Origin of the sequence: Paraburkholderia caffeinitolerans, from assembly GCF_902859945.1 — a bacterium.
Taxonomy (GTDB): domain Bacteria; phylum Pseudomonadota; class Gammaproteobacteria; order Burkholderiales; family Burkholderiaceae; genus Paraburkholderia; species Paraburkholderia caffeinitolerans.
On sequence record NZ_CADIKL010000006.1, the window covers coordinates 1 to 57,671 of the forward strand.

Sequence of the window (57,671 nt, forward strand, 5' to 3'; positions counted from 1 at the left end):
GAGCTGAGCGATAACGACCTGATGGACTTGCTGCTTGCACGCAAGGAACCAGAAGGCGACCTTGCCGACCCGGACGTGAAGCGGGTGCTGGAGCTGCTTCGCAACGTTTGAGATGCTGCGGCGTTCGCAGTTGTGCCAGCGAACGCCGCGCCGGACGACACTATCGAATCCCGTGTTTATCTTCGATTGAGGATGTGCTATGACCCCGTCTGATGTAAAAGCCACGCTATCGTTCAGCGATAATTCGCCGAGCGTCGAACTGCCGATCTACAAGGGCTCGATGGGCCCGGACGTGATCGACATCCGCAAACTGTACGGTCAGACCGGCAAGTTTACGTATGACCCGGGCTTCATGTCGACGGCGGCGTGTAACTCGGCCATCACGTACATCGACGGCGACAAGGGCGAGCTGCTCTATCGCGGCTACCCGATCGACAACCTCGCGCAGAACGCCGACTTCCTCGAGACCTGCTACTTGCTCCTGAAGGGCGAGCTGCCGAATCTCACGCAGAAGACCGAGTTCGTGAAGACCGTCACGCAGCACACGATGGTGCACGAGCAGATGCACTTCTTCTTCCGTGGCTTCCGCCGCGACGCACACCCGATGGCGATTCTGGTCGCCGCGGTGGGCGCGCTTTCGGCGTTCTACCACGACTCGCTCGACATCAATAACCCGCGTCACCGCGACATCTCGGCTATCCGCATGATCGCCAAGCTGCCGACGCTGGTTGCCATGGCGTACAAGTACTCGATCGGCCAGCCGTTCGTGTACCCGCGCAACGAGCTTTCGTACAGCGCGAACTTCATGCACATGATGTTCTCGAACCCGTGCGAAGAGTACAAGATCAACGACGTGCTCGTGCGCGCGCTCGACCGCATCCTGATCCTGCACGCCGACCACGAGCAGAACGCTTCGACCTCGACGGTGCGTCTGTCGGGTTCGTCGGGCGCGAACCCGTTCGCGTGTATCGCGGCCGGTATCGCGTGTCTGTGGGGCCCGGCGCACGGCGGCGCGAACGAAGCCGCGCTGAATATGCTCGAAGAGATCGGCACGGTTGACAACATCCCCGAGTTCATCAAGCAGGTGAAGGACAAGAATTCGGGCGTGAAGCTGATGGGCTTCGGCCACCGCGTCTACAAGAACTACGATCCGCGCGCGAAGCTCATGCGCGAAACGTGCCACGAAGTGCTCAACGAGCTCGGCCTGCACGACGATCCGCTGTTCAAGCTCGCGATGGCGCTCGAAAAGATCGCGCTGGAAGACGAATACTTCGTGTCGCGCAAGCTGTACCCGAATGTCGACTTCTACTCGGGCATCGTGCAGCGCGCACTGGGTATCCCCACGTCGATGTTCACCTGCATCTTCGCGATGGCGCGCACGGTGGGCTGGATTGCGCAGTGGAACGAAATGATCGCCGACCCCGAGCAGAAGATCGGCCGTCCGCGTCAGCTCTTCATCGGCGATACGGCGCGCGACGCGAAGCCGATCGCGCAACGCTAAGTCATTCGGTTCTTCACGCGGTGCGCGGGTTCAGGCGCGCTGTGTGAGGCGAAGCTGAGCGATACGAAAACGCCCCGACCGGGTTTGCCTGGTCGGGGCGTTTCTCTTTGCGGTTCACGCTTCAAATCCACCCGTCGATTTTCAGCCCGCTCGCCTTTTCGGCCTCTTCACGCGAGACGTCGCGCACGGTCTGGCCGAAGCTCCACACATGACCCTCCGGGTCGCACGCTATGTAGACGCGGTCGCCATAGAACTGGTCTTCGGGCTCGCGCACGACTTTCGCGCCGGCCGTGCGCGCGCGTTCGCAGTGCGCGTCGAGCCCGCTCTTCAGCTGCACGTGCACCGACTGCGTGTTCTTGCCCTCGAGCGAGGCGGGGCTCGAGGCGGGCATGCCGGGCCACTCGCCGCAGATCATCACGTAGCCGTCTTCGAAGCGCATCTCCGAATGACAGAGCTTGCCGTCCGGCGAGGTCACGACGAACTGGCGCGTAAAGCCGAATGCCTTTTCGAGCCAGTCGAGCGCGGCGAACGGATCGCGGTAGTAGATGGCGGCGCCGAAGGCCGGGCGTTCAGAGGTGCTGCTCATGATCGTCTCCTTGATTGCGCGACGAGCGCGTTGCTACTCGTTGCAATTATGAAAAAGAATCTGGCACCGGCGCAATTCCTGTGCGCGGGGCCTGCCGGTGCTTCGCCTGCGCTTCATTACCTGCGGGGTAATCGTCTGCGCTCACGCGTTCGCCGACTATTGGATCATCCGCTGAGCAGCCATCCCATGAACGAAAGGAGCGACCACCATGAATCACGATGCGCGTCTTGCGACCCAGCCCGGCTTCATCCGCGTGAACGACCATACTGCGCTGCATTATCGCGACTGGGGCACCGGCACGCCGCTTGTGTTCCTGTCGGGCTGGACGCTCAACGCCGACATGTGGCCGTACCAGAGCGTGCCACTCGTGCAAGAAGGTTTTCGCTGCGTGGCGTACGACCGTCGCGGGCACGGGCGCTCGAACGATCCGGGGCGCGGTTACGACTACGACACGCTCGCCGACGATCTGGAGGCCGTGCTCGACGCGCTCGATCTCTCGGGCGTGACGCTCGTGGGGCACTCGTTCGCAAGCGGCGAAATCGTGCGCTATTTGAGCCGCCACGGCGCGCGGCGCGTGGCGGGCATTGTGCTGCTTTCGCCGGCCTCGACGCCTTATCTGCTCAAGACCGACGACAACCCCAACGGCCTCGACGCAAGCCTGTTCGCGGCCGCGCTCGACGAGATTCTGACGTCGTTTCCCGACTGGATCGAGCGGCGCGCGCTGGAGTATTTTGCGCCCGGCACCTCGCGCGCCGCGATTCAGTGGACCGCCGACATGATGCTGCGCGCCTCGCTCCATGCGGCGGTGCAGTTGAACCGGATTCAGACGTCGACGGACTTTCGCCGCGAGCTCGCTCGCATCGACGTGCCCGCGCTCGTGCTGCACGGCGACAGCGATGCATCTGCGCCGCTCGAACTGACCGGCAGGCCCACTGCCGCGCTGCTCGCGCGCGGCTCGCTCAAGGTCTACGAGGGCGGCACGCACGGCATGTACCTGAACCAGGCTGCGCGCGTGAACGCGGATATTGCCGCATTCGCGCGGCTTTGCACGGCCTGAACGGGTGATGGAGCACGCCGGAAACAGCTTGTAATCAGGGCGCGCAATGCCTGGGCGCCGCGCCAGGAATAGCCGTGCCATACGCTTCGTTTTGCAGATAACACGTGTGCGCGAGCGCCAATGCCACGCGCTTCGTGCGAGGCGTATCGATGGGGTCTACACGGCCCCGGCGCGCACCGCGCGCCGGGGCCGGTCCATCGCGAGGGGCGGCATCATGCGCAATCTTTCCTTCACGGGCCTGCTGTGCGGCGTGCTGGCGGGCTGCACGACGCCAGTGGCGTCACAGCCGGTAGCCGACATGCGGGTAGCCGACATGCCGGTCTGCCGCGCGGTTACCGGCACGGCCGATATCGACGGCACGCCGCAGCAGGTCAGCGGCCTTGCGTGCCGCCAGCCCGATGGTAGCTGGCGGATCGTGCAGGGCGACTACGACACGCTGGTCTATCCGGATACGGTCGACTATTACGGTGCGCCCTGGTACGGCGTGTGGCCGCCGTTTTTCGTGGGGGCATCGGTTGTGTTCGTCGACCGGTTCCATCATTTCCATCACATGGATCATGTCCACGTGCATGATCCCGGCATGCGGATGACGGGCGTGCGCGGCGGTTTTCATGGGGGCTTTCACGGCGGCGGCTTTCATGGGGGCGTGAGCGGCGGGTCCACGGGCACCGTATGGAGCGGCGCGGGCGGCATGGGGGGCGGCCACCGGCGCTAGACCGGCTCGCGCCGTCGTTCGAATCCTTTATGATGGAGCGCGCCCAAATTCCCGAGCCGCTCCATGTTTTTCGCCGCGAACTCCCTGCACCGCCGCCTGAGCATCGCCATCGGCACGCTGGCGATGCTCGTTGGCCTGCTGGGTTCGCTCGGCACGTTCCTCGTGGTGCGCAGCCTTGCGAGCGAATTCAGCACGAGCCTGCGTGACGCCGCCGCGCACGTGCAAACCGGCGTGCCGCACCGTGACGGCGAGCAGGGTGGCAAGCCGGGCAGCGCTCAACCCGACGGCGTGCGCCGCCCCTCCGACGACCTCGTCGTGCAGATATGGTCCGCCGGCGACACCGCAGCACCAAGCCGCACCAGCGACCCCGACATCGCGCTGCCGCGCGCGCCGAAGGGCTACTCTTCGCTTCAATACGACGGCGAGGCCTGGGACGTCTTTGCGCTCGCCACCGGCGACGAGCAGATCCAGGTCGCGGAGTCGCGCAGCATGCGCAACCGCAACGCGCTGCGCGTGGCGTTCTGGAGCCTGCTGCCGGTGCTCGCGCTGCTGCCGCTGCTCGCCTTGACGATCGCGGTGACGGTGCGGCTTTCGCTGCGGCCGCTGGAGCGCGTCGGGCGGCGCGCGGCGAAGGTCGATCTGCACGAGCTCAAGCCGCTCGACGCGCAGAAGGCGCCTATGGAGTTGCGGCCCTTTGTCGAGTCGATCAACCGCATGATCGAACGCCTTTCGGTGCTCGTGAACGCCGAGCGCAAGTTCATCGCCGATGCAGCGCACGAGCTGCGTTCCCCTATTTCGGCGATGCAGTTGCAGATCGACAACCTGCGCGACGCGCCGGCCGATCAGTACGACGAACGCTTCGAAGAGCTGCGGCGCGGCGTGGCGCGCACGGGCTCGCTCGTGTCGCAATTGCTTGGCCTCGCGCGCGCCGAGATCGGCGGCTCGCAGCGCGCGGTCGCCGACATCGCGCTGCCGCAGCTCGTGACCGACGTGCTGGCCGACCTGCTGCCGCTCGCCGATGCGCGCGGCGTGGATCTGGGCGTCGAGCGTCTGGACGACGCGAGCGTGCGCGCCACCGAGGCCGACATGCGCATGCTGGTGCGCAATCTGGTCGACAACGCGGTTCGTTACGGGCGCGAGGGCGGGCGCGTCGACGTGACGGTGCGCCGCGAAGCGCAAACGGTCACGATCGAAGTCACCGACGATGGCCCCGGCATCGCCGTGGAAGACCTGCCGCATGTGTTCGACCGCTTCTTTCGCGCGCGCGGCAACGATGCCGAAGGCAGCGGCCTTGGGCTCGCGATCGCGCAGGCGCTGGCGCAGCGCTACGGCGCTCGCGTGACGCTGGAAAATCGCAGCGACGGGCAGACCGGCATCGTCGCTCGCATCGAACTGCCGCTGGCGCGAAATGACGCACACCCGGTAGTGCAACTCGATAGTAAGGAAAGCTGAGCAATGCGGATTCTCCTGATCGAAGACGATCTGCAGATCGGGCCGGCGCTGCTGCGGGCGTTGAAGGACGCCTCATATAGCGTCGACTGGGTGCGCACCGGCGAGAGCGGCCGCGCGGCCATCCGCGACGGCTCGTACACGACCGTCCTGCTCGACCTGGGGCTTGGCGACATGAGCGGCCTTGACGTGCTGCGCGGCCTGCGCGAGGCCAACGACGCCACGCCGGTCATCATCATCACGGCGCGCGACGACGTGGATACGCGTGTCGAGGGCCTCGATCTGGGCGCCGACGACTACCTCGTCAAGCCGTTTGAGAGCAAGGAGCTGCTCGCGCGCATTCGCGCGGTGGTGCGGCGCAAGTCGGGCTTCGCCTCGTCGACGATGGGCAGCGCGCGCGTGACGCTCGACATGAATGCACGCCGTCTCGCCTTCGACGGTCAGACCGACGATCTTTCGGCGCGCGAGTACGCGCTCATGCTCGCGCTACTGGAGCGGCCCGGCGCGATTCTGTCGCGCCAGCAGCTGGAAGAGCGGCTTTATGGCTGGGGCGAGGAGGTGGAGAGCAATGCCGTCGACGCCGTGATCTACAGCGTGAGGCGCAAGTTCGGCCACGCGGTTATTCGCAATGTGCGGGGCCTGGGCTGGGCCGTGTGCGTTTGATGTGCGACGTTTGACGCGCTCGCTTGCGCGCGAGCCGTGACGGGAAGGCCCGCCGCAAAAAGAAAAAACGGCGAGCGCGATGCTCGCCGAACGGCATGCTGAGCGGGGGAGGCGCCGTGGCGCACGCCGAAAGCGGGAGGCTAAGAAGGTGAAGCGCGGGCGGCGCTATCGCGGCGCTATCGCGGCGATTAGGCGCTCATGAAGCCAGCAACCGCTGCCACGGCTGCGCGCGCCACGCGGTCGCGAGAGCGCCGACCCACTCGGCTTCGTTCTGCGCGAGATGGCGGTCCGCGTGGACCGCGACGAGGCACAGGCTCAGCACCTCGGCGCGCAGCGCCGGATCTTCGAGTTCGCACATGACTTGCTGCATCACGCCGGAGTCGAGCTTGCAGGCATCGCTCCAGTTCAGGTGCGCGTTCGTGAGCAAATCTTCGCAAAGGTCTTGCAGGATCGTGCCGAACTCGCCGGGCGCGAGGCCGAGGCGGTCCGCAATGCGTGCACGGTGCACGGCGGCGAGTTCGTCGGCGCTGAGATGGCCATCGGCGAGCAGGGCGATGGCGACGATCCGGCCCGCGGCCTGCGGGCTGTTACTGGTGTAGGTGCGCATTGTCGGGTGTCCTTGAAGAGAAGCTGCAATATCGGGGCGCGGCCGTTCAGTCGAACAGATCGCCGAACCAGGATTTGCGGCGGCGTCCATGGCCGCCTTGACGTTCGTGCGCGCGGCGCTGCCCGTGATCGTCGGAGCGTCGGCTGCGATGTTCGCTTTGATGCGAGCCTTGCGGCGCGCTGTAGCCGTCGTCGAGGTACTGCGGCGAGACGGCGCGGGATGCCGGCGCGCGGTCGATCAGCTTGTCGAGCTTGCCGCGATCGAGCCAGACGCCGCGGCATTGCGGACAGTAGTCGAGTTCGATGCCTTGACGTTCCGAGATCGCGAGCGTGGTGTCAGGGCAGTTCGGGCATTTCATGATGCGCTCCAAAAAGATTGACAGTCGAAGCCGGCGCAGCCCGCTGCTGCGGTCCGGCGCGGCTGCGATGGAATTCATCCTCGCAGAGAAAAATGAGCGAAGAATGAGGAGCGCGCGCTCAGCTCTTGCGAACCGCTTGGCGCGCTTCCAGGCTGCCGCTCTCGTGGCCGTGCGGCCGGGTCTTGATGAGCGACACGATCACGCCGCCCGCGAGCAGCGCGGCCGTCACGCCGAGGCTCAGCGGCGCCGGAATCTTGCCGATGATGCCCACCAGAAAGATCTTCGCGCCGATGAACACCAGCACGAGCGCGAGCGCATGCTTGAGGTAGTAGAAGCGGTGCGCCATGGCCGCGAGCGCGAAGAACAGCGCGCGCAGGCCGAGCACCGCGAAGATGTTGCTCGTGTAGACGATGAACGGATCGGTGGTGATCGAGAAGATCGCCGGGATCGAATCGACGGCGAAGATCAGATCGGCGAATTCGACCATTAGCAGCGCGACCAGCAGCGGCGTCGCGAAGCGCTTGAGCTTGCCGGTGACCGGATGCGCGCGCCGCACGATGAACGCGCCGCCCTCGAGTTGGGGCGTGACGGGCAGCACGCGGCGGATCAGACGCAGGATCTTGCTGTCTTCCACGTCCGCTTTGCCGTGAGTTTCCATGCCGGCCTTCCCGGTTGCCTCTTCCTTCGAGCCGAGCAGCATCTTCACGCCAGTCACGGCGAGAAAGAGGCCGAACACGAACAGCATCCACTCGAACTGCGCGACCAGCGCCGCGCCGAGCCCGACCATGATCGCGCGCAGCACCAGCACGCCTACGATGCCCCAGAACAGCACTCGATGCTGATAAACGCGCGGCACCGCGAGCGCGCCGAAGATCGAGGCGATCACGAACACGTTGTCGAGCGAGAGCGACTTTTCGATGAGGTAGCCGGTGAGGTATTCGGTGGCCGGCGCTGCGCCGAGCTGCCACCAGATGAAGCCGCCGAACAGCACGCCCACCGCGATGTAGCCGAGCGAGAGCCACAGGCTTTCACGGATGCCGATCTCGCGGTCGTCGCGATGCAGCACGCCCAGATCGAGTACCAGCAGCACGATCACCACCGCGAGGAACGCGGCCCAGAGCCAGGCAGGCTGTCCGAGGAAGCTGGCGGTGAAAAGCGGCGGGAGCATGAGGTGGTCCTTGTCGTGATTGAGTGATTTTGTGATGCCGTAGTGCATGGGGCGCGTTTGGGCCTCGGCCCAAACGTCAGCGTAACGACGAAGAATGAGGCGTGAATGAGGGCGCGAGCGTCACGCGATCTTTGACGCAGGTCCAGCGGAGGGGCTTATGGTGCGCGTCCGGCTTATCCTCGAATCAGGCGCTGCTAAATCAGAGCCGGCATTGCCTGTGGTCTCGCGGTGGCAATCGGATCAATAAGGAAGGGTGACGGGGCGGGCCGTGGTTCAAAACTGATAGTTGATCGAAATATCGCAGACCCCATCGGTTTTGGTCTGGATGATCGGGCTGCTGGCGGCGCTGCCGAGCAGGCGCCGCAGGGCGCCATCGGCGCTCACGAACCAGTGCTTGTTCACGAAATACACCATCGTGATGCCGAAACCCGCCGACTTCAGGCCCGCGCTCGCGCCGTACTGCCGGTAGCCGGACGCGGCAGCCTGTTGCGGGGTGACACCGAACCAACTCTGCATGTAGTTCGAGTCGGCGAACGTGACCGACGGGCCCGCGAACCAGTAGAACTGCTCGTTGCTGCCCGGCAGCGGCATATAGGCGCCCAGGTCGGCGGTCCAGCCATTCGAGCCGCCGAAGCTGCGCGTGAACGCCGCGCGAAATACCAGCGGAAATTCCTTCGACACCACATATTCCGCGGCCAGCTTCATCTCGGGGGCCGGGTTGATGTTGCCGAGGCCGTTCAGGTGCTCGGGGTCGTCGTGGCCGCGCCGCCCGAGATCGTAAACGGCGGCCACGCTCATGCGCCAGTTCTGGCCTTGCAGGACATTCACGCCGAAGCCTTCGCCAGTCGAGCCGAACAGGATGTCCTTGTAGCGGATGTCGATGCTCGGCCCGGCGAGCATGTGATAGCGCTCCGAGCCGTCATAGCGCGGCTGGAAGGTCGCGCCGATGCCGAGGCGCGCTTCCAGAGGCGGCCGGTCGGGCTCGAACAGTTTTTCCAGCGGGATGCCGGCGGAGTACTGCCATTCCCCGAGCGGTGAAGGCGTTTGCGCCATGACGTGCGGCGCGAAGGCCGCGAGCAGACAGGCTGCGGCGGCGAGCGACGCATGCTTCGGGACGCAAGAGGACTTCCTTCGGGGCGTGCGGGGTGTGACAGGCATTGGGCCTCCGTGGTTGATCCAGGCGCGCGGCGTCCGTTCATTCAGTGTGATGGAACCATATTCCCGTCGTCCGTGCGGCGACGCGCGTCATGCAATCCACGTGCCCGCAACGGGGCGGCGGGGCGCACGGCCCGCAGGAAAAATGACCGGAAAAACAAGGGTTTCCCGGCGCGCTTGCACAACGGCGCAGGCGCGAATGGCGGGCGCCACTCGCCGGGTAACATCGATACAGGTATCGCCACTACCACCCAACTCACTGTTTTTTATCGCTTTTTTTCATCAGGAGCGATGCGGGTGGCGCGTTTCGCGTGGCATAATCGGCTCACAGCGCTGATTCACATCGCAACATTCCCCGCGGTCACTCGCAGTCATTCAATCCCCGCATATCATGGCAAAGACGCTCTACGACAAGTTGTGGGACTCCCATGTGGTCCACACGGAAGACGACGGCACGACGCTCCTCTACATCGACCGTCAACTGCTGCACGAAGTCACCAGTCCGCAGGCATTCGAAGGCCTGAAGCTGCATGAGCGCCCGGTGTGGCGCATCAGCGCGAACCTGGCCGTTTCGGACCATAACGTGCCCACCACGGACCGCAGCCACGGCATCGCCGACCCGGTCTCGAAGCTCCAGGTCGACACGCTCGACGCGAACTGCGACGCCTTCGGCATCACGCAGTTCAAGATGAACGACCAGCGCCAGGGCATCGTTCACATCGTCGGTCCCGAGCAGGGCGCGACGCTGCCGGGCATGACCATCGTTTGCGGCGACTCGCACACCTCCACGCACGGCGCATTCGGCGCGCTCGCGCACGGCATCGGCACCTCGGAAGTCGAGCACGTGCTCGCTACGCAAACCTTGCTCCAGAAGAAGAGCAAGAACCTGCTCGTGAAGGTCGAGGGCCAACTGCCGCGCGGCTGCACCGCGAAGGACATCGTGCTCGCCATCATCGGCAAGATCGGCACGGCGGGCGGCACGGGCTACGCCATGGAGTTCGGCGGCTCGATGATCCGCGGCCTCTCCATGGAAGGCCGCATGACCGTGTGCAACATGGCGATCGAAGCCGGCGCGCGCGCGGGCATGGTCGCCGTGGACGACACCACGGTGGAATACCTGAAGGGCCGTCCGTTCTCGCCGCAGGGCGTGGAGTGGGACCAGGCCGTCGAGTACTGGAAGACCTTCCGCAGCGACGACGACGCGCAGTTCGACCGCGTGGTCGAACTTTCCGCCGCCGACATCGTGCCGCAGGTCACCTGGGGCACGTCGCCGGAAATGGTCACCTCGATCGACGGCCGCGTGCCCGACCCCGAGCGCGAAAAGGACCCGGTCAAGCGCGACGCGATGGAACGCGCGCTGCAGTACATGGCGCTCGAGCCGAACATGCCGATCGAATCGATCAAGCCGGACAAGATCTTCATCGGCTCGTGCACCAATGCGCGCATCGAAGACCTGCGCTCGGCCGCTTACGTGGTGAAGAAGCTCGGCCGCCGCGTGGCGTCGAACATTCGTCTCGCGATGGTCGTGCCGGGCTCGGGCCTCGTGAAGGCGCAGGCCGAGCGCGAAGGCCTCGACAAGGTGTTCACGGAAGCCGGCTTCGAATGGCGCGAGCCTGGCTGCTCGATGTGCCTCGCGATGAACGCCGACCGGCTGGAGCCGGGCGAGCGTTGCGCGTCCACCTCGAACCGCAACTTCGAAGGCCGCCAGGGCGCGGGCGGACGCACGCACCTCGTGAGCCCGGCCATGGCCGCCGCAGCGGCAATCGAAGGGCATTTCGTCGACATTCGCAAGCTGGCTTGAGCACTGAACCAGGAACAAGGAAAAGAGCAATGAAGACACCTGCACTCGCGCGTCGTGTGGCGCTATTCGCCATGGCGGGGTGGCTCCTCGCGCTGGCCGGCTGCAACACCGTGGCCGGCGTGGGCGAAGACATCAGCGGCGCGTCGCACGCAGTGCAGCGCAAGCTCTAATCCATCTGGCTTGCTGCCGGCGCTTTCGGTTTCGTCCTGAAAGCGCCTGGCGAGATCAGCATCCATCAGGATCACGGATCATGGAAAAATTCATCGTACACACCGGCGTTGTGGCGCCGCTCGATCGCGAGAACGTGGACACCGACGCGATCATCCCGAAGCAGTTCCTCAAGTCGATCAAGCGCACCGGCTTCGGCCCGAACGCTTTCGACGAATGGCGTTACCTCGACCACGGCGAGCCGGGCCAGGACAACTCGAAGCGCCCGCTCAACCCGGACTTCGTGCTGAACCAGCCGCGCTACCAGGGCGCATCCATTCTGCTCACGCGCAAGAACTTCGGCTGCGGCAGCTCGCGCGAGCACGCTCCGTGGGCGCTCGACCAGTACGGCTTCCGCGCGATCATCGCGCCGAGCTTCGCCGACATTTTCTATAACAACTGCTTCAAGAACGGCCTGCTGCCGATCGTGCTCTCCGAGTCGGACGTCGATCATCTGTTCAACGAAACGAATGCGTTCAACGGCTTTCAGCTCACCGTCGATCTGGACAAGCAGGTCGTGCGCACGGTGGACGGCGCGAAGGAATATCCGTTCGAAGTGGCCGCGTTCCGCCGCTACTGCCTGCTGAACGGCTTCGACGACATCGCTCTTACGCTGCGCCACGCCGACAAGATCCGCCAGTTCGAAGCCGAGCGCCTCGTGCGCCAGCCGTGGCTGAAGAACCGCGTCATCTGATCAACGCAGAACGACCTACAACGAGGAATCACAGGATGAAGATTGCAGTGTTGCCGGGCGACGGCATTGGTCCCGAGATCGTCAAGGAAGCCGTCAAGGTGCTCAACGCACTGGGCGAGAAGTTCGAGCTCGAAGAAGCGCCCGTTGGCGGCGCGGGCTACGAGGCGAGCGGCCATCCGCTGCCCGAAGCCACGCTCGCGCTGGCGAAGGCCGCCGACGCGATCCTGTTTGGCGCCGTGGGCGACTGGAAGTACGACAAGCTCGAGCGCGCGCTGCGTCCGGAGCAGGCCATTCTGGGCCTGCGCAAGCATCTGGAACTGTTCGCGAACTTCCGTCCGGCGATCTGCTATCCGCAGTTGACGGGCGCTTCGTCGCTCAAGCCGGAAATCGTTTCGGGCCTCGACATCCTGATCGTGCGCGAACTGAACGGCGACATCTACTTTGGCTCGCCGCGCGGTACGCGCGAGGCGCCCGACGGCAACTTCAAGGGCGCGCGCGAAGGCTTCGACACGATGCGTTATTCGGAGCCCGAAGTGCGCCGCATCGCGCACGTGGCCTTCCAGGCCGCGCAAAAGCGCCAGAAGCGGCTGACCTCGGTGGACAAGGCCAACGTGCTTGAAACGTCGCAGCTCTGGAAGGACGTCATGATCGAAGTCTCGAAGGAGTACCCGGACGTCGAGCTCTCGCACATGTACGTCGACAACGCGGCGATGCAGCTCGTGAAGGCGCCCAAGGCGTTCGACGTGGTGGTCACCGGCAACATGTTCGGCGACATCCTTTCGGACGAAGCGGCGATGCTCACGGGCTCGATCGGCATGCTGCCCTCGGCCTCGCTCGACAAGAACAACAAGGGCCTGTACGAGCCCTCGCACGGCTCGGCACCGGATATCGCGGGCAAGGGCATTGCCAATCCGCTTGCAACCATTCTGTCGGCCGCGATGATGCTGCGCTATTCGCTGGGCCGCGCCGAACAGGCGGACCGCATCGAGAGCGCGGTGAAGAAGGTGCTCGAGCAGGGCTATCGCACCGCCGACATCGTCACGCCGGACTGCAAGCAAGTCGGCACGGCGGCGATGGGCGACGCGGTGGTCGCGGCGCTGTAAAGCCATCGCGAAAAGGCATGCCTCGGTTGATTCAGGCGTGCCCTTTTTTCGTTGCGCGGATTGAAGGTGCGGGTATAAAACGGCGGCGCCGATAAGGCGCGTCGAATATAGTGGAAAACGCGGGTAGCCCCGCGCGAAATTGCGGTTTTCGTGTATATTGCTTCGATGGCGACGATCCCCCAGATCACTTTTGTTTCGAAAATCCACGGCACGCCCCGTGTGATTTCGCTCGCCATCGACACGCAAAACACCACGAAAACGATTATTACCAAAACGATCACCATTCGTTGATCGCTCGTCGTGCCCGCTCAATCTTCCCCGCGCGGCCACGCCGGGCGAGCGAAGCGGGGAAGTTGTCCATTTCAAGGGTTAATCATGAACGTAGGTCTCGTAGGTTGGCGCGGCATGGTCGGCAGCGTGCTGATGCAGCGCATGCAGGAAGAACGCGATTTCGACCTGATCGAACCGGTGTTTTTCAGCACCAGCAACGCAGGTGGCGCAGCGCCGTCGTTCGCCAAAAACGAGACGAAGCTCAAGGACGCGAACAGCGTCGATGAGCTCAAGAAGTGCGACATCATCATTACCTGCCAGGGCGGCGACTACACCAACGAGGTGTACCCGAAGCTGCGCGCGGCGGGCTGGAAGGGCTACTGGATCGACGCGGCCTCGTCGCTGCGCATGAAGGACGACGCGGTCATCGTGCTCGACCCGGTTAACCTCGACGTCATCAAGGACGCGCTCGTCAAGGGCCAGAAGGACTTCATCGGCGGCAACTGCACGGTCAGCCTGATGCTGATGGCGCTGGGCGGCCTGTTCCGCGAAAACCTCGTCGACTGGATGACGGCCATGACCTACCAGGCCGCTTCGGGCGCGGGTGCGCAGAACATGCGCGAGCTGCTCTCGCAGATGGGCGCGCTCAACGCCGCCGTTGCTAGCGATCTCGCGAACCCGTCGTCGGCGATTCTCGACATCGACCGCAAGGTGCTCGCCACCATGAACAGCGACGCCATGCCCACGGCCAACTTCGGCGTGCCGCTCGCGGGCTCGCTGATCCCTTGGATCGACAAGGACCTCGGCAACGGCATGTCGAAGGAAGAGTGGAAGGGCGGCGCCGAAACCAACAAGATCCTCGGCAAGCCGGCCATGGGCGAGCCGGGCTCGATCCCGGTCGACGGTCTGTGCGTGCGCATCGGCGCGATGCGCTGCCACTCGCAGGCGCTCACCATCAAGCTCAAGAAGGACGTGCCGCTCGACGAGATCGATGGCATCCTCGCTTCGGCCAACGATTGGGTCAAGGTCGTGCCGAACCAGCGCGAAGCTTCGATGCGCGATCTGTCGCCGGCAGTCGTCACGGGCACGCTCTCGGTGCCGGTCGGCCGTCTGCGCAAGCTCGCGATGGGCGGCGAGTATCTGTCCGCCTTCACGGTCGGCGACCAGCTCCTGTGGGGCGCCGCCGAGCCGCTGCGCCGGATGCTGCGCATTCTGCTCGACAAGTGAATGAATTAAACTACGCGCCTAATGACGCGTAGACAGGGTGATAAAAGCGCCGCGCCAGTCGCGGCGCTTTTTTATTTCCGGGCGGTTTCCGTGCGCCGGGCTTCCATGCGCCGGGCACAACTGGCCGGTTCACCCACTCCAAACCCCGTTTCATCGACTGCCGCGCGAGCGGTGTGCCAGGGCATCTGATGATCGTTCGACTTGAAGCCGTTCCCCATTCAGCCGATTCAGTTAATCCAGCCATGAAAATGCGGCGGACCGCCGTTGCGGTGTCCGCGGCGCTGCTGGTCGCCATGGCCGGTGCTTCCGGTATGGCTCATGCGCAAAGCGGCGCAGTGGCTGCCGTTGCCGCATCGGCTGCTTCGGGTGCGTCCGCCGCTGCTGCAGCGTTGCCCGTGGTCGGCCAGTACACCATCCGCCCAGGGCAGTCGCTGCACGATGTGGCTGTGGACGTCACGCAGTCACACGACAAAACGGTGATCGCGCGCGCGAGCCAGGCGCTGTTCGACGCGAACCCCGCGGCGTTCATGAAGCGCGACCCGAGCCGCCTCAAGGTGGGCGCCGTGCTGAATGTGCCGGGGACGCCCGATATGGCGAGCGCCGCAGCCGGGGCTTCGGCGCTTGCGGCTGCCGTTGCTGCGAGTGCGCCCGGCGCTTCGGCTGCGGTTGTTGCTGGTGCGAGTTCGGTGGCCGAGGCGGGGGCTTCGGCTAAGGCTGCTGCCGCTACAGGCGCAAGCGCGGGCGCGAATGCCGGTGCGCCGGCAACGAGTGGCGCGAGCAGCGCGGCTGGCGCATCGGCTCCGGAGGCCAGCGCGAGCGCTGCAAGTGCGCAACCGGTGTCCGCTGCTTCCGCCGAAGCTGGCACAGGCGCAGCGCCCGCGCCAGCCAGCGACCCCCATTCGTGGAGCGGGCCAGTCCAGGCGGCGCCGCCCTCCGCAGCGGCGTCGGAGGTGTCCGCTATGCCGGGTTCGGCGGCGTCGACACCTACGGTGTCGAGCCTGCAGCAACTGCTTGCTCTCAAGAATCGTGTGCTGATGGCCTTGCAGCAGCACGGCATCGGCAAGCCCGCGCAGGTGGCCGGCGTACCGGCCGGTGCGCAGGTTAATGCCGCTGCCGATGGCGCGGCGCCAGGCGCGAGCGGCGCGCAGCCCGGGATCTCGCCGGTCACGCTTGGCGGCGTGGCCGCGCTCATGCTGGCATTCGTCGCGCTGGTCGTGCGCGTGCTTATGCGCAAACGCGGCAAGTCTGCACCGGAGGCCAACGAAAGCGCGGTTGAGCCGCCCGCCGCTACGCGCCCGGCCGAGCGTAACGATGCGCCGGCACAGCCCGCAGAGCCTGTTGTCCCGCTGGCAACCGGCGCGGTTGCCGCTGCCGCCGCTGCCGTGGAGGCGAAAGCCGAGGCGCCGGCTGAACAGTCGCCCCGCGACGCAGCACCCGACCACGCCGTGGAAGCCGAACCCGGCAATGAGGCACCGCCGTTCGAAGAGCTGGCGGGGTTGCCCTCGCTGGGCGAAACGGTAGAGCCGGCGCGCCAGCCCGAAGCGCTGCATCACGCCGAAGCCGACATCGACGAGACGAGCGCCGCTGCGCACGAGGCAAGCCAAATCGAGCCGCTTCCGATCGAACCGACGGTGCCGGTCGCGCATTCCGAGCAGTATTCCGAGCCGCATCCCGAATCGCATCCCGAATCCCCGGCGCCCGCCGTTGAGGCCCAAGCCCCGGCAGCGCCAGCCGAACCTGTCGCGCCGCCCCTGCCCGAACCCGCGGTGCCGGGCGAGTACGCAATCCCCGCTGTCCCACCAGAACAAAAAGCAGAAGTAGCAATGCCACACGTGGAAGTCCCGCAAGAGTTTCCGAAGTCCGCTCTCGACGCCCTGGGCGGCCTCGATATGCCGCTGCCGCCGCGCGTCGAAACGCCCGAGCCCATGCCCGGCGTCCCGCTCTCGACGGAGCCGGTCGCCACCCCCGAGACGACCGCGCGCCAGGCGCTGCCGTTCGCCCAGCCGCCCGTGCCGCCGGCCGGCGAGGCTATCGAGGCGGGCATTACGGGCGCGGGCTCGATCGCGGGGCTGGGCGCGCCGCGCTTCGGTGCGCTCACACTCGATTTCGACCTGAATCTGCCGGCCGACTCTGCCGAGCCGCTGCCGGTCTTCACGCCAGAGCAACTCTCGCGCATCGCACGCAACAAGCTCGACCTCGCGCACGAATACATCGCGCTCGGCGATCTGTCAGGTGCACGCGCGCTGATCAACGAAGTGATCGAGTCGAACGACCACGCCACGCGCGCCGACGCGCAGGCGCTGCTGTCGACGCTCTCGCCGCTCTCCTGACGCTGTCCGCCATATGCGTATCGCGCTAGGAATCCAGTACGACGGGGCCGCCTACTGCGGCTGGCAATCGCAACCGCACGGCAAGACGGTGCAGGACGCGCTCGAGCGCGCGCTGCGCGAGTTCGCAACCGTGCCGCTGCCGACCGTGGTCGCGGGCCGCACCGATACGGGCGTGCACGGCCTCGGCCAGGTCGTGCACTTCGACACCGATCTCGACCGCACGCCGTTCTCGTGGGTGCGCGGCACCAACGCGTTCCTGCCGTCGACAGTGGCCGTGCAATGGGCGCAGCCGATGCCCGAGGCGTTCCACGCGCGCTTTTCGGCGTTCGAGCGCACGTATTACTACGCGCTCTACGTGAATCCGGTGCGCTCGCCCATGCTGGCGGGGCGGGCCGGCTGGATCCACACGCCGCTCGACGTGGATGCGATGCGCGAAGCGGCCGCCTGCCTGATCGGCGAACACGATTTCTCGGCGTTCCGCTCGTCGGAGTGCCAGTCGAAGACGCCCGTGAAGCACCTGCATCAGATCGATATCCGGCCGCTGGGCGATTTCATCCACTTTCGTTTTCGCGCGAACGCGTTCCTGCACCACATGGTGCGCAACCTGATGGGCTGCCTCGTGGCGGTGGGGCGCGGCCGTTATCCGGCCGCGTGGATGGCCGAGGTGCTGGCCGGGCTCGATCGCGCGAAGGCCGCGCCGACCTTCATGCCCGATGGCCTGTATCTCGCGCAAGTAGGCTATCCTGAGGCGTTCGCCGTACCCGCCGCGCATACGGCCAGCGTGCCGTGGAGCACGGTTTGGGCCGACTCCGCCAAGACGTGAAGCAGCAAGTGACGCACCAACGCGTGAAACACCCAAACCCGCCATCGAGCCTCGAGTCATGACGTCAGCAGAACAACCCGCCATCGCCGCCACGCATCGCACGCGCATCAAGCTGTGCGGGCTTTCGACGCCCGAGGCGGTCGCGCACGCCATCGACCTGGGCGCCGACGCCATCGGGCTCGTGTTCTATCCGCCGAGCGCGCGCTCGGTGAGCGTGGCCCAGGCGGTCGAGCTCACTCACGACATTCCGCCGTTCGTCTCGGTGGTGGGGCTGTTCGTGAACGCCACGCCGCAATGGGTCGGCGAGGTCGCGAGCAACGTCTCGCTCACGCTGCTGCAGTTCCACGGCGACGAAACGCCCGACCAATGCGAGTCGCTGGCCTCGGTTGCCGGTTTGCCCTGGTTGCGCGCATTGAGGGTGGCGGCCGATACTCGCGAGGCCGATTTGATAGAATCGGCAAATCGTTATTCATCAGCCAGCGGCCTGCTGTTCGACACCCATGTCGAAGGTTACGGCGGCGGCGGGAAGGTCTTCGATTGGTCACTTATCCCCGCAGGGCTCGCGCGTCGGGCCGTTTTAAGTGGTGGCTTGAACGCGCAAAACGTCAGTGATGCGATTCGCCAGGTGCGTCCGTTCGCCGTCGATGTCTCCAGTGGCATCGAGGTTCCGGGCGCGAAGGGCGTGAAGGATCACGCCCGCATGGCGGCGTTCGTGCGCGCAGTGCGCGAAGCGGACGCGGGATAATTTCTTTGGCCAGCCAGCACCTGCGCAACGCAGGGCGCGCCTGGCCTCAGCGAGTGACTTATGTACAATTTGCCCGATGAACGTGGCCATTTCGGCCCCTATGGCGGCGTGTTCGCTGCCGAAACCCTGATGCAGGCGATCGACGAACTGCGCGACGCCTACGCAAAATTCAAGGACGATCCCGACTTCGTCGCCGAATATGAGCGCGAGTTGAAGCATTTTGTCGGCCGTCCGTCGCCGATTTATCACGCGCAGCGCTGGAGCGAGATGCTCGGCGGCGCGCAGATTTATCTCAAGCGCGAAGACCTGAACCACACCGGCGCGCACAAGGTGAACAACGTGATCGGCCAGGCGCTGCTCGCCAAGCGCATGGGTAAGCCGCGCGTGATCGCGGAAACCGGCGCGGGCCAGCACGGCGTGGCCACGGCCACCATCGCGGCGCGCTTCGGCATGGAGTGCGTGGTCTACATGGGCGCGGAAGACGTGCGCCGCCAGGCCGCCAACGTCTATCGCATGAAGCTGCTGGGCGCGACCGTGGTGCCGGTGGAATCGGGCTCGCGCACGCTCAAGGACGCGCTCAACGAAGCCATGCGCGACTGGGTCACCAACGTCGAAAACACCTTCTACATCATCGGCACGGTCGCGGGCCCGCACCCGTACCCGATGATGGTGCGCGACTTCCAGCGCGTGATCGGCGACGAATGCCGTGTGCAGATGCCTGAAATGACGGGTCGCCAACCGGACGCCGTGATTGCGTGCGTGGGCGGCGGATCGAACGCGATGGGCATCTTTTACCCGTATATCGAGGATAGTTCGGTGCAGTTGATCGGCGTCGAGCCGGCCGGCGACGGCATGGAGACGGGCCGCCACGCGGCTTCGCTCGCGGCCGGCACGCCGGGCGTGCTGCACGGCAACCGCACCTATCTGCTGCAGGACGAGAACGGCCAGATTATCGAGACGCATTCGGTGTCGGCGGGCCTCGACTATCCGGGCGTCGGTCCCGAGCACGCGTGGCTCAAGGACAGCGGCCGCGCGCAGTACGTGACCATCGACGACGAAGAAGCGCTCAAGGCGTTCCACGACTGCTGCCGCATCGAGGGCATCATTCCCGCGCTCGAATCGAGCCACGCGCTCGCGTACGCGGCGAAGCTCGCGCCGACGCTGCCCAAGGACAAGGTTCTGCTGGTGAACCTGTCGGGTCGCGGCGACAAGGACATGCACACGGTCGCCGAGCGATCGGGCATCCAGTTCTGAGCGCCCGGAGCGACACAAGCGATGCGTGACGAGTTCGACGAGCCGCAAATGCCGGCGCCTGCGGGCGAGGCCGGCGCCGAAACGGCTGCCTCCGTGACAGCCGCCGAAGCGCCAACCACCGCGTCCACAGTGCCCGACAGCATCCGGCTCCTGAACCGCGATTTTCTGACCGATGCAGCGAACCTGCCCGACGCCTCGATCGATCTGATCGTCGCCGACCCGCCCTATGGGCTCGGCAAGGACTACGGCAACGACTCCGACATGCGCTCGGGCGAGGATTTTCTCGCCTGGACCTATGGGTGGCTCGATCTGGCGATTCCGAAGCTCAAAGCCAGCGGTTCGCTCTATGTGTTTTGCACCTGGCAGTACGCACCCGAGATCTTCGTTTATCTGAAGTCGAAAATGACGATGATTAACGAGATCGTCTGGGATCGTCGCGTACCCAGCATGGGCGGCACGACCCGCCGCTTTACCTCGGTGCACGACAACATCGGTTTCTTCGCGGTTTCGAAGGATTATTACTTCGATCTCGATCCCGTCCGCATCCCGTACGATGCCGTCACGAAGAAGGCGCGTTCGCGCAAGTTATTCGAAGGGAGCAAGTGGCTGGAGCTCGGCTACAACCCCAAGGACGTCTGGTCCGTTTCGCGGCTGCACCGTCAGCACGCCGAGCGCGTGGATCATCCCACCCAGAAGCCCCTTGAGATCGTCGAGCGCATGGTGCTCGCGAGCTGCCCGCCGGGCGGCCGCGTGCTGGACCCGTTCATGGGCAGCGGCACCACGGCAGTCGCCTGCGCGCGTCACCAGCGCGAATTCGTCGGCTATGAAATTAACGAAAGTTACTGCGCGATTGCGCACGAACGCGTGAGCATGGCTGCAATTGCCGCTCCCGCGCGTGCGTCCGCCGCGGTGTCCACGGCTGTTGCGGCCGGCGCATGACGCGCCGCCGCCGCCGATGGCTCGCGCCGCGCGGTAACGACCGAATCTGAGGACCCTGCTATGTCCCGCATCAAAACCACGTTCTCGGCGCTTGCCGCCGCCAACAAGAAAGGCCTGATCCCGTTCATGACCGCCGGCGACCCCGATCCGGCGCGCACGGTCGAATTCATGCATGCGCTCGCCGCCGGCGGCGCGGACGTGATCGAACTCGGCGTGCCGTTTTCGGACCCGATGGCCGACGGCCCGGTGATCCAGCAGTCGTCGGAGCGCGCGCTCGCGAAGGGCGTGACGCTCAAAAGCGTGCTCGCCGACGTCAAGCGCTTCCGCGAAACCAACCAGCAGACGCCCGTCGTGCTGATGGGCTATGCGAACCCGATCGAACGCATGGGCGCCGACGCGTTCGCCGCCGCCGCGCAGGAAGCCGGCGTGGATGGCGTGCTGGTGGTCGACTATCCGCCCGAGGAATCGGTGGAGTTCGCCGCGAAGATGAAGGCCGCCGGCATCGACCCGATCTTCCTGCTCGCGCCCACCTCCACCGACGAGCGCATTGCCGAAGTAGGGCGCGCCGCGAGCGGCTATGTCTATTACGTCTCGCTCAAGGGCGTGACGGGCGCGGGGCACCTCGACGTCGCGAGCATCGCGAGCAAGATTCCGGCGATCAAGGCAGGCGTGCCGCTGCCGGTCGGCGTGGGCTTCGGCATTCGCGACGCGCAAACCGCCGCTGCCGTGGCGCAAGTCTCCGATGCCGTGGTGATCGGCAGCCGCATTGTGCAACTGCTCGAGAAGGCGCCGGCCGACACCGCCGCCGCGGCGCTCACGCAATTCGTGGCCGAGATTCGGGCCGCGCTTGACGCGGTTGCGGACAACGCAAAATAAGACTGCTGTAAAATCGCTTTTTCGCCATGCGCGGTCGGGGTCGGAACCCGGTCTATCCAGACCCGGTCGATGTCACGCCACCGTCCGCGCCCGCGCATCACGATCAAGGAAAGAACATCAATGAGCTGGCTCGACAAACTGCTGCCGCCGAAGATCAAGCAAACCGATCCGAAAAGCCGCAAGAGCATGCCGGAAGGTCTGTGGATCAAGTGCCCGTCGTGCGAGGCGGTCCTGTACCGCAACGACGTGGAAGCGAATCTGCACGTCTGCCCGAAGTGCGATCACCACATGCGCATCAACGCGCGCGAGCGTCTCGACGGTCTGCTCGATCCGGAAGGCCGCTATGAAATCGGCCAGGAAATCGTGCCGGTCGACGCGCTGAAGTTCAAGGACAGCCGCAAGTACCCCGACCGCCTCAAGGAGGCGATGGACGACACCGGTGAAACCGACGCCATGGTCGTCATGGGCGGCGCGATTCACACACTGCCGTGCGTGGTCGCCTGCTTCGAGTTCGCGTTCATGGCCGGCTCGATGGGCTCGGTGGCGGGCGAGCGCTTCGTGCGCGGCGCTCAAAACGCGCTCGAGCAGCAAGTGCCGTTCATCTGCTTCGCGACCTCGGGCGGCGCGCGCATGCAGGAAAGCTTGCTGTCGCTCATGCAGATGGCCAAGACCACGGCCATGCTCACGAAGCTCTCGGACGCCAAGCTGCCGTTCATCTCGGTGCTGACCGACCCCACCATGGGCGGCGTGTCGGCGAGCTTCGCGTTCCTCGGCGACGTCGTGATCGCGGAACCGAAGGCGCTGATCGGCTTCGCCGGCCCGCGCGTGATCGAGCAGACGGTGCGCGAGAAGCTGCCCGAAGGCTTCCAGCGCGCGGAATTCCTGATGCAGAAGGGCGCGATCGACATGATCATTGACCGCCGCAAGATGCGCGAGGAACTCGCCCAGTTGATGGCGCTGCTGCAGCGCCAGCCCGCCGACGCAGTGGCCTGAGCGCATAGATTGCATGCACGCGGAACTTGCGGGTTCCGCGCCTTGTCAGACGCGCCGCAAGCGAAAGCAAGCGGCGCGTTGTCATTTCCGCGATAATGCCGTTTTTTTGCAGCGGCTCATGCGCGCCAGATCGACCATCGATGTTCGGCCGCCCGCTGCGCATGGAACTTCCTGAATCGTCCCGATGAGTACTTTTCCCACCCTCGACGCGTGGCTCACGCATCTCGAAACTGCGCATCCGGTCGGCATCGACATGGGCCTCGAGCGCATCCGCAAGGTCAAGGACGCGCTGAACCTGAAGTTCGATTGCCCGATGTTCACGGTCGGCGGCACGAACGGGAAGGGCTCCACCTGCGCGATTCTCGAAACCATCCTGCTCAAGGCCGGCTATCACGTCGGTTGCCACACGTCGCCGCATCTGCTGTCGTTCAACGAGCGCGCGCGCATCGACGGCGCTGAGGCCAGCGACGCCGACCTGCTGTCGCACTTCGAGGCCGTGGAGGCCGCGCGCAACACGTTCGCCACACCGGTCTCGCTTACGTACTTTGAGTTCACGACGCTCGCGATCATGCATCTGTTCGCCTCGCGCGGGCTCGACGCCGTGATCTTCGAAGTGGGCCTCGGCGGGCGTCTCGATGCCGTGAACGTGCTCGACACCGACTGCGCGATCGTCACGAGCATCGACCTCGACCACACCGAATACCTCGGCGACACGCGCGAGAAGATCGGCTTCGAAAAGGCCGGCATCTTCCGCGCCGGCGCGCCCGCGATCTGCGCGGACCCGTTTCCGCCGCAATCGCTCATTGACCATGCACACGCGATCGGCGCCGATCTGTGGCTCTTCGGCCGCGATTTCCGCTATGAAGGCCAGGCAGGCAGCGAGCGTCAGCAATGGAACTACGCGGGCCGTTCGCTGCGCCGTTCGGCGCTTGCCTATCCGGCGCTGCGCGGTGCGAATCAGCTGATCAATACCTCGGCCGCGCTTGCCGCGCTCGAAGCGCTGCGCGACCGGCTGCCGGTGTCGGCGCAGGACATCCGCCTCGGGCTCGCCAATGTGGAGCTGCCGGGCCGCTTCCAGGTGCTGCCGGGCAAGCCGTCGATCATCCTCGACGTGGGGCACAATCCGCACGCCGCGGCAGTCCTTGGGCAAAATTTATCGGGAATGGGGTATTTTCCGTACACCTACGCGGTGTTCGGCGCGATGCGCGACAAGGACATCGCGGGCGTGGTCGCGCACCTGAAGGGCGAGATCGACCACTGGTGCGTGACCGATTTGCCGTTGCCGCGCGCGGCTTCGGCGCAACAGCTTGAAGCGGTGCTGCGCGAGGCCGGTGTGGAAGACGGCCCCGACAGCAGCATCACGCGCCACGAAACGCCCGCCGCGGCGTTTCAAGATGCGCTAAAACGGGCGACCGAAAATGATAGAATTCTCGTTTTCGGAAGTTTTTTGACGGTTGCCGGCGTCATGGCCTGGCGAAAGTCGCAGCAGCACTGATCGCGCGGTCTATCACAGACGTTACGTACAGGCACGCACAGGCCAAAAGCAGCCATACATGGGAATTTTCTCGTTCGGCAAGAAAGATGACGCGCCCAGCCGACGCGACTCCGAAGCCGGCTCTCGCCGCCGGAGCAGTCAGAACACGCGCGTGGAGCGGCGCAGCCGCCGGCCAGCCCGCTCCGGCGACGCCGAGGCGATGCTGCTCGATCCCACCCTGCCGGAAAAACAGCGCGCGCGCCGGCGCCTGGTTGGCGCGATTGCGCTGGTGCTGGCCGCCATCGTGATCCTGCCGATGGTGCTCGACACGCACCCCAAGCCGGTCACCGACGACATCTCCATCGATATTCCGAGCCGCCCGGCGTCCAGGACCGTGGCGCGCCGCGACGAAGACACCCAGGCCGGCGTCGCCCCGGATAATCCCGCGGCGGCTGAGGCCGGGCTGGGCGTAGCGACGCCCGGTGCTTCGGGTCTCGCGGCTGCGGGGTCGGGCGCTGCGCCGGCACAGACCGCGCAATCGACACAAGCGAAGCCCGCGGCGTCGGCCAAGTCCGCGCCGGCGGTTCAAGCACACGCACAAGCACAAACCCAAGCTCAGGCGAATCCGTCGACCGAAGCCGCACAAGCGCCGCGCAGCACCGCGAAGCCGGCTGCGCCGTCGTCGGTTACGGCAGTCGCGTCGCGCGGCAAGCCGGGCACCTCGGCAGCAGCGGATGGCGACGGCGCACCCGCCGCGCCGTCGGGCGCGCGCTTTGCGGTGCAGCTGGGCGCGTTCAGCAGCGATTCCGCCGCGAATAAATGGGTCACGAAGTTGAAAGCCGCAGGCGTGCCTGCATATACCGAGCAACGCAAGGAAGACGACGGCACGACGCGCACGCTGCTGCGCGCGGGTCCATTCCCTGACCGCGCCTCGGCCACCGAGGCGATCGCGAAGGTGCGCGGCGCGGGCCTGATGACGGGCTCGAACGGCTCGGCACAATAACGCGCCCGATGCTCACGGCATTCGACTACGCTGTAATGGCGGTGATCGGTTTGTCCGCGCTGCGCGGGGCGTGGCGCGGGCTCATCGGCGAAATTTTCGGGCTGATCGGCTGGATCGCGGCGCTCATCGTTGCGTGCCGCTACGTGGATCGCGTGGTGCCCTTCATTCCGGCGAACTGGCCGGGCGGGGCGCTGACCCAGTGGCTGATCGCCTTCGCGCTGATCGTGATCGGCGTGGTGCTTGTGGCCGGCGTGGCGAACGCGCTGCTCGGCCGGCTGGTCCAGGTGAGCGGCTTGTCCGGTGTGGACCGCTCGCTCGGCATGATGTTCGGCCTCGTGCGAGGCGTCGTGCTGGTGCTGATTCTTGTCGTCCTCGCGGGACTGACCGAGCTGCCCCAGCAAGACTTCTGGCGCAACGCGCTGCTGCGGCCCTATGCCGTGCAGGGCGTGCTCGAACTCAAACCGTTTTTGCCCGAGACGCTCGCGGCCTACGTTCACGTCTGACCGGAAACTGGTCGGCTGTCGTTACCGCGCCGTCACTGTCACTGCTGATTTCGCTTTTTTGAAGGACCTGCCATGTGCGGCATCGTAGGCGTAGTTTCCCGCTCCCCCGTCAATCAGCTCCTCTATGACGCGCTGCTGCTCCTGCAGCACCGTGGTCAGGACGCGGCCGGCATTGCCACCGCGGACGGCAGCACGTTCCACATGCACAAGGCCAACGGCATGGTGCGCGACGTGTTCCGCACGCGCAACATGCGTAGCCTGCCCGGCACCGTGGGCATCGGCCAGGTGCGTTACCCGACGGCCGGCTCGGCGTCGAGCGAAGAAGAAGCCCAGCCGTTCTATGTGAACGCGCCGTTCGGCATCGTCCTCGCACACAACGGCAATCTCACGAACTGGCAACAGCTCAAGGAAGAGATGTTCCGCGTGGACCGCCGCCACATCAATACGCGTTCCGACACCGAAGTGCTGCTCAACGTGCTTGCGCACGAAGTGCAGCTCGCGACCTCGGGCCTCGAGCTCGATCCGTCGGCGCTCTTCAAGGCCGTGGCGGGCGTGCACCGCCGCCTGCGCGGCTCCTACGCCATCGTTTCGCTGATCGCCGGCTACGGCCTGCTCGCGTTCCGCGACCCGTTCGGCATCCGCCCGCTGTGCATCGGCAAGATGGAAACGCCGGAAGGCACCGAGTGGATGGTGGCCTCGGAATCGGTCGCGCTCGAAGGCATCGGCTTCGAGTTCGTGCGCGACGTGGAGCCGGGCGAGGCGGTGTTCATCGACGCCGAGGGCAACTTCCACGCGCAGCAATGTGCCGTGACGCCGAAGCTCAACCCCTGCATTTTCGAACTCGTGTATCTCGCGCGCCCGGACTCGGTGCTTGACGGCGTGCCGGTGTACAACGTGCGTCTGCGCATGGGTGACTACCTCGCCGAGAAGATCCGGCGCGAGCTGCCCGATGTGAAGATTGACGTAGTCATGCCGATTCCCGATTCGTCGCGCCCCGCGGCCATGCAGGTCGCCAAGAAGCTGGGCGTGGAATACCGCGAAGGCTTCTTCAAGAACCGTTACGTAGGCCGCACCTTCATCATGCCGGGCCAGGCCATGCGCAAGAAGTCGGTGCGCCAGAAGCTCAATGCCATGGGCATCGAGTTCAAGGGCAAGAACGTGCTGATCATCGACGACTCCATCGTGCGCGGCACCACCTCGCAGGAAATCGTGCAGATGGCGCGCGATGCCGGCGCGACCAAGGTGATCTTCGCTTCGGCGGCGCCGCCCGTGAAGTACCCGAACGTCTACGGCATCGACATGCCCACGCGCGGCGAACTCGTGGCGCATGGCCGCACCGATGAAGAAGTGGCGCGCATCATCGGCGCGGACCATCTCGTGTATCAGGACGTGGAGGCGCTCAAGCAGGCCGTGCGCGACATCAATCCCGAACTCACGGAGTTCGAGGCTTCGTGCTTCGACGGCGACTACATCACCGGCGACATCACGAGCGCGTATCTGGACAATATCGAGCTGGCGCGTCTGGCGCCCCAGGCGCAGTCCGACCGCGACGCCGCGAGCGACGCGATGGACGGCGGCACGCGCTCGCAACTGCATCTGCAACTCTCGGTGGAGTAAGCGAAGCGAACGGGGAGCGCGTGCATGGCGCGCTTGCCGTGCCGAATGCCACGCATTTTCGAAGGGCCCGCTTCTGCTGACGCAAAAGCGGGCTTTTTTGCGCCTGCGCGCCGCGCGTACGGATCGAATGCGTACGCGGTACGCTACAGGCATGGCGGCTTCAACGGCGGCTTCAGGAAACGGAAAACACGAACATGAACGACGACCTCAACTTCGACACGCTGGCGGTGCGCTCGGGTTCGCTGCGCAGCGAGTTCAACGAACATTCGGAAGCGCTCTACCTCACGTCGAGTTTTTGTTTCGGCAGCGCCGCCGAGGCGGCCGAGCGCTTCAAGAATTCCGAAACCGGCTACACGTACGCGCGTTTCACGAACCCGACCGTCACCATGTTCCAGGACCGCCTCGCCGCGCTCGAAGGCGGCGAGGCGTGCATGGCCACGGCCTCGGGCATGGCCGCGATCATGTCGGTGGTGATGGCGGCGCTGCAGCAGGGCGATCACATCGTGAGTTCGCGCAGCCTGTTCGGCTCGACGCTCGGCATGTTCTCGCAGATCTTCCCGCGCTTTGGCATCACCACCACCTTCGTCGATCCTTCCGACCTCGACGCGTGGAAGAACGCCGTGCGCCCCGAGACGAAGATGTTCTTCCTCGAAACGCCGTCGAACCCGCTCACCGAAGTGGCCGATATCGAAGCGGTGAGCAAGATCGCGAAGCAGGCCGGCGCGCTGTTCGTGGTCGACAACTGCTTTTGCAGCCCGGCGTTGCAGCAGCCGCTCAAGTTCGGCGCCGATGTCGTGATGCACTCGGCCACCAAGTTCCTCGACGGCCAGGGCCGCGTGCTGGGCGGCGCGCTGGTGGGCTCGAAGCAGTTCATCATGGAGACGGTGTTTCCGTTCGTGCGCAGCGCGGGCCCGACGCTTTCGGCGTTCAATGCGTGGGTGCTGCTCAAGGGCCTGGAGACGCTTGCGCTGCGCGTGGAGAAGCAATCGGCCAATGCGCTCGAAATCGCGCGCTGGCTCGAAGCGCATCCCGCCGTGAAGCGCGTCTTTTACCCGGGGCTCGAATCGCATCCGCAGCACGCGCTCGCGATGCGCCAGCAGAAGGCGGGCGGCGCGATCGTCTCGTTCGAGCTCAAGGGCGACACGCCCGAAGCGCAGCGCGTGAACGCCTGGCGCGTGATCGACGGCACGAAGGTGTGCTCGATTACCGGCAATCTCGGCGATACGCGCACGACCATCACGCATCCCGCCACCACCACGCACGGCCGCATCGCGCCCGAGGCGCGCGCGGCGGCGGGCATTACCGAAGGGCTGATCCGCCTCGCGGTGGGCCTCGAAGATCCGCGCGACGTGCGCAACGATCTCGCGCATGGGCTCGATGCGGCGCAGTAAGCCGCGCATTTACCCGATCCAACTTATTTTCCTTGTTCGTGAGTTCGTCATGGCTGTCATTCGTGCGTTGTTCGTTTATCCGGTGAAGTCCTGCGGCGCGATCGCGCTCGATCGCGCGCAGCTCGACGCGAAGGGGCTGCCTTGGGATCGTCACTGGATGGTGGTGGACGAGAGCGGTCGCTTCGTCTCGCAACGCGAAATCGCGGCGATGGCGCGCATCGTGCCCGCGTTCGTCGAGCACGGCGTGCGTCTCACGATGACGGGCGCGGATGCGCCGCTGGACTTGTCTTTCACGCCGCGCGGCAACGAGGCGCGTGTGCAAGTGACGGTCTGGAAGGACACGTTCGAAGCACTCGATGAAGGCGATGAAGCCGCGCAGTGGTTTTCGCAGGCGCTCGGCGTGGCGGTGCGCCTCGTGCGTTTTGCGCCGGACGTCACGCGCCTCGCGAGCAAGACGTGGACGAACGACGAAGACGTGCCCACGCAGTTCGCCGATGGCTTCCCGCTGCTCGTCACGAGCGAAGCGTCGCTGGCGGACCTGAACGCGCGCCTCGCGGCGAAGGGCGCGTCGCCGGTGCCGATGAGCCGCTTTCGCCCGAACATCGTCGTCGATGGCAGCGATGCGTTCGACGAAGACTTTATCGACACGCTGTCGATCGACGGCAGTGACATCGTGCTGCGCTTCGCCAAGCCGTGTGCGCGCTGCCCGATCACGACGATCGATCAGCGCACGGGCGAGCGCGATGCACAGTGGCCCGCCGAGCCGCTCGACACGCTCGCGGTGTTCCGTGCCGATCCGCGCGTGGACGGCGGGCTTACGTTCGGGCAGAACGCAATGGTGGTCGCAGGCGCGGGCGAGCGTCTCGCGGTGGGCGCGCAAGCGCAGTGGGAATACCGCTTCGAGGAATGATGGCGCAGTTGCGCGCGGGGGTTTGTGCCGAGCCGCGTCGAGCCGATGCTCAGTGCGAAGGCAGCGCGCGCCACTGCCCGGGCGCGAACCCGAAGCGCCGCGTGAACGCGTGCGTGAATGCGCTCTGGTCGCCGAAACCGACTTCCAGCGCAATGTGCGTGAGCGAGAGGCGGGGATCCGCGAGCAGCATGAGCGAGGTGTCCAAGCGCAGGCGCTGCAAATAGCGATGCGGCGTCTCGCCGAACGCTTCGATAAAGAGCTGATGAAAGCGCCGCATGCCGAAGCCGCAATGCGCGGCCAGATCGGCGATTCGCAACGGCTCCGCGAGATGCGCGCGCAGCCAGCGGTCGACGCGCGCGAAGTCGAGGCCCACCGCGGCTTCGAAGGCGTCGTTGCTGGCGATGCCTGCTTGCGCGAGCACGGACGCGCACAATTGCGCCGAGGCGTCCCAATGAAAGCGGCGAGCGCGCAGATCGGCGCTCGCGTGTGTGTCGTGTGCCGGCGTGGCGCCGCTTTGTGCCTGCTGGGCGCTACGCTGTGCCTGCCCGGCGATCTCGCGCACGAGCTGCGTGAGCGCCGGGTCGATGCGCACGGCGCGCGCCGTGTCGAACAGGCGCTCGGGCACGGCCAGCGCGGCGGCGGGCAAGTCCAGCACGAGCTGGCGGTTCTCGCCGATGCCCGCGTAGTCGTGCCGCGCGCCGGCCGGAATCAGCCAGGCTGAACCCGGGTCGATGCGCTCGCCGACACCGTCCACCGTCATCTCCATCTCGCCGTCGAGCCCCAGCACGATCTGGTGAAAATCGTGCACATCGGTTTCCTCGACTGCGCCGTAGCAGCGCAAGGCAATGCCGGGCGCAGTGACCGAGACGGCGTGACGCGGATTCATGGCGGACGATGCGCGGAGTGCGATGCTCAGACCGCGAGCAGTTCCACTTCGAACACGAGCGTGGCGTTCGGCGGAATCACGCCGCCCGCGCCGCGCACGCCGTAGCCGAGTTGCGGCGGGATCGTGAGCTTGCGCACGCCGCCCACCTTCATGCCCTGCACGCCTTCGTCCCAGCCCTTGATGACCATGCCGCCGCCCAGCACGAAGGCGAACGGATCGTTGCGGTCCTTGCTCGAATCGAACTTCTGGCCGTCCGTGAGCCAGCCGGTGTAGTGCACGCTGACTGTCTGGCCGGCTTTCGCCTCGGCGCCGCTGCCTTCGGTCAGGTCTTCATACTTGAGGCCGGATGCGGTGGTCACGATGGACATGGATCACTCCTGAATCGGAAAAAGGAAAAGCGTTATTGTAGGCGCTTTGCAGGGCGCGCGAGGCGCGCCGCCCCCCGTGCGCCTTGCCTGTGTGCTACTCGCGTGCGCCGCGCCTGCGTTTGCCTTCGTTCGCGCTCGTTCGCGTTCGTTCGACCTCGCAGGCACGTCGCGTGCGGCGCGTGTGGGTGTCTGGCGGCGCGCGCCGCATGAGACGAGGGCACAGCGAAGCCACAACGTCGTCGCTGCCTATAATTGGGGCCGGCCCGCCCCCGGCGAGCGAAAGAAAAGGAATCCGATGGCGTCCACCTCTCCCACCCCGAGCGAGCGCACGGCACACCTGTGTGCCGAAGCCGCGCTGTTCATGCGCGATCACGTGCTCTCGCGCGTGTCGCACGACTTGCGCAGTCCGCTGAACGCAATCCATAGCTGGGCCTATGTGCTCGAGCGCAAGATCGACAGCGCCGACGCCGCTGCGCTGCGCGCGCTCGCGGGCATCCGCACGGGCGTCGAGCAACAGGTGCAGCTGCTCGAAACGCTCGTCGATACTACGCGTGCCGAGACGCGCAAGCTGCACATCGAGCGCGCGCCGTTCGCACTTGATGCGCTGACTGGCGAGACCGTGGACGATGCGCGCCGCGCGCTCGCCGACGCGCGTGGCGTGAACCTCGCCGTGCGGGGCGGGCCCACTGGCGCGACGCTCGACGCCGGGCGCGAGCGTATCGGGCAGGCGCTCTGGCTCATGCTGGCGTTCGCGACGGAGGCGAGCACGCCAGGCGCGGCGATCTCGCTAGACGTGAGCGTGACGGCCACCGCCGCTCAATTCGAGGTGCACTGGCAGGCGAACTGCGTGGCGCTCGCCGACGAGACGCTGCCGCATCTGTTCGAAGTGTTCGCCCGGGCTCAGGCGCGCGAGCTGCAGGACGCGGGCCGCTCTCCGTGGGTGCTTGCGCTGTGCCAACGCGTGGCCGAGGCACATGGCGGGCGCTTCGAGGCGCGGCCGCTCGTGGAAGGCGAGGCTGCCTCGCTCACGCTTAACGTGCCGGCCAGCGGGACGTAGCAAGCTCATAGCGGGCTCTGGCGCGGGCGTTAAAACGACTCGCGCGATCCGGCGGCCGGCGATCCGGCGATGTATGCGCGGCGTCAGGCCGCATGGACACATGCCCGCTACGCAGGCGAGCTTCAAACGCGTGGCGCCGGGCGCACAGGCTATGCTGCGTGAGCAATCGGGCCAGCCCGTGCAGGTCTTACAGGGTTCTTTCACCCTTATACTGAGCGATTCGTTTTCCGGAGCCCTTTCTCTTGAGTCAGCTTATCGCTCTCGCCGGCGCGCTGTTGCTGGTTGCCCTCAACGGTTTCTTTGTCGCGGCGGAGTTCGGTCTCGTCAAGCTGCGCGCAACGCGCGTGCAAAGCCTGGCGACCCAGCACGGCTTGCGCGGACGACTGCTCGCCAAGGTCCACGGCCAGCTCGACGCCTATCTTTCCGCGTGCCAGCTCGGCATCACGCTCGCTTCGCTCGGCCTTGGCTGGATCGGCGAGCCGGCCTTCGCACAGTTGCTCGAACCCGTGTTCGATCTCGTGGGCGTGCGCTCGCCGGATCTGATCCACGCCATTTCGCTCACTTTCGCCTTTACCGTGATTTCGTTCCTTCACATTGTGGTGGGGGAGCTCGCGCCCAAGTCGCTCGCGATTCGCGAAGCCGAGAAGATTTCGCTATGGGCCGCCGCGCCGCTGTACGGCTTTTACTGGACGATGTATCCGGCCATCTGGGTGCTCAATTCGAGCGCGAATGCCGTGCTGAAACTGGTGGGCCTCTCGGCGGAGCACGGCACCGAGGCGCATTACTCGACCGACGAACTCAAGCTGATCCTGCGCAGCCGCCGCTCGGCGGCGGAGGCGCAGGCCGAGGAGCGCGCGCAAGCCGATGCACGTGCGCGTGTCAACGATCGCACCAGCGGTTCAGCTCAACGTGCGAGGCGTGCCGGGAGCGCGGCAGGCGCGGCGCATACCGCGGACACCTACAGCACCGACGAATGGAACGCACTCGCGCATTCGCTGGACTTTTCGCGCCTGACGGTCTCGGACCTCATGCGTCCCGCGCACGAGATGGTGGGCCTGCGCCGCGACCTCTCGCTCGCTGAGAACATGCAGATCGTCGCGCGCCATCGTTTCAGCCGCTATCCGCTCTTCGAGGACGCTTCGGGCGAGCGCGTGGCCGGCCTCATCCACCTGAAGGATCTGCTGCTCGCGCGCGAGGCGGGCCACGCGCTCGATGACCTCGGCAAGTTTGTGCGTCCCGTGCAGTACGTGAAGCCCGAGACGCCCGCGCTCGCGCTGTTCCGGCGCTTTCGCAAGGGCGCGCCGCACTTCGCGCTGGTTGGGCGCAAGGGCATGCGGCCGGGCGGCTTTCTCACGCTCGACAATATGCTTGGCGCGCTGGTGGGCCAGATCCACGATGAATTCCATCAGGCCGACACCGACTGGACCCGCATGGACGACGGCACGCTGATGGGGCGCGGCAGCCTGCCGGTGGTGTCGCTGGAGCAGGCGCTCGGCATCGATATCGACGAAGGGCGCGCGGAATCGGTGGGCGGCCTCGTGATTCACGCGCTCAACGATCTGCCCACCGAGGGGCAGCGCGTCGAGTTCGACCGCTTCGACATCGTCGTCAAGAAGATGAAGGGGCCGCGCATCGTGCTCGTGCGCGTGTATCCGAAGGATCTGGAGGATGAGGGCGGCTGAAGCGGTGTACTTGCGCACTACAGGCGCTGGGAAACGGAGGACGTTGCGGTGAAAGCCCCGTCGCAGCGGGGCAATCCCGGCGAGCGTAAACGCGCCTACTTGATCGCTTTGCTATTGGGCGTTACGCGCGGGTCGTTGCAAAGGTGCTCGCACCCGCCCTCGCATATGGGAACGAGGCTAACGGAAATCTGATCGAGCGTAGCGTTGCCTTTATCATCGACGTCCGGCTTCTTGATGATTCTCGTATCAATCCAAATGTTGGTTTCCTTCACGCCAAGCTGAACTAGATAGCTTTTAAGCGCTGCTGCTCTCCCGGATGCCAAAGCCTTCGGGTTTCTTTCCTTGACGTATCCTCCAGCGTAGACAATGCCTCTGATTTCTACGTTCGGCCATTGCTTCGCAGCGAGCATCATATCGGCGATCCTGATGCGATCCGAATTCGGGATTTCCGTTGAATTGAGTGGCAAGCTACTTGTCATATCCTCCGAGACCGTGCATGCGTTTGCGCTGCCTACGCTCGCAGCAAAGAACAAGGCTGGAAGGTAGCGGCCTATACTCGCAACAATATTCATTTTCGGCATTAAATCTCCCTTAATCGCTGAATCCAACATAGCACGCCAGGCTATCCGCATTTCGGATTGCCTTGTCGGGGTTGTCTTGCGCCCAAAACGAGAGCCCAACGGACACCCCATACATTCCGTCGTTAGAGTCGAATACATCGGTAAAATGGGTGCATTCGTGTATCAGCGTCAAAACTTGGCACCCGTGCCAAAGTTGCGAGCGGGGCGAAGTGCAAAAATGCGGATATATCGCAATGATACGTTTAGCCGTATCGGGTTTGCATACTGCCGCATCGGTAGAGCCGTTATCAGGGAAGATAGTGCAAGTGATGTTTCGTTGCTTCTGTTGATCCCAACGAATGATATTTTCCGGCTTCAGCTCTTTCATGACTTGAAGAAGCCGCGGCAAGCCCGCGTGGAGTATGCCACGTGTTACAGCATCGGAACGGCCTAACCACTTCTTCGCTCGTGCTTGTTCACTGGTATCCCAGCGCGCCAAGGCTGTAAGACGTGTTTGAATCAATGCGACTGCTTCCGCTCGCGATTTGATGATCGATTCACGAAATTCCTTGTTGCTCATGTTGAAGCAAATCGGCGTCGGGTCCAGCGTGACATTTACATTAGAGTCCGGGTTCGCGTTTGTTACAGCGGTATCGTGCACGGTAACCCATTGCGTTTCGTCAGCCATTTTTATTCTTTCACCAATTGAAGCTTTAGTCGTGACGTTTCGTTCGTGGTTACACGCCGTGTTTGTCCCGCTGCGTTTGTGATGCCTGTGTAGACCTGCCCGCTCTCTGTAACGATGCGATAGCGAACATTAGCGAGTGGGCGGCTTGCATCATCCATCAAGGTAAATTGCTCGTCATACGTTGCAGCGTGTGCGGGTTCCAGCTCGTGCGCGGCGAATTCATGCCAAGCCGTGTCTTGAGAGGCGATCATGACGGGCGGCGGATCACATTTGCAGATGCAGATATCGCCGTCGAGGGCTTGCTGCTTGCCCATCATCGTTGCTGACCGGTGCGGGCCCTTCCAGCCGATTACGCCAGTCGACTTGCAGACCGGACACAACACCTTGGCGCCGATGAAAGTAAGCGGCCGGCCGTGGTGGGTGCACCTCTCCATGCCTTCGATTACAACGCCGTCATGGGTGGATTTGTCGCCTTGCCTTAGCAGGTATCGCCTCATATCGCGCCCCACAAAGCTCGCCTTTGTTGCTTCGCCATTTCCATGCCTCCGGGAGTCGATGAAAGCAACCGGCCCGGTAATGCAACCGGCTACGCGGCGGGCGTGAGTTTCGCCCGTTCAGGCGATGTTCCCGGCCCTCCCGCTGGCGCGATATCGGATCCGTCTGAAACGAGATATGAACGATTCACAGTGCATCGCGGCGCGCGTGCAATTTGACATTCGACAACAGCGTCTTGTATGGCTGTTAATTTGAATGCGCTGGCCGATGGTTCATCAGGATTGTTGGCTGGACGAGGTGTGCACGAGATTCGACAGCACCGCAACGGGCAGTGCGCTCAACACGTCGCGCAGATATAGCACGTTGTCCTGATCGTGCGGTGTGGCGGCGCGGGTCGCGTCACTCAACCAGTCGTGCAGATCCGTTGCCGGGCACGCTTTCGGCAGCACGACCGCCGTATCGTCCCAGCGCGCGGGCTCGACGAGCGGCAGCCCGCCTTCCAGCAGTGCCATCGCATGCCGTGTGCCGATCACCACAGCCCACGCCTCGCCGTGCCGGCGCGCGAAGGCAATCGCGTGCGCGGCCTGCGCGCCGCGTAATTCGAGCGGCAAGTACTCGCCCTCGGTCATCAATGCCGGCGCGCGGGCGCGCAGCGCGAGCAGACGCGCAATGATGGCCTGTTTCACGTGCGCATCGCGCCAGTGCGCAAGCTTCGCGGCGGGCGCGCTGCTATCCAGCGCCGCCGCGCGCAAGGCAAAATCCACGGGCCGGCGGTTGTCCGGATCGACGAGGCTGAAATCCCATAGCTCCGTGCCTTGATAGAGATCGGGCACGCCCGGCGAACTCATGCGCAGCACGGTTTGCAGCAGCGTATTGACGGCGCCGGCCGGCGCGATGCGCGCCACGAAGGTGGCGAGTGCGTGCAGGAAACCGTCGCGCCGCTGGGGCGCGAGAATGTCGAAGAGAAATGCCTGGCAGTCCGATTCGTAATTTTCGTCGGGTGCGAGCCAGTTTGTACGCTGCTTTGCCTCGCGCAGCGCCTTCACTTGCCATTGCGCGACGCGCTCGGCCAGCTCGCGCACGCGCGCTTCGTTCCCGGCGTCGAGATCGGGTGGCCAGCAGCCCACCAGCGTTTGATAGAGCATCGCTTCGGCCACAGGGCCGGGCGCCCATTCTCCCTCCGCCCCCGGCGATGACGATGAAGGCGTCGCGTCGTTGCGCCGCTGCGGCTGGTTCAGCGTGGACCACGCGCGCAGCGTCGAGCTCCATTCGGGCGCGATTTCGCTGAGCACCGCAAGCCGCGCGCGCACGTCTTCGCCGCGCTTGTGATCGTGCGTGGCCGTGGCGAGCAAGGCGAACGGGAAGCGGCGCTGGCGCAGCCCATTCGCCGCGTGGAAGTCTTCGGCGCTGCGTGAGAAGTCGTCCGGGTCCGCGCCCACTTCGTTGCGCGAGAGCAGTCTGCCGTAACGGTAGAGCGCGGTGTCCTCGGTCGCCTTCGCCGCAAGCGGTGCGGTGAGTTGGGAGAAGAGCGTCAGCGCGGTGCGCTGTGCGATGAGCGCGTGGCTTAGCGGTGCGGTTGGCGGGGTCTGTGCGGCTTGTCTGGTCGTGTTTGTGTCGTTGCTGTTGCCATTCGCTACGGCCGCAGTCGGCGCGTGTGCGCCCAGCCATGCATCGACCTGATCGAGCACGGCGAGGCTCGCGCGCGGCAGCGCCCTGCGGGCCGCCTGCAGCGCGAGATCGAAATAGCGATTGTCCTCGGGGCCGCGCAGACCATTCACCGGATAGATGCGATAGACCGGAAAGTGCATTGCAAGCTGCGCGAGCACACGGTGCACGCTTGCGTAAGTAAAGTCGCGCGTGGCGGGCTGCTCGCGTGCGATGCGGTGCAGCGCGCGCGCCGCGTGATCGAGCTCCGCCGCGAGATATGCGGCCAGCACCTCGCGGCGCGCGTCGAGCGCCACGCGCGTGAACGGAGTGGAAGGGGCGAACGAGGCCTCCTGTCCCGAGATCGCGGCCCAGCTCGCAGCGAGCGGCGCGGCGCCCGCCGGGTCGTGCAGCAGCGCGCCCATATCGTTCATGAAGTCGTAGCCAGTCGTGCCTTGCACGGGCCAGTCTTCGCGCAGCGGCTCGCCGTGCGCGAGAATCTTTTCGACCACGATATAGGGTGGTTGTGAACGCAACGATGAAAGCCGCTGGCGCAATCGATCGCAATACTCGCGCGGGTCGGCCAGGCCATCGATATGGTCGATGCGCAGGCCGTCGATCACGCCATCTGCGTAAAGGCGCAATACGAGCTTGTGCACGGACTCGAACACGTCGTGGCGCTCCACGCGCACGCCCGCGAGCGCGCTCACGTCGAAGAAGCGCCGCCAGTTCACTTCGTCCGTGGCGGTGCGCCACCACGCCAGCCGGTAGTGCTGGCGCTCCAGCAGCCGGTGCAGGCGCTCGCGCGTGGCGGGATGGCTGCCCGCATGTGCTTGCAGTGCGGCGTCGATGGCGGCGCTGCCTTCGCGTTCGACGAAGTCGCGCAGCGCCGCGCGCGCGGTGGCGGCGCGAGCCTGGTCGTCGGGCTGCGTGGTGAGGCCCAGGAACGGCGCAGCGAGCGTCTGGAGTACGTTGGGATCCGTGTCGGTTGCGGCTTGCAGCAGTGCCGCGTAATCGGCCGGGCAGATCGGGCAGACGTGCGGGCCGTACTGCACGAAGAAGCGCGCGAGCGCCGCGTCGAACTTCAGCGCGATGCGGCCCGCAGCGAGTTCGTCGCCGTATTGCGCGCCGAGAAACGGCATCAGCACTTTGCCGCGCAGCACCGGGTCGGGCGAATGCCAGTCGACGTCGAAGTAGCGCGCGAACGTGCTATGGCGTCCCCATTCGAGGATGTCGAGCCACCACGCGTTGTGAGCGCCGCCCACGCCCATGTGGTTGGGCACCAGATCCACGATCAGCCCCATGCCGCGCACGTGCAGCGCGTCGGCGAGGCGCCGCAGTGCTGCTTCGCCGCCGCGTTCCTCGCTCACGGTGCCGTAGTCGACCGTGTCGTAGCCGTGCATCGAGCCGGGCTGCGCGGTCGTGATCGGCGACAGGTAGAGATGGCTCACGCCGAGCGCCGCGAAATAGTCGAGCTGCGCCAGCGCGTCGTCGAACGTGAAGTCCTGATGAAGCTGCAAGCGCAGTGTGGCGCGGGGGAGTGTCATGGTTCGGAACGCACGGAGGGCGTGGCCGGTGCATCGCCCGGGCTCGCGGTTGTAGCGCCTGTTTCGGCGGTGGTTTCGTCTTTGATATCGGCGGCCAGCGCGCGCGCACGCACGACGGTCCGCACGCGCGCGGCGAACGCGGGATCGTCGAACAGGGCGTCGACGGGCAGCGGCAGGCGTCGGCGCCAGTTCGGATGCTCGTCGATCGAGCCCGGCAGGTTCGGTTGATCGGCGAGGCCGAGCAGGTCTTCGAGCGGACAGGTCACGAGCGGGCTAGCGCTTGCGGCCACGTAGCCGAGCGCGCCTTCCACGGGCGCGTTCTCCGGCGATGGCGCGGGCTCGGCGGCGTCGCGCGGCGCGAAGCCGGTGTCTTGCAGCGCGAGCCAGAGCGCCGCGCGATCGGTGGCGCGCTGGGTGTGTTCGAGCGCGACGGGGTCGCGCCCGTCCGCGCGCGGCAATGTCTGGCCGATGCGGTTGCGCCAGTCGATGTCGCTGCCGCTCCACCAGCCCGCGACGGTCGGCAGATCGTGCGTGGTGGTGGTGGCCACGCAGTTCGGGGCGTAGCGCTTCGGCGCGAGAAACGCGCTGCCCTCGCGCTCGAACCACAGCACGCGGATGCCGTAGAGCCCATGCGCGGCGAGCCGTTCGCGCAAGCCCGGCGGCACGGTGCCGAGGTCCTCGCCGATCACGATGGCACGATGCCGCCACGACTCGAGCGCGATGAGCCGCACGAGGTCGTCGAACGGATAGCGCAGATACGCACCGTGTTGCGCGCTTTCGCCTTCGGGCACGAGCCACAGGCGCCGCAGGCCCAGGATGTGATCGATGCGCACGCCGCCCGCGTGTGCGAACGCGGCGCGCAGCATGGCGATAAACGCGCGAAAGCCGGTGTTGTGCATCGCGCGCGGGGAAAACGTGGTGAGGCCCCAGCTTTGGCCCGCCTGGTTGAAGAGGTCGGGGGGCGCGCCCACGGAGACACGCTGCAGCATGTCGTCGGGCTGCGCCCATGCCTGCGAGCCCGCGCCGTCGCAGCCCACGGCGAGATCGGCAACCAGGCCGACCGCCATGCCGGCCTCGCGCGCTTCGCGTTGCGCGCGCGCGAGGCCTTCTGCCGCGAGCCATTGCAGGAAGCGGTGGAAGTCCACTTCGCGCCGGTGCGTCGCGGCGAAGCGCGCGACTTCCTCGCTGCGCGGGTCGCGCAAAGGTGCGGGCCAGTCGCGCCAGTGACGCGCGCCACCGAGTTCTTTGAGCATTGCCGCATGGAGCGCTTCGAAGCGCGCGTGGTCTTCGAGCGCTTCGCCGCCGCGCGCGCAGAACGCCTCGAATGCTTTGGCGCGCGGTGAATCGCTGGTGCGTTCTGTATCGTCGAATCGGTCGAAGAGCACGCGCAGCACCGCGAGCTTGAGCGGCAGCGCGCGCGTCCAGTCGATGAGCGGCAGCGCTTCGAGTTCGCGCGATGTATCGCCGGATCGCGTGGCTTCGCGCATGGCATCGTGCGCGGCCTGCGCGCCGAACACGGCAGCCGGATCGATATGCGCGACATTGAGCCAGAGCCGCGAAGACGGCGAATACGGGCTGAAGTGGCCCGGATCCGCACTGAACATCGCATGCGTGGGGCTGACCGCGAGCGCATGCGCGCCGTGCCGCGCGCTCTGCGTGGCGAGCGTGGCCAGCGCGCTGTAGTCGCCGATGCCGCCATCGCCATTGCGTCGGAGTCCATACAATTGCGCCGCGATGCCCCAAAGCGGCGGCACGCGCGCCGTGTCGCCTTCCTTGTTGTTGTCATGCGCGCGCCACGCATCGTCGATGGTGTGGCAACGCGGCGGCGCGACGGCGATCGTCAGCCGGTGATCGTGGACCGTGAGCGTGTGATAGCCGGGTTCGGAGAGCGGCGCGAGCAATGCGGGCGCGTCGCGCGGCGCGGTAAAGCGGCCCTCGATATGCGAGCCGTTCTCCAGATCGATGCGATAGTGACTGCCCGTGCGTACCGCCGAAGCCGGCAATTCGATCGCGCTTTCGAATTCGGCGGTGATGAGCGGCGGCAGGCGCCGCGACGACTGCTCCGCGTTCAGCGCCGAAGTGCTGTGCCGCATCTGCGTGGCGTTCGCGCAGGGCAGGCCCGCGCATTCGAGCAGCGCGGCGAGCGTACTATCGGGCACGCGCTGCGTGACGCCGCGCGCGTCGGTCCACTCGACCGCGAAGCCCGCGCGTTGCGCGAGGATGGCGAGCGTCTCGCTGCGGCGCGCGGTGTTCATGCGAGCGGTTCCTCGCGCCGTACTACGCGCGCGTCGTGATGGAGCGCGTACTCGGGCACTGCGCCGGTGAGCCATGCCACGCAGGCGCTTTCGGGCAGCACGCCGCGGTCGGTGATATCGCGCGCGCGTTCGGGCGTTTCGAAGACAACCATGCCTTCGGGTTGCGCATCGAGCTTCGCGCCTTCACGGCCCAGGTTCAGCGCGATCGTCCAGGTCTCGCCGTCGGCGAGACGCCAGCGCGCGACGAGCGCATTCGCCGCGTGGCCGGCGTCGTCGACGAGCACGGTCGCGCCGAGCGGCCGCGCATCGTGCAGGCGCGGCATCAATAGACGCGCGCGCACGGTGAGCGCGGACTTGTAAAAGTGCATCCACGCGCGCCGGTCATCGTCGAGCGGCACATCGGCCGGCGGCGACGAATTAACGAACGTTTGCAGATCGTTAGGATCGGGAATCTGTTCGCGCCGTGACGCATCGCTGAACGCGCGGAACGCCGCGAATTCCTTGCGGCGCCCTTCGCGCACCGCTTCGGCGAGTTCGCCTTCGAACGCGGTGAAGAACTGGAACGGCTGCGTCGAGCCGTATTCTTCCTCCATGAACAGCAGCGGAATCTGCGGCGAGAGCAGCAGCAGCGCCGTGGCCGCGCGCAGCGCGCCGTCGTCGCTGAGCGCGCGCAGGCGTTCGCCCAGCGCGCGGTTGCCGATCTGATCGTGGTTTTGCAGGAACATCACGAACGCGGTCGGCGGCAGATGCGCGCTAGGCTCGCCGCGCGGTTCGTCCGCATGCACGGGCGACGGGTCGCCCTGGTAGGCGAATCCTTCGCCGAGCACGCGCGCGAGGTGGCGGATCGGGTGGTTTGCGAAGGCGCGGTAATAGCCCTCCGATTCGCCGATCAGCATGACGTGCAGCGCGTGATGCGCGTCGTCGTTCCATTGCGCGTCGAAGTGCGCTTCGAGCAGATTGGCTTCGTTGTGCTCGTTTTCCAGCACGAGATGGACATGGCGGTCGGGCTCCACGCGCGCATGCACGTGGTCGGCGAGTTCGCGCAGCCATTCGGGATTGTCGATCGCGTGCGCAGCGTCGATGCGCAAACCGTCGAAGCGATATTCGGTGAGCCAGTAGAGCGCGTTGTCGCTGTAGAAGTCGCGCACTTCGGGGCGCGCGAAATCGAGCGCGTCGCCCCAGGGCGTGCGCTTGCCGGCCTTGAAGAACGGCTTCGCATAGCGACCGAGCCAGTTGCCGTCCGGGCCGAAGTGGTTGTAGACCACGTCGAGGAACACCTGGAGGCCCAGGCCGTGCGCCGTATCGATGAGCGCCTTGAGTTCGTCGGGCGTGCCGTAGGCTGCGTGCGGCGCATAGGGCAGCACCACGTCGTAGCCCCAGCCGCGCTCGCCGGGGTAGTCGTTCAGCGGCATCAGTTCGATGGCGGTGATGCCGATGTCGGCGAGCGCGGGCAAACGCTTCATGACGCCGCGATAGCCGCCCAGCGCACCCACGTGCACCTCGTAGAGGACAGTGTCTTCCCATGGGCGACCGCGCCAGTGCGCGTGCTGCCAGGCATAGCCGCGCGCGTCGAGCACTTCGCTCGGCCCATGCACGCCTTGGGGTTGAAAGCGCGAAGCGGGGTCGGGTACGAGTTGGCCCTCGCTAATGCGGTAGCGGTATAGCGCGCCGGAACCGCACTCTGCGCGCGCCTCGAACCAGCCGTTGCCGCTGGGCGTCATGTCGATCGGTGCGCACGCCTCGTCTTCGAACACTACCTGCACCTTGTCGCACGAGGGCGCCCAGAAGCGAAAGCGTGTGTGCGGTTGCGCGTGCGCGGCGCCCGTCAACTGCGCGCCGAACGGCAGGCAGTGCATGTAATGGCGGACCTGCGGATCATGCGAAAGCGTGGTCATGGCCGATTCCTGTTCAGCGATCGTCGTCTGCGCTTGCGTCTTCGTCTTCGTCTTCGTCGGCGGCAGGCGCTGCGCCCGGCTGGCGCGGGTCGGGCGGCGGCGCGTCACTGCCTTGCGGCGCGCTTTTTTCCTGCTCGTTCGCCGGAGCTTCGATGCTTTGCGCCGCACCCGGTTCGCCGTGGCGCGCGGGCCGCGCGCCCAACACCACGAGCGCGTGCGCGGCGACTTCGAGGCTCGTGTCGGGCAAGGCGTACGGCGGTTCCCCGGGGCGCGCGCTGTCGAGCAGCACGGACCACGCGAAGTGCGGCGCGGCGGCCGTGAACGTCACCGTATGCGCTGAGGCGTTCAGCATCATCAACAATACTTCTATTTCGCCGTCGAGTCCTGGCCCTGCGCGCCGCATCGCGAACGCGCGCGCCTCGGGGTCCTGCCACGCCTCGGGCGAGAGCGGCGCGCCGTGCTCGTCGAACCAGTCCACATCGTGCACGCCCGGCAGCACGTCGCGGTCGCCAAACAGGAAATGCGTCTGCCGCAGCAAGGGATGGTCGCGGCGCAGCGCGATCGCGCGCGCGACGAACGCAGTCGTCGCCTCGCCTTGCGGCGATGCGGCAAGCGTCCAGTCGAGCCAGGACAGCTCGTTGTCCTGGCAGTAGGCGTTGTTGTTGCCGAGTTGCGTGCGGCCCGTCTCGTCGCCGGCGAGCAGCATGGGCGTGCCGAGTGCGACGAAGAGCGTCGCGAGCATCGAGCGCGCGACGCGCGCACGCGTGTCGATAATCGCGGGATCGTCGGTTGGACCTTCCGCGCCCCAGTTCGCGCTCCAGTTCTCGTTGTGGCCGTCGCGGTTGTCTTCGCCATTTGCTTCGTTATGCTTGTGTTCGTATGCAACGAGATCGGCGAGCGTGAAGCCGTCGTGCGAGGTCACGAAGTTGAGCGACGCCCAGGGGCGGCGCGTGCGCTTGTCGAAGAGATCGGCGGAGCCCGTGAGGCGCGCGGCGAGATCGGCGCGCTGGCCGGGGTCGCCGCGCCAGTAGCGCCGCACGCTGTCGCGAAAGCGGTCGTTCCATTCGGCGAAGCCAGGTGGATGATGGCCGAGTTGATAGCCGCCCGGCCCCACGTCCCACGGCTCGGTGATCAGTTTGACGCGCGAGAGCACGGGGTCCTGGCGCAGCACGTCGAAAAAACCGCTGGCGGGATCGAAGCCGTGCGCCTCGCGCCCGAGCGTGACGCCGAGGTCGAAACGAAAGCCGTCGATGCCGTACGAGGTGACCCAGTAGCGCAACGAATCGGCCACCATTTGCAGCACGCGCGGATGCGTGAGATTGAGCGTGTTGCCGCAACCGGTGTCGTTGATGAGATACCGTTCGTCGCCCGGCACGCAGCGGTAGTAGCTCGCATTGTCGAGCCCGCGCCACGACACCGTGGGCCCGCCTTCGCCGCCTTCGCAGGTGTGGTTGTAGACCACGTCGAGCAGCACTTCGATGCCGGCCGCGTGAAGCTGGCGCACGGCGATGCGGATTTCGTCGGGGTCGTGGCCCGAGAGATACGAGGGCTCAGGCGCGAAGTACGCGGCCGGGTTGTAGCCCCAGTAGTTGCGCAGGCCGCGCTCGAATAGAAAGCGTTCGGAGAGCAGGGCCTGCATCGGCAGCAGCTCCACGGCGGTCACGCCCAGCTTGTGCAGATGCTCGATGAAGCGCGGCGCGGCGAGTGCAGCGAAGGTGCCGCGCGTATGCGAGCGCAGCTCGTGGCGCAGCATCGAGACGCCGCGCAGATGCGTCTCGTAGATCACGGTCTTGTCCCACGGCGTATTCGGCCGCACGTCGTGCGACCAGTCGAACGCGTCGTGGCTGATGACGGCCTTGGGCATGGCGGGCGCTGAGTCGCGGCGATCGAGCGAGAGGTCGGCGCGGTTCGAATGCACGCGGTAGCCGAACAGCGTGTCCGACCAGCGGAACTGGCCGATGAGCCGCTTCGCGTAGGGGTCGAGCAGCAGTTTGTGCGGATTGAAGCGGTGGCCGAGATGCGGCTGATACGGGCCGTGTGCGCGCAGTCCATAGACCGTGCCGGGATGGGCCCCGGGCAGATAGCCATGCCAGACTTCGTCGGTGCATTCGGGCAGCGTGTAGCGCGTGCGCTCCTTGCGCCCGGTCGGGTCGAACAGGCACAGCTCGATGCGCCACGCATGCGCCGAGAACACTGCGAAGTTCGTGCCGAGCCCGTCCCAGGTCGCGCCAAGCGGGTAGGGCGCGCCGGGAAGCAGCCGCTCGGGCAGGCCGTTAGCCATGTCGATGCTCCTTCTCGTGATTCTTGTATTGCATCGGATTCCTGATGTTTCTGTGGAATGCGCGGTGTGCGCGAATGGTCAGCGGCGCAGGCGCAGTATCAGCGTGCCGAGCGGCGGCAGCACGAATGCCGCCGATTGCGGTTTGCCGTGGCTTTGCACGGGCTCCGTGCACACGAGGCCCCCGTTGCCCATGTTCGAGCCGCCGTAGACGTCGGCGTCGGTGTTGAGCGCTTCCTCCCATTCGCCTGGCTGCGGCATGCCGATTCGGTAGCCGTGGCGCGGTATCGGCGTGAAGTTGCACACCACCACGATCTCGCGGCCCGAGCCGTCCACGCGCCGCCACGCGAGCACGCTGTTTTCCGAGTCGTCGGAGACGAGCCATTCGAAGCCGCCCGGCTCCGCATCGAGCATGTGGAGCGCGGGTTCGTCCGCATAGAGCCGGTTGAGGTCGCGCACGAGCGTTTGCACACCGCGATGCAGCGGGTCGTCGAGCAGGTCCCAGTGCGGTGTGCCGTCGTGATCGAATTCCGCCATCTGCCCGAACTCGCCGCCCATGAACAGCAGCTTCTTGCCCGGATGCGCCCACATGAAGCCGAAGTACGCGCGCAGGTTCGCGAAGCGCTGCCAGCGGTCGCCCGGCATCTTGCCGAGCAGCGACCCTTTGCCGTGCACGACTTCGTCGTGCGAGAGCGGCAGCACGAAGCGCTCGGACCACGCGTAGACCATGGCAAAAGTCATCTCGTGATGGCGATAGCGCCGGTACACCGGGTCCTCGTGCATGTAATGGAGCGTGTCGTGCATCCAGCCCATGTTCCACTTGAACTGGAAACCGAGGCCGCCGTCCTCGGGGCGCGCGGTCACGCCGGGCCAGGCCGTCGATTCCTCGGCGATGGTGATCACGCCGGGGCGCTGCGGCACGTACTGCGTTTCGTGATTGAGGCGCTTGAGGAATGCGATCGATTCGAGATTCTCGCGGCCGCCGTGGATGTTCGGCACCCATTCGCCGGGCGCGCGCGAATAGTCGCGGTAAAGCATCGAAGCGACGGCGTCCACGCGCAGGCCATCGACGTGATAACGCATCAGCCACGCAAGCCCCGAGGCGATCAGGAACGCGCTCACCTCGCGACGGCCGAGGTTGTAGATCATCGTGTTCCAGTCGGGGTGGTAGCCCTCGCGCGGGTCCGTGTGCTCGTAGAGCGCGGTGCCGTCGAAGTCGATCAGGCCGTGGGCGTCGTTCGGGAAATGCGCGGGCACCCAGTCGAGGATCACGCCTAGCCCGGCTTCGTGCGCGCGGTCCACGAAGGCCGCGAAGTCGAGCGGCGAGCCGAGGCGCGCGGTTGGTGCGAATTGCGACAGCGGCTGGTAGCCCCACGAGCCGCCGAATGGGTGCTCGGCAATGGGCAGCAGTTCGAGGTGCGTGAAGCCCATGCCTTGCGCGTAGGGAATCAGGCGCTCCGCGAGCGCCTGCCAGTCGGGCGAGGGCGTGGGCGCATCCGGGCCATGCGTGGGGAGCCATGAGGACGCGTGCACTTCATAGATCGACATGGCTGCGCGCTCGCTCTGCTTTTGCGCGCGCGTCTGCAGCCATTCGCCGTCGCTCCATGCGAAATCATCTAGCGCCTCCACGGGCGCGACCACCGATGCAGTAGCAGGCGGCGCTTCGGTCTGGAATGCGCACGGATCGGCCTTCAGCGGCAGCACTTCGCCGCGCGCGCCGAGGATCTCGTACTTGTAGCGCGCGCCGGCCGCCACGCGCGGAACGAACAGTTCCCATACGCCGGCCTCGTGGCGCAGGCGCATCGGATGGCGGCGGCCGTCCCACGCGTCGAAGTCGCCCACCACGGAGACGCGCTGTGCATTTGGCGCCCATACCGCGAAGCGCACGCCGGGCACGCCCTCGCAGACGAGCGGCCGCGCGCCCAGGCATTCGAGCACCGCGTAGGGGTCGCCATCGGCGAGCCGGTGCAGCGCATCCGGCGCAAGCTGTGGGCCGAATGAGTAGGGATCCTCTGTTTCCTGCGTGACGCCGTGCCAGTCGACTTCAAGCCGGTAAGGCACGGCCTGCGCGAGCGGCCCGGCGAAGAGCCCCGCGGGATGCACGAGCGCGAGTTCGGCAAGCGTCTGCGCGCGGTCGCGCGCGAGCACGCGCACCTGCGCCGCATTCGGCAGCCACGCGCGCACGTACGGCGCGCCATCGACCCAATGCAGGCCGAGCAGCGCGAACGGATCGGCGTGGCGGCCTTCGATGAGCGCGTCGATGTCGTGCTGATGCAGGCCGGCGTCGGGGTTGCGTTCAGCCATGTCCGCTTCCTCCCGCGTGCGGGTGCGTGTGAGTTTGCGCGCTCGTCGGCGCTTGCGTGGGCGCGAGGCCGAGCACGCGGCTCGCGATGGCGGCAAGCCCGCGGATCGGCAGCGCCAGCCAACTGGGCCGGTTGGCCGCCTCATAGCGGATTTCGTAGGCGGCCTTTTCGATCAGGAACAGGTCGAGCAGCGCCTGCTCATGGGTGGCGCTCACGAGCGCGAGCGGGGCCTGCGAAACGGCCGCGCGATACTGGCTCAGGAAGGTCTCGGCCGCGTGGCTGCGAAAACGCTCGAACAGCGCGTGCTTGCGCTCGGCAATCTGCTGCGGAGCGCTTTCGGTGGTCGACTGGGCCGCCGCGCCCGCATAGGAGAGCGAACGCAGCAGGCCCGCGACGTCGCGCAGCGAGCACTGCTTCGCCCGCCGGTATTCGAGCGAGCGCGCCGGCTCGCCTTCGAAGTCGATCAACCACGCGTCGCCTTTGGCGATCAGCACCTGGCCCAGATGGAAATCGCCGTGAATGCGGATGCGCAAGGTCGACGCGTCGAGCGGCACCAGCTCGTCGATCTTCGCCATCAGCAAGTCGCGGTGCTCGACGAGGCCGCGTGCGAGCGCATGGGCGTCGTCGTCGAGCGTGTGATCGTTTTCGTCGGTGTGCCGCGCGACGATGTCGAGCGCCTCGGTCAGCATCTTTTTCGTATCGGCGATCCATTGGCCGACGTCGTCGCGTGTAGCGGCTTCGGGCGTGAAGGCAGCGTTGTTGCCAGAGTCATCACCCGGCGCGGCGAGCACGGCGTGCAGCTCGCCCAGGCGCTTGCCGATCGCGCCGATCACCGACGCGTAGTTCTGCATCACTTCTTCTTCGTGCGCCTGGTCGCCGGTGTCACCGTCGTCGGTCGGGAGCGCGAGATCGTCGACAGTGCGGCGCAGATAATCGAGCGCCCAGTCCCACGCATTGCCCTGATTGTCGATATAGCCTTGCAGGATCGCGAGCGTATGCGGCACGCCCTGCGGATCCACGCGCACCACTTCGCCGTAAAGCGGCGCGGTGTTCGCGTAACCGTGCTTCGTGAGGTAACGGCTCATTTCCGCTTCGGGATGCACGCCCGCGATCAGGCGGCGCACGAGCTTGAGCACGATGGTTTCCGCGATGATCAGCGAGCTGTTGCTCTGCTCGGCGGCGAGCCAGCGGACCTCGGGCGCTTCGCCCAAATCGATCTCGTCGAGACGGTCGGTGGGCTCGAAGCGAATCGTGCTGCCCTGCACCGTGGGCACGGCCGCGTGCTCGCGCAGCTTGCGCAACACGCCATGGGCGAACCACGGCAGCGAGAACGCGTCGGTGAGATAGCCGATCGTGCGCCCGCGCCGCACGCGCGAGAGCGCGAGCTGGATGTGCAGCGGCGTGGTGATGTCGGTGCCCCAGGTGATGGCGATGGGCAGCACGTAGCGCTCGTTCGTGCCGTCGGCGAGTTCGGCTTCAATCTCGGTAAATGCGAAGCCCGCGCCGTGAATGGTCGTGAGCGCGGCGAGCTTCACGCCGCGCAATGCCTTGTCCTTCGAGGCGAACCAGCGCCGCCGCGAGAGCCATGAGGGCAGCACCTCGGATTCGAGCAGGCGCACGTTCTCGGGCGTTGCGCCGGCCTGGCCTTCGCGAATCACAACGGTCACGAATTCGGGCAATTGCTCGGAAGTCGGCTGGCTCCACGAGGGCCGCTGATCGCCGGGGCACAGCAGGAACCACAGGAAGCCGTACGGCGGGAACGTGAGCAGATAGGGCAACTGGCCGACGGGCGGGAACACCGAATCGGCGGTCATCTCCACGGGCGCCGCGCCCGCGAACTCGGAGAGATCGAGCTCGACGGCTTGCGGTGCGCGCGAGAGGTTCGCCACGCACAGGATCGAGGGCTCGCCCGGCATCTCGCGCAGATACGCGAGGATCTTGCGATTGGCGGGGCGCAAGAAACGGATCGAGCCGCGCCCGAACGCCTGGTTCGCGCGGCGCGTGGCGAGCATGCGCCGCGTCCAGTTGAGCAGCGAATGCGGGTCGCGCGTTTGCGCCTCCACGTTGATGGCGTCGTAGCCGTAGAGCGAGCCCATCAGCGGCGGCAGCACCAGTTGCTCGGGGTCGGCGCGCGAGAAACCGCCGTTGCGGTCGGATGACCATTGCATCGGCGTGCGCACGCCGTCGCGGTCGCCGAGGTGGATGTTGTCGCCCATGCCGAGTTCGTCGCCGTAATAGATCACCGGCGTGCCCGGCATCGAGAGCAGCAGCGAATTGATGAGCTCGATGCGGCGGCGGTCGCGTTCCATGAGCGGCGCGAGGCGCCGCCGGATGCCGAGATTCAGGCGCGCGCGCCGGTCGCTCGCATAGGTGTTCCAGAGGTAGTCTCGTTCGGAGTCCGTAACCATTTCGAGCGTGAGCTCGTCGTGATTGCGCAGGAATACGGCCCACTGGCAGCTCGGCAGCAGATCCGGCGTCTGCTTCATGATGTCGATGATCGGGAAGCGGTCCTCGCTCGCGATCGCCATATACAGGCGTGGCATCAACGGGAAGTGGAACGCCATGTGGCATTCGTCTTCCTGGCCGAAGTACTCCTGCACGTCCTCGGGCCATTGGTTCGCTTCGGCGAGCAGCATGCGGTTGGGGTAATGCTCGTCGATGGTCGCGCGAATCTGCTTGAGGACCGAATGCGTTTCGGGCAGGTTCTCGTTGTTGGTGCCTTCGCGCTCGACGAGGTAGGGCACGGCGTCGAGGCGCAGCCCGTCGATGCCCATGTCCAGCCAGAAGCGCATCACGTGCAGCACTTCGCGCAGCACGGCCGGGTTGTCGAAATTGAGGTCCGGCTGGTGCGAATAGAAGCGGTGCCAGTAGTACGCGCCCGCGACGGGGTCGTGGGTCCAGTTCGACGGCTCGGAGTCGATGAAGATGATGCGCGTTCCCTGGTACTTCTGATCGGTATCCGACCACACGTAATAGTTGCGGTGATTGGAGCCGGGCTTCGCGCGCCGGGCACGCTGAAACCACGGGTGCTGGTCCGACGTGTGATTGATGACGAGCTCGGTGATCACGCGCATGCCGCGCGCGTGCGCTTCCTGGATGAAGCGGCGCACATCGGCGAGCTGGCCGTAGTCGGAGTGCACGTTGCGGTAGTCGGCGATGTCGTAGCCGTCGTCGCGGCGCGGCGAGGGATAGAACGGCAGCAGCCAGATCGCCGTCACGCCGAGGCCCGCGATGTAATCGAGCTTCGCGAGCAGGCCCGGGAAGTCGCCTACGCCGTCGTTGTTCGAGTCGTAGAACGATTTCACATGCACCTGGTAGATGATCGCGTCCTTGTACCAGAGCGGATCGTCGGAAAGTTGCGAGGGCTTGCCGCGCTTTTGCGCGCCATGCCGCTCGTGCTCCGCATGAGCGTCATCCTGCTCCGCAGTCGGGTCGTGCGTGAGCGGGGCTTCGGCGTGCGACGGTGTCTCGTGGGAGGCGGGATCGCGTTTCATGTCGCTCCTCCGGGCGGGAAGTCCTGGTCCAGTTCGGGGTGACCTTCGATATTCGGCTCGTCCGCTGTCTCCACGGTTGGCGTTGTGCGCGGCAGGCCGTCGATGGGCTCGATACGCCAGATCGCGAATGGCCGCGCGTGCGGATCGAGCCGCACATGCTGCCAGCGGCCTTGCCATTCGAAGCGCTCGCCGGTGATTTCGTCGACCACGGCCAGGCGCGCGCGATCGTCGATCTGCCAGTGCTGGAAGGTCGCCCACGAAAGTTCGAAGTCGGCGCCTTGCTCGGCGTGGGCGTCAAGGTTGATCGCCACCACGACCACGTTATCGCGCGCGGGCGTGGCTTTCTCGAAGCACAGAATGGCTTCGCTGTGAGCGGGCAGGAACGTGACGCCCAGATGCGTCTGCAGCGCGGGATTTGCGCGGCGGATGCGGTTGAGCGCGGTGATTTCCGGCACGATGTTGCCGGGCCGGTTCCAGTCCCAGGCGCGTAGCTGATACTTTTCGGAGTCCAGATATTCTTCGCTGTTGGGCAATGCGCGCGCCTCGCAGAGTTCGAAGCCGCTATAGACGCCCCACAGGCCCGAGAGCAGCGAGGCCAGCGCCGCGCGGATCAGGTGGCTCGAACGCGCACCGCTTTGCAGATAGTGCGGATTGATGTCGGGCGTGTTGACGAAGAAGTTGGGCCGGTAAAAGTCGCGCACTGCGGTCTGCGTGAGCTCGGTGAGGTAGTCGATGAAGTCGCGTTTGGACTCGCGCCACGTGAAGTACGTGTACGACTGCGAAAAGCCGATCTTGGCGAGCCGGTACATCAGGCGCGGGCGTGTGAAGGCCTCGGAGAGAAAGATCACGTCGGGGTGCCGCGCGCGCACGTCGGCGATCATCCATTCCCAGAACGGCAGCGGTTTGGTGTGCGGATTGTCCACGCGGAAGATGCGCACGCCGTGGTTCACCCAGAACAGGATCGCGTCGCGCAGCGCGAGCCAGACGTCGGGCTTCGCATCGTGCGCGTAGAACTCGGGGTTCACGATGTCCTGATACTTCTTCGGCGGATTTTCGGCGTAGCGCAGCGTGCCGTCGGGCCGCCACGCGAACCAGCCTGGATGCGCCTTGAGCCAGGGGTGATCGGGCGAGCACTGGATCGCAAAGTCGAGCGCGATTTCAAGGCCGTGCTGATGCGCGGCGCTCACCATGCGGCGGAAGTCGTCGAGCGTGCCGAGTTGCGGATGCACGGCGGTGTGGCCGCCTTCGGCCGCGCCGATCGCGTAGGGGCTGCCCACATCGCCGGGTTGCGCGGTGAGCGAGTTGTTGCGGCCCTTGCGGTTGGCGAGCCCGATCGGGTGAATGGGCGGGAAGTACAGCACGTCGAAACCCATCTCGCGGATGCGCGGCATCTTGGCGATCACGTCGTCGAAGGTGCCGTGGCGCGTTTCGTCGTCGCTCATCGAGCGCGGGAAGATCTCGTACCAGCTTGCGTAGCGCGCGGCGGCGCGCTCGGCGTCCACGCGGTGCACGTGTGCGTCGCGCGCGAGGAACGGGCGATGACCTGCCGCGCGCACGGCGGCGGCGGTGGCGGGCGCGGCGAGCATTGCGCAGCGCGTATTCGTGTCGGCGCTGATGAAGCGCTTCACGAGCGCGTCGAGTGCGTCGTGTGTGTGCGTGGAGCCGCTTGCTTCGTCCTCGCGTTGCGACGCCCCGCCCGAAGTTCGCGCCGTCGCGAGCACGAGCGCGAGCAGACGGCTCGCTTCTTCGAGTTCAAGATCCACGGGCTGATGTACCGCGCGTTTTTTCTGCAGATGATCGGCGAGCGAGGCGAAGTCGTCGCGCCACGCGATCACGACGAACTCATAGCGGCCCACGCGCTCGAGTGGAAAGTGGCCGCTCCACAAGTCGGTGCCGGCGGGCGGCAGCGGCGTCATGGGCGCTTCGTGCCACGCGGTCTCGTCGGCGGCGCGCCAGAGCACGGCAGCGTCGATGCGATCGTGCCCCTCGGCGAAGATCGCCGCGCGTACTTCGCAGCGCTCGCCCACCACGCGCTTCGCAACGAAGCGGCCATGATCGACCGAAGGCTGCACGCTCTCGATGGCGATGCGCGGCGCGGCGATGGCTTCGAGCACGCTTTTGTGGCCGCTCGTGGGCGACTTCGCGAGGTCCTCGGGCGGCGCGAGCGTGACCATCGGACTCGCAAGCGCGCCGAACATCCAGCAGGCGCCCGCGGGCAGCGTGAAGGTTTCGGGCACGGCGCTCGCGTCGCGCAGCGCCTGCGCGTCGAGTGGCGTGAAGCGTGTGAAGCTGCCGGGCACCCCGTCGAGCAGATGCGCCATATCCACGCGCACGGGCGCATCGAGCGAAGGATTGACGAGCGTGAGCAGCGCTTCATCGGACTCGCGCAGGTCGGCGTGGTCGCCGCGCAGCAACGCGGCCACGGGCGCGCCGGGGCCGTTGAGCGCACGCAGTTCGCCGTTGGTTTGCAGCGTCCACGTTTCGCGCTGCAACGCGTTCGCGTGCGCGATATCGGCGCTAAGGTCGAACGGCGCGCGCGTTTTCGCGGCTTGCCATGCGTGCGCGTCCTGCGCTTGCGTATCGTGGCGGATGGCATCGTCGATGCCGTATTCGAAGCCCATCGGCACGAGCCAGCCTGTGCCGAGCGAGGCCGCCGTGCGCAGCATGCGGCGGCAGGCGCGTTCGACGGAGCGCATATCCATTGGAGTGCCGCCGCCTTCCCGAGCATGCAGATCGCGCAGGTCGTGAACGAGGCGCGTGCCATACGGCGCCTCGGGAAACGCGATAGGCGAGCCCACGCGCCGCATGGCCGCGTGCTCCTCGACGAGCCAGCTCGACGCAAAGTCCCACCAGCGCAGCGACGTGAACGCGGCGTCGAAGCCCGCGTCCTCGAGCTGCGCGAGGTCGTCGCGCGCGAGGCCCGGCGTGGCCGCGAGCCAGCGCGTTTGCGGATGGCTCGCGCGCACCGCGTCGAAGATCGCGCGCAGTGCGTTGGCAGGCACGCGATGCGGCGAATCGATGCGAAAGCCGCCGATGCCCGCATCGGCTAGCCGGCTCGCGAGTTGCGTCCACCACACCGCGAGCGGTGCGCCCGCGCGCGCAAAGTCGGCATAGGCGACGTTGGCGTCGCGATGGCCGTGGCGCGGGTCGAGCCGCGCGTCTTCGGGCTCGAACGGATGGAACCAGTCGGGATGCGCGGCGTGGAGCGCGCCGCCCGCAGCGGTGCGGTCGAGCGTGAGGTCCGCGAGCAGCGTGATGCCGCGCGAGCGCGCGGTGGACGCGAGCAGGCGCAAGGTCTCGTCCATGCGCTCCGGCGTGCCGAAGGCGGGATGCAGGCGGGTGTGATCGGCGACGATGCGGTCGTCGCCCGTGGCGCCGGATGTTGCGACGCCCGGCGCGAACAAGGCGCCGATCAGGACATGGTCGAAGCCTAGCGACGCGGCATGCGCGAATTGCGCGGGCCACGCGTCGAGTGCTCCGACGAGGACGGAATGAACGAAATAGATCCGCGGCGCATAGGCGTGGGGAGCTTCCATCGGTCGTATCCAGTTCGTCGGGCGACGTGGATGCAAGGCCGATGTAATACCGGATGCGATCACGTTGCCCGTGGGCTGCCGAAGCGGACCGCACCCGCCATGCGAGCGGCACGCCCTGTTCAGAGTAGTGCAAGAGCCGGCCGGAACCAAACAGGAGCCAAACAGAATTCCGCCGGGAACCAGGCACGGCGGAGATTCAGCAAGGCGTATGCCTGAGGCCGCCGCGCGACCGGTTGCCCGCCACGATGCCGGCTCGTCGAGCGCGCGTTATGCCGGGCATCGCTACGCATGGTTTGTCGAACCGGGCCAGGAAACGCTATATTGCAGGCGCAGCACGTCATCCGAACCTTTCACGCGGAGAGCGATTCGGCGCGCGCAGGTTTGGACAAGATTGCAAACTTTTCCCGTATGCATCGTCGCCGGCATTGGCGGCAAGTGTGTAGCCCCGCTCGCGCGGGATAGACCCTTCGTCTGGAGTATCCATGACCGATGTGACGCAGGACGGGACCACCCATTTGCCCCATGCTCGTGCATCGCGCGATCAGGCTGCTGGCCTGGCCACGCGCACGGGTGAGCGCATCGCACGCCCGGGCCGCCGCCGTTTCGTGACAGGCGCGTGCGCCGCCGCCGCGACGCTCGCTTTCGCGTTGGCCGGCCGGCGTGGCGCGCAGTACGCCTTCGGCATCGCCGATGCCTTCGCCGCCAATTCAACCAGCGCAGCCAGCGCCGCCGCCGGCGCGCCCGTGGACAGCGGCTACGAAGCCTTCATCGCGCTCTCCCAGCGCCTGACCGGCCGCACGCGCTTCGACGCCGTGCTCGGCCGGCGCATTTACGCCGCGCTCGCGCAAGCGAGCAGCACGTTCGAGCAGAACGTCGGCGCGCTCAACACGTGGATCAAGGGACACGGCGGTGTGCCTTCGGACACCGTCACGGCCGCGCTCAAGGCCGATCGGCCAGAGCTTGCAACCACCGTCGGCGACATCATGCGCGCGTGGTATCTCGGGCTCGTGGGCGACATGCCGAAGGTGCAGGTGCTGGCTTATGAGAAAACGTTGATGTTCGATCCGGTCAGCGACGTGTTGACGATTCCGTCGTATTGCCGCGACGTGCCGTTCTATTGGACAACGAAGCCCGCGGACATGCCGGCGGCCACCGTGGCCGCGCTGTTCCCGGCATCGGCATCGGCATCGGCATCGGCATCGGCATCGGCCAGGCAGTAGGCAGCGAGGGACGACAATGGCGATCAAGCATTCTGCCGACGTGGTCGTGGTCGGCTCCGGCGTGGCGGGCAGTCTGGTTGCGTACCAGATGGCGCAAGCCGGCGCATCGGTGATCCTGCTCGAAGCAGGACCGCGCCTTGCGCGCTGGCAGATCGTCGAGAACTTTCGCAATTCGCCGGTCAAGGACGACTTCGCGACGCCGTATCCTTCCGTGCCTTACGCGCCGCATCCGCAATACTCGCCGCCCAACGACTACCTCGTGCAGAAGGGCGACTATCCGTACAACTCGCAATACTTGCGGCTCGTGGGCGGCACCACGTGGCACTGGGCGGCGGCGGCCTGGCGTCTCTTGCCCGCCGACTTTCGCCTGAAGACGCAGTACGGCGTGGGCCGCGACTGGCCGTATCCGTACGAGACGCTCGAGCCGTGGTATCTGGCCGCCGAAATCGAACTGGGCGTCTCGGGCCCGGACCCGGCGCGGCACGATCTCGGTTCGCCGCGCTCGAAGCCGTACCCGATGGACATGCTGCCGCTCTCGTACATGGATCAGCGCTTTAGCGACGTGCTCAATGCGAACGGCTTTCACGTGGTGCCCGAGCCGGTCGCGCGCAACAGCCGCCCATACGATGCGCGCCCGACTTGCTGCGGCAACAACAATTGCATGCCGATCTGCCCGATCGCGGCGATGTACAGCGGCATCGTGCACGCCGACCGCGCCGAGCGCGCGGGCGCCCAGCTCATCGCCGAGGCGGTGGTGTACCGCATCGAGGCCGACAACAAAGGCCTTATCACGGCGGTGCATTACAAGGACCCGCACGGCAACAGCACGCGCGTGACGGGCAAGCTTTTCGTACTGGCCGCCAATGGCATCGAAACGCCCAAGCTCATGCTGATGTCCACCAGCGATGCCTTTCCTCACGGCCTCGGCAATCGCTCCGACCAGGTGGGCCGCAACCTCATGGATCATCCGGGTACGGGCGTTTCGTTCCTCGCCAACGAGCCGCTGTGGCCGGGGCGCGGGCCGATGGAGATGACCTCGGTGGTGAACTTCCGCGACGGCGCATTCCGCTCCGAATACGCCGCCAAGAAGCTGCATCTCTCGAACGGCGTGGCCACGCTGGCCGTGACCGCAGCGCTCATCAAGAACGGCTTGACGGGCGCGGAACTCGATCGCGAGATCCGCGACCGCGCCTCGCGCACGCTGAGCATCAACAGCTTCCACGAGCATTTGCCCGAGCCGCAAAACCGCGTGCTGCCATCGGCGGAGCACAAGGACGCGCTCGGCATTCCTCAGCCCGAGATCCATTACTCGATCAACGATTACGTGAAGAAGAGCGCCGCCAACACGCACGATCTCTACGCGAAGATCGCCGAGCTTTTCGGCGGCACGGAGGTCGCCTTCGACGACACCTTCGCGCCCAACAATCACATCATGGGCACGACGATCATGGGCGCGAACCCGGCCGATTCGGTGGTCGACGCCGACTGCCGCACTCACGACCATTCGAACCTGTTCGTCGCCGGCAGCGCGGTGATGCCGACGGCGGCCTCTGTGAACTGCACGCTGACCATTGCCGCACTGGCGCTCAAGCTGGCCGACAAGCTGCGTGGCGAGCTGTGAGGCGAGCTGTGAGGCGACAGAGACCGACGATGAACGCAAGCAAGCCTCCCACTGATCGCACCCATCGTGCCCAACGCACGCGCGCCACGCTGGCCGCGATGCTGTTCTGCGCGTTCGCGCTCTACATGGCGTGGCACGCCGCGCATGACGGCGAGTCGCGTCCCGTCGACGAAATGCTGCTGCCCGCCGCGCACGGCGAAGGCCCGGCAGCGCCCGACGACGCCGCGGCGCGCCCGGAGCTCGTCAAACGCGGCGAGTACCTCGCGCGCATGGGCGATTGCGCCGCGTGCCACACCGCCGACGCAAGCCGGCCCTTCGCGGGCGGCCGCGCGATCAGCACGCCGTTCGGCAAGCTCTACACGCCCAACATCACGCCAGATCCCGATACCGGCATCGGCCAATGGAGCGACTCCGATTTCATGCGCGCGATGCACGAGGGCGTGGGCAAGGGCGGCGAGCGGCTCTATCCCGCGTTTCCCTACGTGGAGTTCACGCGCGCGACGGAGCAGGACGTGCTCGCGATCCGCGCGTACCTGAACACGCTCGCGCCCATTCATTACAAGCCGCCTGCCAACGAGCTGAGGTTCCCGTTCAACCAGCGCTGGCTGCTGATGTTCTGGAATCTGTTCAATTTCGACGAAGGCCGCTTCGTGCCCGATCCGAAAAAGAGCGCCGAGTACAACCGCGGCGCTTATCTGGTCAAGGGGCTCGCGCATTGCGAGG

45 protein-coding genes and 1 pseudogene (1 of these 46 running past the window's edge) are annotated in these 57,671 nt (G+C 66.1%); 29 read left to right on the top strand and 17 right to left on the bottom strand.

The window, feature by feature from the left end; genetic code table 11:
• A pseudogene (locus HV773_RS37495) lies at positions 1-111 on the top strand (succinate dehydrogenase assembly factor 2); the annotation flags it as partial.
• Between the two features lie 88 nt (positions 112-199).
• Positions 200-1,501, top strand: a complete 1,302-nt coding sequence (gene gltA / locus HV773_RS07305) for a citrate synthase (RefSeq protein ID WP_175194388.1) — start codon at positions 200-202, stop codon at positions 1,499-1,501.
• A 121-nt stretch (positions 1,502-1,622) separates the two neighbouring features.
• Here the strand turns inward: gltA and HV773_RS07310 are convergent, their stop codons facing one another.
• Complete coding sequence (locus HV773_RS07310) at positions 1,623-2,087, bottom strand: VOC family protein (RefSeq protein ID WP_175194390.1); 465 nt, start codon at positions 2,085-2,087, stop codon at positions 1,623-1,625.
• Between the two features lie 208 nt (positions 2,088-2,295).
• Between HV773_RS07310 and HV773_RS07315 the strand changes: the two genes are divergently transcribed.
• The 4 genes from HV773_RS07315 to HV773_RS07330 all read left to right on the top strand — a co-directional run bounded on the left by HV773_RS07315 (position 2,296) and on the right by HV773_RS07330 (position 5,971).
• Positions 2,296-3,144, top strand: a complete 849-nt coding sequence (locus HV773_RS07315; protein ID WP_175194393.1) for an alpha/beta fold hydrolase — start codon at positions 2,296-2,298, stop codon at positions 3,142-3,144.
• A 214-nt stretch (positions 3,145-3,358) separates the two neighbouring features.
• Positions 3,359-3,859, top strand: coding sequence for a hypothetical protein (locus HV773_RS07320; RefSeq protein ID WP_175194395.1), 501 nt, complete (start codon positions 3,359-3,361; stop codon positions 3,857-3,859).
• 63 nt (positions 3,860-3,922) lie between these two features.
• Positions 3,923-5,311 carry a sensor histidine kinase gene (locus tag HV773_RS07325; protein ID WP_175194397.1) on the top strand — a complete coding sequence of 463 codons (1,389 nt, stop codon included), beginning with the start codon at positions 3,923-3,925 and terminating at the stop codon, positions 5,309-5,311.
• 3 nt (positions 5,312-5,314) lie between these two features.
• Positions 5,315-5,971 carry a response regulator transcription factor gene (locus HV773_RS07330; RefSeq protein WP_175194399.1) on the top strand — a complete coding sequence of 219 codons (657 nt, stop codon included), beginning with the start codon at positions 5,315-5,317 and terminating at the stop codon, positions 5,969-5,971.
• Positions 5,972-6,167: 196 nt separating this feature from the next.
• Here HV773_RS07330 and HV773_RS07335 read toward each other — a convergent pair whose 3' ends face one another.
• The 4 genes from HV773_RS07335 to HV773_RS07350 all read right to left on the bottom strand — a co-directional run bounded on the left by HV773_RS07335 (position 6,168) and on the right by HV773_RS07350 (position 9,262).
• Entirely contained in the window at positions 6,168-6,578 is a 411-nt protein-coding gene (locus tag HV773_RS07335) for a tellurite resistance TerB family protein (protein ID WP_175194401.1), read from the bottom strand.
• Between the two features lie 46 nt (positions 6,579-6,624).
• Positions 6,625-6,936, bottom strand: a complete 312-nt coding sequence (locus HV773_RS07340) for a TFIIB-type zinc ribbon-containing protein (RefSeq protein ID WP_175194403.1) — start codon at positions 6,934-6,936, stop codon at positions 6,625-6,627.
• 118 nt (positions 6,937-7,054) lie between these two features.
• Complete coding sequence (locus HV773_RS07345; protein WP_175194405.1) at positions 7,055-8,104, bottom strand: TerC family protein; 1,050 nt, start codon at positions 8,102-8,104, stop codon at positions 7,055-7,057.
• Between the two features lie 273 nt (positions 8,105-8,377).
• A complete protein-coding gene (locus HV773_RS07350; RefSeq protein WP_175194407.1) occupies positions 8,378-9,262 on the bottom strand; it encodes a MipA/OmpV family protein in 885 nt (294 codons plus the stop codon).
• 388 nt (positions 9,263-9,650) lie between these two features.
• On the opposite strand from HV773_RS07350, the gene leuC reads away from it, so the two are divergent.
• The 18 genes from leuC (at position 9,651) to HV773_RS07440 (ending at position 29,419) form a co-directional block, all read left to right on the top strand.
• Positions 9,651-11,060 (top strand): 3-isopropylmalate dehydratase large subunit, encoded by a 1,410-nt coding sequence (gene leuC, locus HV773_RS07355; RefSeq protein WP_175194409.1) that lies wholly within the window; start codon positions 9,651-9,653, stop codon positions 11,058-11,060.
• Between the two features lie 29 nt (positions 11,061-11,089).
• Positions 11,090-11,230 carry a hypothetical protein gene (locus tag HV773_RS07360; RefSeq protein WP_175194412.1) on the top strand — a complete coding sequence of 47 codons (141 nt, stop codon included), beginning with the start codon at positions 11,090-11,092 and terminating at the stop codon, positions 11,228-11,230.
• An 80-nt stretch (positions 11,231-11,310) separates the two neighbouring features.
• Positions 11,311-11,961: a 3-isopropylmalate dehydratase small subunit gene (gene leuD, locus HV773_RS07365; protein WP_175194413.1), complete on the top strand. Its 651-nt coding sequence runs from the start codon at positions 11,311-11,313 to the stop codon at positions 11,959-11,961.
• A 35-nt stretch (positions 11,962-11,996) separates the two neighbouring features.
• Positions 11,997-13,064: a 3-isopropylmalate dehydrogenase gene (gene leuB / locus HV773_RS07370; protein WP_175194415.1), complete on the top strand. Its 1,068-nt coding sequence runs from the start codon at positions 11,997-11,999 to the stop codon at positions 13,062-13,064.
• A 375-nt stretch (positions 13,065-13,439) separates the two neighbouring features.
• The gene (gene asd / locus HV773_RS07375) at positions 13,440-14,561 is read left to right on the top strand and encodes an aspartate-semialdehyde dehydrogenase (protein ID WP_175194417.1); all 1,122 of its coding nucleotides are present in this window, start codon (positions 13,440-13,442) and stop codon (positions 14,559-14,561) included.
• A 248-nt stretch (positions 14,562-14,809) separates the two neighbouring features.
• Complete coding sequence (locus HV773_RS07380) at positions 14,810-16,891, top strand: FimV/HubP family polar landmark protein (protein WP_246282226.1); 2,082 nt, start codon at positions 14,810-14,812, stop codon at positions 16,889-16,891.
• 13 nt (positions 16,892-16,904) lie between these two features.
• Complete coding sequence (gene truA / locus HV773_RS07385; RefSeq protein ID WP_175194421.1) at positions 16,905-17,714, top strand: tRNA pseudouridine(38-40) synthase TruA; 810 nt, start codon at positions 16,905-16,907, stop codon at positions 17,712-17,714.
• A 58-nt stretch (positions 17,715-17,772) separates the two neighbouring features.
• Positions 17,773-18,459: a phosphoribosylanthranilate isomerase gene (locus HV773_RS07390; protein ID WP_175194423.1), complete on the top strand. Its 687-nt coding sequence runs from the start codon at positions 17,773-17,775 to the stop codon at positions 18,457-18,459.
• 60 nt (positions 18,460-18,519) lie between these two features.
• A complete protein-coding gene (trpB, locus tag HV773_RS07395) occupies positions 18,520-19,713 on the top strand; it encodes a tryptophan synthase subunit beta (protein ID WP_175194426.1) in 1,194 nt (397 codons plus the stop codon).
• Between the two features lie 21 nt (positions 19,714-19,734).
• Positions 19,735-20,652, top strand: a complete 918-nt coding sequence (locus HV773_RS07400; RefSeq protein ID WP_175194428.1) for a DNA-methyltransferase — start codon at positions 19,735-19,737, stop codon at positions 20,650-20,652.
• Between the two features lie 60 nt (positions 20,653-20,712).
• Complete coding sequence (trpA, locus tag HV773_RS07405) at positions 20,713-21,528, top strand: tryptophan synthase subunit alpha (RefSeq protein WP_175194430.1); 816 nt, start codon at positions 20,713-20,715, stop codon at positions 21,526-21,528.
• Between the two features lie 120 nt (positions 21,529-21,648).
• Positions 21,649-22,521: an acetyl-CoA carboxylase, carboxyltransferase subunit beta gene (accD, locus tag HV773_RS07410; RefSeq protein WP_175194432.1), complete on the top strand. Its 873-nt coding sequence runs from the start codon at positions 21,649-21,651 to the stop codon at positions 22,519-22,521.
• Positions 22,522-22,705: 184 nt separating this feature from the next.
• Complete coding sequence (folC, locus tag HV773_RS07415; RefSeq protein WP_175194434.1) at positions 22,706-24,016, top strand: bifunctional tetrahydrofolate synthase/dihydrofolate synthase; 1,311 nt, start codon at positions 22,706-22,708, stop codon at positions 24,014-24,016.
• 58 nt (positions 24,017-24,074) lie between these two features.
• On the top strand, positions 24,075-24,998 hold the full coding sequence (locus tag HV773_RS07420; RefSeq protein WP_175194436.1) for an SPOR domain-containing protein: 924 nt from the start codon (positions 24,075-24,077) through the stop codon (positions 24,996-24,998).
• Between the two features lie 8 nt (positions 24,999-25,006).
• Complete coding sequence (locus HV773_RS07425) at positions 25,007-25,501, top strand: CvpA family protein (protein ID WP_035531311.1); 495 nt, start codon at positions 25,007-25,009, stop codon at positions 25,499-25,501.
• 72 nt (positions 25,502-25,573) lie between these two features.
• Positions 25,574-27,118: an amidophosphoribosyltransferase gene (purF, locus tag HV773_RS07430; RefSeq protein WP_175194438.1), complete on the top strand. Its 1,545-nt coding sequence runs from the start codon at positions 25,574-25,576 to the stop codon at positions 27,116-27,118.
• Positions 27,119-27,312: 194 nt separating this feature from the next.
• Complete coding sequence (locus tag HV773_RS07435; protein WP_175194440.1) at positions 27,313-28,509, top strand: O-succinylhomoserine sulfhydrylase; 1,197 nt, start codon at positions 27,313-27,315, stop codon at positions 28,507-28,509.
• Positions 28,510-28,558: 49 nt separating this feature from the next.
• Positions 28,559-29,419 carry an MOSC domain-containing protein gene (locus HV773_RS07440; RefSeq protein ID WP_175194442.1) on the top strand — a complete coding sequence of 287 codons (861 nt, stop codon included), beginning with the start codon at positions 28,559-28,561 and terminating at the stop codon, positions 29,417-29,419.
• A gap of 49 nt (positions 29,420-29,468) precedes the next feature.
• Here HV773_RS07440 and HV773_RS07445 read toward each other — a convergent pair whose 3' ends face one another.
• Together HV773_RS07445 and HV773_RS07450 are read right to left on the bottom strand one after the other, a co-directional pair.
• Positions 29,469-30,305: a helix-turn-helix domain-containing protein gene (locus HV773_RS07445; RefSeq protein WP_175194444.1), complete on the bottom strand. Its 837-nt coding sequence runs from the start codon at positions 30,303-30,305 to the stop codon at positions 29,469-29,471.
• A gap of 26 nt (positions 30,306-30,331) precedes the next feature.
• A complete protein-coding gene (locus HV773_RS07450) occupies positions 30,332-30,673 on the bottom strand; it encodes an FKBP-type peptidyl-prolyl cis-trans isomerase (protein WP_035531324.1) in 342 nt (113 codons plus the stop codon).
• A 295-nt stretch (positions 30,674-30,968) separates the two neighbouring features.
• Between HV773_RS07450 and HV773_RS07455 the strand changes: the two genes are divergently transcribed.
• Positions 30,969-31,730, top strand: a complete 762-nt coding sequence (locus HV773_RS07455) for a sensor histidine kinase (RefSeq protein ID WP_175194446.1) — start codon at positions 30,969-30,971, stop codon at positions 31,728-31,730.
• Between the two features lie 242 nt (positions 31,731-31,972).
• Positions 31,973-33,412 carry a hemolysin family protein gene (locus tag HV773_RS07460; protein ID WP_175194448.1) on the top strand — a complete coding sequence of 480 codons (1,440 nt, stop codon included), beginning with the start codon at positions 31,973-31,975 and terminating at the stop codon, positions 33,410-33,412.
• A 95-nt stretch (positions 33,413-33,507) separates the two neighbouring features.
• Here HV773_RS07460 and HV773_RS07465 read toward each other — a convergent pair whose 3' ends face one another.
• The 10 genes from HV773_RS07465 to HV773_RS07510 all read right to left on the bottom strand — a co-directional run bounded on the left by HV773_RS07465 (position 33,508) and on the right by HV773_RS07510 (position 54,107).
• Positions 33,508-33,993: an OmpA family protein gene (locus HV773_RS07465; protein ID WP_175194450.1), complete on the bottom strand. Its 486-nt coding sequence runs from the start codon at positions 33,991-33,993 to the stop codon at positions 33,508-33,510.
• Between the two features lie 10 nt (positions 33,994-34,003).
• A complete protein-coding gene (locus tag HV773_RS07470; protein WP_175194452.1) occupies positions 34,004-34,660 on the bottom strand; it encodes a M35 family metalloendopeptidase in 657 nt (218 codons plus the stop codon).
• Between the two features lie 2 nt (positions 34,661-34,662).
• A complete protein-coding gene (locus tag HV773_RS07475; RefSeq protein ID WP_175194454.1) occupies positions 34,663-35,157 on the bottom strand; it encodes a PAAR domain-containing protein in 495 nt (164 codons plus the stop codon).
• 273 nt (positions 35,158-35,430) lie between these two features.
• A complete protein-coding gene (gene treY, locus HV773_RS07480) occupies positions 35,431-38,346 on the bottom strand; it encodes a malto-oligosyltrehalose synthase (protein WP_175194456.1) in 2,916 nt (971 codons plus the stop codon).
• Positions 38,343-40,601: a 4-alpha-glucanotransferase gene (malQ, locus tag HV773_RS07485; protein ID WP_175194458.1), complete on the bottom strand. Its 2,259-nt coding sequence runs from the start codon at positions 40,599-40,601 to the stop codon at positions 38,343-38,345. The genes treY and malQ overlap by 4 nt, the downstream gene beginning before the upstream one ends.
• Positions 40,598-42,496, bottom strand: coding sequence for a malto-oligosyltrehalose trehalohydrolase (treZ, locus tag HV773_RS07490; protein ID WP_175194460.1), 1,899 nt, complete (start codon positions 42,494-42,496; stop codon positions 40,598-40,600). The genes malQ and treZ overlap by 4 nt, the downstream gene beginning before the upstream one ends.
• Positions 42,497-42,509: 13 nt before the next feature.
• On the bottom strand, positions 42,510-44,777 hold the full coding sequence (gene glgX, locus HV773_RS07495) for a glycogen debranching protein GlgX (protein ID WP_175194462.1): 2,268 nt from the start codon (positions 44,775-44,777) through the stop codon (positions 42,510-42,512).
• A gap of 78 nt (positions 44,778-44,855) precedes the next feature.
• The gene (gene glgB / locus HV773_RS07500; RefSeq protein ID WP_175194465.1) at positions 44,856-47,078 is read right to left on the bottom strand and encodes a 1,4-alpha-glucan branching protein GlgB; all 2,223 of its coding nucleotides are present in this window, start codon (positions 47,076-47,078) and stop codon (positions 44,856-44,858) included.
• Entirely contained in the window at positions 47,071-50,571 is a 3,501-nt protein-coding gene (gene treS, locus HV773_RS07505; RefSeq protein ID WP_175194466.1) for a maltose alpha-D-glucosyltransferase, read from the bottom strand. Before treS ends, glgB begins: the two co-directional genes overlap by 8 nt.
• The gene (locus tag HV773_RS07510) at positions 50,568-54,107 is read right to left on the bottom strand and encodes an alpha-1,4-glucan--maltose-1-phosphate maltosyltransferase (RefSeq protein ID WP_175194468.1); all 3,540 of its coding nucleotides are present in this window, start codon (positions 54,105-54,107) and stop codon (positions 50,568-50,570) included. The genes treS and HV773_RS07510 overlap by 4 nt, the downstream gene beginning before the upstream one ends.
• A 482-nt stretch (positions 54,108-54,589) precedes the next feature.
• Here HV773_RS07510 and HV773_RS07515 point away from each other — a divergent pair, with 482 nt between their 5' ends.
• The 3 genes in view from HV773_RS07515 to HV773_RS07525 are tightly spaced (at most 29 nt apart) and all read left to right on the top strand, a layout consistent with a single transcriptional unit that may run on beyond the window.
• Complete coding sequence (locus HV773_RS07515; protein WP_175194470.1) at positions 54,590-55,327, top strand: sugar dehydrogenase complex small subunit; 738 nt, start codon at positions 54,590-54,592, stop codon at positions 55,325-55,327.
• Between the two features lie 16 nt (positions 55,328-55,343).
• Positions 55,344-56,948 (top strand): GMC family oxidoreductase, encoded by a 1,605-nt coding sequence (locus HV773_RS07520; protein ID WP_175194472.1) that lies wholly within the window; start codon positions 55,344-55,346, stop codon positions 56,946-56,948.
• Between the two features lie 29 nt (positions 56,949-56,977).
• Positions 56,978-57,671: the 5' end (the start) of a c-type cytochrome gene (locus HV773_RS07525; RefSeq protein WP_175194474.1), read on the top strand. The gene runs 701 nt beyond the window's last position; only the first 694 of its 1,395 coding nucleotides appear in the window; the start codon lies at positions 56,978-56,980; its stop codon lies beyond the right edge, outside the window.

Bases quoted from the DNA above. Each gene is read 5' to 3' on its own strand.
- asd (WP_175194417.1), top strand. From the start codon at position 13,440: ATGAACGTAGGTCTCGTAGGTTGGCGCGGCATGGTCGGCAGCGTGCTG.
- leuD (WP_175194413.1), top strand. From the start codon at position 11,311: ATGGAAAAATTCATCGTACACACCGGCGTTGTGGCGCCGCTCGATCGC.
- HV773_RS07340 (WP_175194403.1), bottom strand. From the start codon at position 6,936: ATGAAATGCCCGAACTGCCCTGACACCACGCTCGCGATCTCGGAACGT.
- HV773_RS07435 (WP_175194440.1), top strand. From the start codon at position 27,313: ATGAACGACGACCTCAACTTCGACACGCTGGCGGTGCGCTCGGGTTCG.
- HV773_RS07445 (WP_175194444.1), bottom strand. From the start codon at position 30,305: ATGAATCCGCGTCACGCCGTCTCGGTCACTGCGCCCGGCATTGCCTTG.
- leuC (WP_175194409.1), top strand. From the start codon at position 9,651: ATGGCAAAGACGCTCTACGACAAGTTGTGGGACTCCCATGTGGTCCAC.
- treZ (WP_175194460.1), bottom strand. From the start codon at position 42,496: ATGACCACGCTTTCGCATGATCCGCAGGTCCGCCATTACATGCACTGC.
- HV773_RS07425 (WP_035531311.1), top strand. From the start codon at position 25,007: ATGCTCACGGCATTCGACTACGCTGTAATGGCGGTGATCGGTTTGTCC.
- glgX (WP_175194462.1), bottom strand. From the start codon at position 44,777: ATGGCTAACGGCCTGCCCGAGCGGCTGCTTCCCGGCGCGCCCTACCCG.
- malQ (WP_175194458.1), bottom strand. From the start codon at position 40,601: ATGAACACCGCGCGCCGCAGCGAGACGCTCGCCATCCTCGCGCAACGC.
- HV773_RS07315 (WP_175194393.1), top strand. From the start codon at position 2,296: ATGAATCACGATGCGCGTCTTGCGACCCAGCCCGGCTTCATCCGCGTG.
- leuB (WP_175194415.1), top strand. From the start codon at position 11,997: ATGAAGATTGCAGTGTTGCCGGGCGACGGCATTGGTCCCGAGATCGTC.
- purF (WP_175194438.1), top strand. From the start codon at position 25,574: ATGTGCGGCATCGTAGGCGTAGTTTCCCGCTCCCCCGTCAATCAGCTC.
- HV773_RS07320 (WP_175194395.1), top strand. From the start codon at position 3,359: ATGCGCAATCTTTCCTTCACGGGCCTGCTGTGCGGCGTGCTGGCGGGC.
- HV773_RS07520 (WP_175194472.1), top strand. From the start codon at position 55,344: ATGGCGATCAAGCATTCTGCCGACGTGGTCGTGGTCGGCTCCGGCGTG.
- folC (WP_175194434.1), top strand. From the start codon at position 22,706: ATGAGTACTTTTCCCACCCTCGACGCGTGGCTCACGCATCTCGAAACT.
- HV773_RS07400 (WP_175194428.1), top strand. From the start codon at position 19,735: ATGCGTGACGAGTTCGACGAGCCGCAAATGCCGGCGCCTGCGGGCGAG.
- HV773_RS07335 (WP_175194401.1), bottom strand. From the start codon at position 6,578: ATGCGCACCTACACCAGTAACAGCCCGCAGGCCGCGGGCCGGATCGTC.
- HV773_RS07345 (WP_175194405.1), bottom strand. From the start codon at position 8,104: ATGCTCCCGCCGCTTTTCACCGCCAGCTTCCTCGGACAGCCTGCCTGG.
- HV773_RS07330 (WP_175194399.1), top strand. From the start codon at position 5,315: ATGCGGATTCTCCTGATCGAAGACGATCTGCAGATCGGGCCGGCGCTG.
- trpA (WP_175194430.1), top strand. From the start codon at position 20,713: ATGTCCCGCATCAAAACCACGTTCTCGGCGCTTGCCGCCGCCAACAAG.
- truA (WP_175194421.1), top strand. From the start codon at position 16,905: ATGCGTATCGCGCTAGGAATCCAGTACGACGGGGCCGCCTACTGCGGC.
- HV773_RS07390 (WP_175194423.1), top strand. From the start codon at position 17,773: ATGACGTCAGCAGAACAACCCGCCATCGCCGCCACGCATCGCACGCGC.
- accD (WP_175194432.1), top strand. From the start codon at position 21,649: ATGAGCTGGCTCGACAAACTGCTGCCGCCGAAGATCAAGCAAACCGAT.
- treS (WP_175194466.1), bottom strand. From the start codon at position 50,571: ATGAAACGCGATCCCGCCTCCCACGAGACACCGTCGCACGCCGAAGCC.
- trpB (WP_175194426.1), top strand. From the start codon at position 18,520: ATGTACAATTTGCCCGATGAACGTGGCCATTTCGGCCCCTATGGCGGC.
- HV773_RS07510 (WP_175194468.1), bottom strand. From the start codon at position 54,107: ATGGAAGCTCCCCACGCCTATGCGCCGCGGATCTATTTCGTTCATTCC.
- HV773_RS07420 (WP_175194436.1), top strand. From the start codon at position 24,075: ATGGGAATTTTCTCGTTCGGCAAGAAAGATGACGCGCCCAGCCGACGC.
- HV773_RS07470 (WP_175194452.1), bottom strand. From the start codon at position 34,660: ATGGCTGACGAAACGCAATGGGTTACCGTGCACGATACCGCTGTAACA.
- gltA (WP_175194388.1), top strand. From the start codon at position 200: ATGACCCCGTCTGATGTAAAAGCCACGCTATCGTTCAGCGATAATTCG.
- HV773_RS07515 (WP_175194470.1), top strand. From the start codon at position 54,590: ATGACCGATGTGACGCAGGACGGGACCACCCATTTGCCCCATGCTCGT.
- treY (WP_175194456.1), bottom strand. From the start codon at position 38,346: ATGACACTCCCCCGCGCCACACTGCGCTTGCAGCTTCATCAGGACTTC.
- HV773_RS07440 (WP_175194442.1), top strand. From the start codon at position 28,559: ATGGCTGTCATTCGTGCGTTGTTCGTTTATCCGGTGAAGTCCTGCGGC.
- HV773_RS07310 (WP_175194390.1), bottom strand. From the start codon at position 2,087: ATGAGCAGCACCTCTGAACGCCCGGCCTTCGGCGCCGCCATCTACTAC.
- HV773_RS07455 (WP_175194446.1), top strand. From the start codon at position 30,969: ATGGCGTCCACCTCTCCCACCCCGAGCGAGCGCACGGCACACCTGTGT.
- HV773_RS07360 (WP_175194412.1), top strand. From the start codon at position 11,090: ATGAAGACACCTGCACTCGCGCGTCGTGTGGCGCTATTCGCCATGGCG.
- HV773_RS07325 (WP_175194397.1), top strand. From the start codon at position 3,923: ATGTTTTTCGCCGCGAACTCCCTGCACCGCCGCCTGAGCATCGCCATC.
- HV773_RS07465 (WP_175194450.1), bottom strand. From the start codon at position 33,993: ATGCCGAAAATGAATATTGTTGCGAGTATAGGCCGCTACCTTCCAGCC.
- HV773_RS07450 (WP_035531324.1), bottom strand. From the start codon at position 30,673: ATGTCCATCGTGACCACCGCATCCGGCCTCAAGTATGAAGACCTGACC.
- HV773_RS07350 (WP_175194407.1), bottom strand. From the start codon at position 9,262: ATGCCTGTCACACCCCGCACGCCCCGAAGGAAGTCCTCTTGCGTCCCG.
- HV773_RS07475 (WP_175194454.1), bottom strand. From the start codon at position 35,157: ATGAGGCGATACCTGCTAAGGCAAGGCGACAAATCCACCCATGACGGC.
- HV773_RS07380 (WP_246282226.1), top strand. From the start codon at position 14,810: ATGCGGCGGACCGCCGTTGCGGTGTCCGCGGCGCTGCTGGTCGCCATG.
- glgB (WP_175194465.1), bottom strand. From the start codon at position 47,078: ATGGCTGAACGCAACCCCGACGCCGGCCTGCATCAGCACGACATCGAC.